General features: G+C 70.6%; 50 protein-coding genes. 27 read left to right on the top strand and 23 right to left on the bottom strand.

Annotated features, from left to right (window positions below):
* The 5 genes from KOI35_RS43620 to KOI35_RS43600 form a co-directional block, all read left to right on the top strand.
* A partial coding sequence (locus KOI35_RS43620; protein ID WP_246614737.1) for an SIS domain-containing protein occupies positions 1-867 on the top strand: 867 nt, incomplete at its 5' end.
* Positions 868-889: 22 nt separating this feature from the next.
* The gene (locus tag KOI35_RS43615; protein WP_215795637.1) at positions 890-2,194 is read left to right on the top strand and encodes an ABC transporter substrate-binding protein; all 1,305 of its coding nucleotides are present in this window, start codon (positions 890-892) and stop codon (positions 2,192-2,194) included.
* Positions 2,194-3,126, top strand: coding sequence for a carbohydrate ABC transporter permease (locus KOI35_RS43610; RefSeq protein ID WP_215795636.1), 933 nt, complete (start codon positions 2,194-2,196; stop codon positions 3,124-3,126). The genes KOI35_RS43615 and KOI35_RS43610 overlap by 1 nt, the downstream gene beginning before the upstream one ends.
* On the top strand, positions 3,126-3,950 hold the full coding sequence (locus KOI35_RS43605; protein WP_215795635.1) for a carbohydrate ABC transporter permease: 825 nt from the start codon (positions 3,126-3,128) through the stop codon (positions 3,948-3,950). Before KOI35_RS43610 ends, KOI35_RS43605 begins: the two co-directional genes overlap by 1 nt.
* Before the next feature lie 39 nt (positions 3,951-3,989).
* Positions 3,990-4,961: a zinc-dependent alcohol dehydrogenase gene (locus KOI35_RS43600; protein WP_215795634.1), complete on the top strand. Its 972-nt coding sequence runs from the start codon at positions 3,990-3,992 to the stop codon at positions 4,959-4,961.
* 183 nt (positions 4,962-5,144) lie between these two features.
* On the opposite strand, the gene KOI35_RS43595 is transcribed toward KOI35_RS43600, so the two are convergent.
* On the bottom strand, positions 5,145-5,840 hold the full coding sequence (locus KOI35_RS43595; protein ID WP_215795633.1) for a hypothetical protein: 696 nt from the start codon (positions 5,838-5,840) through the stop codon (positions 5,145-5,147).
* A 68-nt stretch (positions 5,841-5,908) separates the two neighbouring features.
* On the opposite strand from KOI35_RS43595, the gene KOI35_RS43590 reads away from it, so the two are divergent.
* On the top strand, positions 5,909-6,778 hold the full coding sequence (locus KOI35_RS43590) for a LysR family transcriptional regulator (RefSeq protein WP_215795632.1): 870 nt from the start codon (positions 5,909-5,911) through the stop codon (positions 6,776-6,778).
* A gap of 65 nt (positions 6,779-6,843) precedes the next feature.
* Positions 6,844-7,650, top strand: coding sequence for a poly-gamma-glutamate hydrolase family protein (locus tag KOI35_RS43585; protein ID WP_215795631.1), 807 nt, complete (start codon positions 6,844-6,846; stop codon positions 7,648-7,650).
* Between the two features lie 49 nt (positions 7,651-7,699).
* Here KOI35_RS43585 and KOI35_RS43580 read toward each other — a convergent pair whose 3' ends face one another.
* A complete protein-coding gene (locus KOI35_RS43580; RefSeq protein ID WP_215795630.1) occupies positions 7,700-8,422 on the bottom strand; it encodes a hypothetical protein in 723 nt (240 codons plus the stop codon).
* A gap of 251 nt (positions 8,423-8,673) precedes the next feature.
* On the bottom strand, positions 8,674-9,579 hold the full coding sequence (locus tag KOI35_RS43575) for a carbohydrate kinase family protein (RefSeq protein ID WP_215795629.1): 906 nt from the start codon (positions 9,577-9,579) through the stop codon (positions 8,674-8,676).
* Positions 9,580-9,812: 233 nt separating this feature from the next.
* Here KOI35_RS43575 and KOI35_RS43570 point away from each other — a divergent pair, with 233 nt between their 5' ends.
* From KOI35_RS43570 to KOI35_RS43555, 4 genes are read left to right on the top strand one after another with little or no spacing between them, the layout of a single operon-like run.
* The gene (locus tag KOI35_RS43570; RefSeq protein ID WP_215795628.1) at positions 9,813-11,009 is read left to right on the top strand and encodes a 1-phosphofructokinase family hexose kinase; all 1,197 of its coding nucleotides are present in this window, start codon (positions 9,813-9,815) and stop codon (positions 11,007-11,009) included.
* A complete protein-coding gene (locus tag KOI35_RS43565) occupies positions 11,003-11,890 on the top strand; it encodes a class II fructose-bisphosphate aldolase (protein WP_308121423.1) in 888 nt (295 codons plus the stop codon). The genes KOI35_RS43570 and KOI35_RS43565 overlap by 7 nt, the downstream gene beginning before the upstream one ends.
* A 51-nt stretch (positions 11,891-11,941) precedes the next feature.
* On the top strand, positions 11,942-12,820 hold the full coding sequence (locus tag KOI35_RS43560) for a hypothetical protein (protein ID WP_215795627.1): 879 nt from the start codon (positions 11,942-11,944) through the stop codon (positions 12,818-12,820).
* A gap of 36 nt (positions 12,821-12,856) precedes the next feature.
* Complete coding sequence (locus KOI35_RS43555) at positions 12,857-13,864, top strand: LacI family DNA-binding transcriptional regulator (protein WP_215795626.1); 1,008 nt, start codon at positions 12,857-12,859, stop codon at positions 13,862-13,864.
* 38 nt (positions 13,865-13,902) lie between these two features.
* Here KOI35_RS43555 and KOI35_RS43550 read toward each other — a convergent pair whose 3' ends face one another.
* The 3 genes from KOI35_RS43550 to KOI35_RS43540 all read right to left on the bottom strand — a co-directional run bounded on the left by KOI35_RS43550 (position 13,903) and on the right by KOI35_RS43540 (position 15,789).
* Positions 13,903-14,232, bottom strand: coding sequence for an ArsR/SmtB family transcription factor (locus KOI35_RS43550; RefSeq protein ID WP_215795625.1), 330 nt, complete (start codon positions 14,230-14,232; stop codon positions 13,903-13,905).
* Positions 14,219-14,653: an SRPBCC domain-containing protein gene (locus tag KOI35_RS43545; protein ID WP_215795624.1), complete on the bottom strand. Its 435-nt coding sequence runs from the start codon at positions 14,651-14,653 to the stop codon at positions 14,219-14,221. The genes KOI35_RS43550 and KOI35_RS43545 overlap by 14 nt, the downstream gene beginning before the upstream one ends.
* Positions 14,654-14,727: 74 nt before the next feature.
* On the bottom strand, positions 14,728-15,789 hold the full coding sequence (locus tag KOI35_RS43540; RefSeq protein ID WP_215795623.1) for a class I SAM-dependent methyltransferase: 1,062 nt from the start codon (positions 15,787-15,789) through the stop codon (positions 14,728-14,730).
* A gap of 111 nt (positions 15,790-15,900) precedes the next feature.
* Between KOI35_RS43540 and KOI35_RS43535 the strand changes: the two genes are divergently transcribed.
* Both KOI35_RS43535 and KOI35_RS43530 read left to right on the top strand, forming a co-directional pair.
* Entirely contained in the window at positions 15,901-20,589 is a 4,689-nt protein-coding gene (locus KOI35_RS43535; protein ID WP_215795622.1) for an ATP-binding protein, read from the top strand.
* Positions 20,590-20,815: 226 nt separating this feature from the next.
* Complete coding sequence (locus tag KOI35_RS43530; protein ID WP_215795621.1) at positions 20,816-21,295, top strand: RDD family protein; 480 nt, start codon at positions 20,816-20,818, stop codon at positions 21,293-21,295.
* A 21-nt stretch (positions 21,296-21,316) separates the two neighbouring features.
* On the opposite strand, the gene glpK (KOI35_RS43525) is transcribed toward KOI35_RS43530, so the two are convergent.
* Positions 21,317-22,807: a glycerol kinase GlpK gene (gene glpK, locus KOI35_RS43525; protein ID WP_215795620.1), complete on the bottom strand. Its 1,491-nt coding sequence runs from the start codon at positions 22,805-22,807 to the stop codon at positions 21,317-21,319.
* Positions 22,808-22,823: 16 nt separating this feature from the next.
* The gene (locus tag KOI35_RS43520; RefSeq protein WP_215795619.1) at positions 22,824-23,576 is read right to left on the bottom strand and encodes an IclR family transcriptional regulator; all 753 of its coding nucleotides are present in this window, start codon (positions 23,574-23,576) and stop codon (positions 22,824-22,826) included.
* Between the two features lie 125 nt (positions 23,577-23,701).
* On the opposite strand from KOI35_RS43520, the gene KOI35_RS43515 reads away from it, so the two are divergent.
* The 4 genes from KOI35_RS43515 (at position 23,702) to KOI35_RS43500 (ending at position 28,595) form a co-directional block, all read left to right on the top strand.
* Complete coding sequence (locus KOI35_RS43515; protein ID WP_215795618.1) at positions 23,702-24,544, top strand: MIP/aquaporin family protein; 843 nt, start codon at positions 23,702-23,704, stop codon at positions 24,542-24,544.
* Positions 24,537-26,054 (top strand): glycerol kinase GlpK, encoded by a 1,518-nt coding sequence (glpK, locus tag KOI35_RS43510; RefSeq protein WP_215795617.1) that lies wholly within the window; start codon positions 24,537-24,539, stop codon positions 26,052-26,054. The genes KOI35_RS43515 and glpK (KOI35_RS43510) overlap by 8 nt, the downstream gene beginning before the upstream one ends.
* A gap of 5 nt (positions 26,055-26,059) precedes the next feature.
* Positions 26,060-27,760: a glycerol-3-phosphate dehydrogenase/oxidase gene (locus KOI35_RS43505; RefSeq protein ID WP_215795616.1), complete on the top strand. Its 1,701-nt coding sequence runs from the start codon at positions 26,060-26,062 to the stop codon at positions 27,758-27,760.
* Between the two features lie 139 nt (positions 27,761-27,899).
* A complete protein-coding gene (locus KOI35_RS43500) occupies positions 27,900-28,595 on the top strand; it encodes a hypothetical protein (RefSeq protein WP_215795615.1) in 696 nt (231 codons plus the stop codon).
* Positions 28,596-28,622: 27 nt separating this feature from the next.
* Here the strand turns inward: KOI35_RS43500 and KOI35_RS43495 are convergent, their stop codons facing one another.
* Both KOI35_RS43495 and KOI35_RS43490 read right to left on the bottom strand, forming a co-directional pair.
* The gene (locus tag KOI35_RS43495) at positions 28,623-29,468 is read right to left on the bottom strand and encodes an LLM class flavin-dependent oxidoreductase (RefSeq protein WP_215795614.1); all 846 of its coding nucleotides are present in this window, start codon (positions 29,466-29,468) and stop codon (positions 28,623-28,625) included.
* Positions 29,461-31,089 (bottom strand): FAD-binding oxidoreductase, encoded by a 1,629-nt coding sequence (locus KOI35_RS43490; RefSeq protein ID WP_308121422.1) that lies wholly within the window; start codon positions 31,087-31,089, stop codon positions 29,461-29,463. Before KOI35_RS43490 ends, KOI35_RS43495 begins: the two co-directional genes overlap by 8 nt.
* 79 nt (positions 31,090-31,168) lie before the next feature.
* Here KOI35_RS43490 and KOI35_RS43485 point away from each other — a divergent pair, with 79 nt between their 5' ends.
* Complete coding sequence (locus tag KOI35_RS43485; protein ID WP_308121421.1) at positions 31,169-31,642, top strand: MarR family winged helix-turn-helix transcriptional regulator; 474 nt, start codon at positions 31,169-31,171, stop codon at positions 31,640-31,642.
* 122 nt (positions 31,643-31,764) lie between these two features.
* Positions 31,765-32,562, top strand: a complete 798-nt coding sequence (locus tag KOI35_RS43480; RefSeq protein WP_246614735.1) for a polysaccharide deacetylase family protein — start codon at positions 31,765-31,767, stop codon at positions 32,560-32,562.
* Here the strand turns inward: KOI35_RS43480 and KOI35_RS43475 are convergent.
* Complete coding sequence (locus KOI35_RS43475) at positions 32,550-32,948, bottom strand: nitroreductase family deazaflavin-dependent oxidoreductase (RefSeq protein WP_215795612.1); 399 nt, start codon at positions 32,946-32,948, stop codon at positions 32,550-32,552. The genes KOI35_RS43480 and KOI35_RS43475 overlap by 13 nt on opposite strands.
* 77 nt (positions 32,949-33,025) lie before the next feature.
* Complete coding sequence (locus KOI35_RS43470) at positions 33,026-34,069, bottom strand: LuxR C-terminal-related transcriptional regulator (protein ID WP_215795611.1); 1,044 nt, start codon at positions 34,067-34,069, stop codon at positions 33,026-33,028.
* 26 nt (positions 34,070-34,095) lie between these two features.
* Here KOI35_RS43470 and KOI35_RS43465 point away from each other — a divergent pair, with 26 nt between their 5' ends.
* The 5 genes from KOI35_RS43465 (at position 34,096) to KOI35_RS43445 (ending at position 40,494) form a co-directional block, all read left to right on the top strand.
* Positions 34,096-34,497 (top strand): arginase family protein, encoded by a 402-nt coding sequence (locus KOI35_RS43465; protein WP_246614734.1) that lies wholly within the window; start codon positions 34,096-34,098, stop codon positions 34,495-34,497.
* A gap of 85 nt (positions 34,498-34,582) precedes the next feature.
* The gene (locus KOI35_RS43460) at positions 34,583-37,513 is read left to right on the top strand and encodes a M36 family metallopeptidase (RefSeq protein ID WP_215795610.1); all 2,931 of its coding nucleotides are present in this window, start codon (positions 34,583-34,585) and stop codon (positions 37,511-37,513) included.
* Between the two features lie 215 nt (positions 37,514-37,728).
* Entirely contained in the window at positions 37,729-38,409 is a 681-nt protein-coding gene (locus tag KOI35_RS43455; RefSeq protein WP_308121420.1) for a GTP pyrophosphokinase, read from the top strand.
* A 56-nt stretch (positions 38,410-38,465) separates the two neighbouring features.
* Positions 38,466-39,509, top strand: a complete 1,044-nt coding sequence (locus KOI35_RS43450) for an LPXTG cell wall anchor domain-containing protein (protein WP_215795609.1) — start codon at positions 38,466-38,468, stop codon at positions 39,507-39,509.
* Entirely contained in the window at positions 39,502-40,494 is a 993-nt protein-coding gene (locus KOI35_RS43445; RefSeq protein WP_215795608.1) for an LPXTG cell wall anchor domain-containing protein, read from the top strand. The genes KOI35_RS43450 and KOI35_RS43445 overlap by 8 nt, the downstream gene beginning before the upstream one ends.
* Here the strand turns inward: KOI35_RS43445 and KOI35_RS49425 are convergent.
* The 4 genes from KOI35_RS49425 to KOI35_RS43430 all read right to left on the bottom strand — a co-directional run bounded on the left by KOI35_RS49425 (position 40,466) and on the right by KOI35_RS43430 (position 43,961).
* Positions 40,466-40,924, bottom strand: coding sequence for a DUF8617 domain-containing protein (locus KOI35_RS49425; RefSeq protein WP_498371309.1), 459 nt, complete (start codon positions 40,922-40,924; stop codon positions 40,466-40,468). The two genes, KOI35_RS43445 and KOI35_RS49425, sit on opposite strands and share 29 nt — an antisense overlap.
* 75 nt (positions 40,925-40,999) lie before the next feature.
* Complete coding sequence (locus KOI35_RS43440) at positions 41,000-41,539, bottom strand: hypothetical protein (RefSeq protein ID WP_215795607.1); 540 nt, start codon at positions 41,537-41,539, stop codon at positions 41,000-41,002.
* Between the two features lie 154 nt (positions 41,540-41,693).
* The gene (locus tag KOI35_RS43435) at positions 41,694-42,914 is read right to left on the bottom strand and encodes an MFS transporter (protein ID WP_215795606.1); all 1,221 of its coding nucleotides are present in this window, start codon (positions 42,912-42,914) and stop codon (positions 41,694-41,696) included.
* 57 nt (positions 42,915-42,971) lie between these two features.
* A complete protein-coding gene (locus tag KOI35_RS43430) occupies positions 42,972-43,961 on the bottom strand; it encodes a saccharopine dehydrogenase family protein (protein WP_215795605.1) in 990 nt (329 codons plus the stop codon).
* Positions 43,962-44,048: 87 nt separating this feature from the next.
* Between KOI35_RS43430 and KOI35_RS43425 the strand changes: the two genes are divergently transcribed.
* Positions 44,049-44,582, top strand: coding sequence for a TetR/AcrR family transcriptional regulator (locus tag KOI35_RS43425; protein ID WP_215795604.1), 534 nt, complete (start codon positions 44,049-44,051; stop codon positions 44,580-44,582).
* On the opposite strand, the gene KOI35_RS43420 is transcribed toward KOI35_RS43425, so the two are convergent.
* Together KOI35_RS43420 and KOI35_RS43415 are read right to left on the bottom strand one after the other, a co-directional pair.
* Complete coding sequence (locus KOI35_RS43420; RefSeq protein ID WP_215795603.1) at positions 44,575-44,835, bottom strand: type B 50S ribosomal protein L31; 261 nt, start codon at positions 44,833-44,835, stop codon at positions 44,575-44,577. The two genes, KOI35_RS43425 and KOI35_RS43420, sit on opposite strands and share 8 nt — an antisense overlap.
* Positions 44,836-44,895: 60 nt before the next feature.
* Positions 44,896-46,668: a GAF domain-containing SpoIIE family protein phosphatase gene (locus tag KOI35_RS43415; protein WP_215795602.1), complete on the bottom strand. Its 1,773-nt coding sequence runs from the start codon at positions 46,666-46,668 to the stop codon at positions 44,896-44,898.
* A gap of 130 nt (positions 46,669-46,798) precedes the next feature.
* Between KOI35_RS43415 and KOI35_RS43410 the strand changes: the two genes are divergently transcribed.
* Both KOI35_RS43410 and KOI35_RS43405 read left to right on the top strand, forming a co-directional pair.
* Entirely contained in the window at positions 46,799-47,572 is a 774-nt protein-coding gene (locus KOI35_RS43410) for a cyclase family protein (RefSeq protein ID WP_215795601.1), read from the top strand.
* A complete protein-coding gene (locus KOI35_RS43405) occupies positions 47,569-49,203 on the top strand; it encodes a thiamine pyrophosphate-binding protein (RefSeq protein WP_215795600.1) in 1,635 nt (544 codons plus the stop codon). The genes KOI35_RS43410 and KOI35_RS43405 overlap by 4 nt, the downstream gene beginning before the upstream one ends.
* Here the strand turns inward: KOI35_RS43405 and KOI35_RS43400 are convergent.
* From KOI35_RS43400 to KOI35_RS43380, 5 genes are all read right to left on the bottom strand, one after another.
* Positions 49,200-49,703 carry an HAD domain-containing protein gene (locus KOI35_RS43400; RefSeq protein WP_215795599.1) on the bottom strand — a complete coding sequence of 168 codons (504 nt, stop codon included), beginning with the start codon at positions 49,701-49,703 and terminating at the stop codon, positions 49,200-49,202. The genes KOI35_RS43405 and KOI35_RS43400 overlap by 4 nt on opposite strands.
* A gap of 19 nt (positions 49,704-49,722) precedes the next feature.
* Positions 49,723-50,682, bottom strand: coding sequence for a hypothetical protein (locus tag KOI35_RS43395; RefSeq protein WP_215795598.1), 960 nt, complete (start codon positions 50,680-50,682; stop codon positions 49,723-49,725).
* Positions 50,679-51,188 (bottom strand): SigE family RNA polymerase sigma factor, encoded by a 510-nt coding sequence (locus KOI35_RS43390; RefSeq protein ID WP_215795648.1) that lies wholly within the window; start codon positions 51,186-51,188, stop codon positions 50,679-50,681. Before KOI35_RS43390 ends, KOI35_RS43395 begins: the two co-directional genes overlap by 4 nt.
* A gap of 62 nt (positions 51,189-51,250) precedes the next feature.
* Entirely contained in the window at positions 51,251-51,772 is a 522-nt protein-coding gene (locus tag KOI35_RS43385) for a hypothetical protein (RefSeq protein WP_215795597.1), read from the bottom strand.
* 52 nt (positions 51,773-51,824) lie between these two features.
* The gene (locus KOI35_RS43380) at positions 51,825-53,126 is read right to left on the bottom strand and encodes an FAD-dependent oxidoreductase (RefSeq protein WP_215795596.1); all 1,302 of its coding nucleotides are present in this window, start codon (positions 53,124-53,126) and stop codon (positions 51,825-51,827) included.
* Between the last annotated feature and the right edge of the window lie 112 nt (positions 53,127-53,238).

Genomic DNA, 53,238 nt, shown 5'->3' with positions numbered 1-53,238 from the left:
GCCGCGGCCAGCACGCACCAGGCCGCGGCCAGCACGCACCAGGCCGCGGCCAGCACGCACCAGGCCGCGGCCAGCACGCACCAGGCCGCGGCCAGCACGCACCAGGCCGCGGCCAGCACGCACCAGGCCGCGGCCAGCACGCACCAGGTCGCGGCCAGCACGCACCAGGTCGCGGCCGGCACGCACCGGGTCGCGGTCACCGCCGTCAGCGGCGAGCCGGTCGACGACCTGACCGATGAGCGAATCCTGCTCGATTTCGCCGACGAGCGCAGTGTCGTGCAGACCCGTTTCCCGACCACCGTGCTGGCGCTGGCCCGCGCCGCCTTCGCCGACAACTCGCTCGACGCGAACGGCCAGACGAGCGACCCGCTCATCGTGGGCGGACGCACGCTCGGTTCGCTCGACGCGAACGGCCAAACGAGCGACTCGCTCATCGTGGGCGGGCGCACGCTCAGTTCGCTCGTCGCGGACGGACGGCAAGCGCTCACCATGCCGCTCCCGGCCGACCCGGCGGACATCGAGCATCTCGTCTTCCTCGGCACCGGCTGGACGGTCGGACTCGCTCACGAAGCGGCCCTCAAAGTGCGCGAAGCCGCCCAGGCCTACTCCGAGTCCTACCCCGCCATGGATTTCCGCCACGGCCCGGTCGCCGTCGCCGGACGCCACAGCCTCGTCTGGTCGCTCGGTGACGTGCCGACCGAGATGGACGACGTGGCCCGGAGCGCCGGCGCCACCGCGTACCGGAACGATCTTGATCCTCTCGCTCAGCTTCTGCTCGTCCAGCGTTTCGCGCTCGCCATGGCCGCCCACCGCGGTCTCGACCCCGACCGTCCCCGACTGCTCACCAGATCCGTCGTCCTCACGTAACTCGCTACGGAGGTGCCACGAGATGACCAAGACATTTCGACTACTCGCCGGCGGTGTCGGCACTGTCCTGCTTCTCTCCGCCTGCATGGGCGGCACGACCGACGACGGCCAGGACGCGGCCGCCGGCTACGACCCCAGCGCGGCCGTCGAACTGACCTGGTGGACCGGGCAGACCGAGGAGGCGGAGAAGGTCGCCGAGGCGCTGGCGGCCGAGTACCACACAGCTCATCCGAACGTCACGCTCAAGACGTCACCGGGCGCACCGACCACGGACGATCTGCTGACGAAACTGTCCGCGGGCTTCACCGGCGGGAGCTACCCCGACATCTCGTACGCATACGGGAACTGGGCCGGTGATCTCGGCGCGAGCGGCAAGACACAGGACCTGACCTCGTACGTGCAGGAACCGTCCTTCGGTTGGACGGAGATGCCCGAAGCTGCGCGCACGGTGGCCACAGCGGACGGAAAGGTGATCGGTATACCGGCGCTGGTGGACAACTTGGCGCTCATCTACAACAAGGAGATCTTCGACAAGGCGGGCGTCGCCTACCCCACCGACGACTGGACGTGGGCGCAGTTCCGCGAAGCGGCCAGGAAACTGACCGATCCGAGCACCAAGACGTACGGAACCGCGTATTCGGTGTCGGGCAGCGAGGACACGACCTGGCACCTGTGGCCGCTGCTCTGGCAGAACGGCGGCAAGATCCTCGATGGCACGAAGCCCGTGTTCAACTCCGACGCCGGGGTGGCCGCGCTCGAGACGCTGCGGCAGATGGCGGTCGACGACAAGTCGATGTATCTGGACCAGACCGACGAGAAGTACCATCCGTTGTTCAACAGCGGGCGGATCGCGATGATCCTCACCGGCCCGTGGGCGTTGCTCGAGATCAAAGAGGCCAAGCTCCCGTACGGCGTCGTGAATCTGCCCGGGGTCAACGGCGATCACCAGACCGTCTCCGGTCCCGACCTGTGGGTGCTGTTCGATCACAACGACGCGAACCGGGCCGGCGCCGCGCGCGATTTCGTCAAGTGGCTGACCAGCGCGCAGACCGACGCGAAGTGGAACCTGAAGATCGGCAACCTGCCGCTGCGCTCGACCGAGAAGGACACGCCTGAGTTCGCGGCTTACGTGAAGGAGTACCCGGGCGGGCAGAAGTTCTTCGAGAACCTCACCAACGCCAAGCAGGCGCGGCCGACCGTGCCGGGCTACGAGGTGTTGTCGCGCAATGTCGGCGACGCGATCGCGTCCGTTCTGCAGGGGCGCGCCACCGCGAAGGAGGCGCTCGACGCGGCCGCCAAGAAGTCGGCCGACGCCGTGGTCAACTGATGGCGATCACGTTCGCCGCCTCGTCGCCCGCGACGGTGCGCCGGGCCCGGCCCCGGGGGCGGGCGGTCCGGCGCACGCTCACCGGCTGGGCCTTCGCCGGTCCGGCCACCGTGCTGGTCGTCGGCCTGTCGCTGTTCCCGGCGGTGTGGGCGTTCTTCATCTCGCGCGCCCGCTGGAACGGCATCTCGCCCGGCGTGCCGGTCGGCTGGGCGAACTATGAGCGTTTGGTGAGCGATCCGGACATGCTGGCGGCGGCGCGGCACACGCTGCTGCTGACCGTGTTGTTCGTTCCGTCGTCCATCGTGCTCGGAATTGTCGTCGCGATCGCGCTCAATCAGCGCATCCGGCTGATCGGTTTCTATCGAACGTGCATCTTCGTCCCGTACGTGGCGTCCGCGGCGGCCACCGGCATCCTGGCCGGGTTCGTGTTCAACCCGCAGTTCGGGGCGGCCAACGACGTGTTGCGCCACCTCGGCATCCCCCAGCAGCAGTTCCTCGAGAGCCCGACCCAGGCCCTTTACGTGATCTGCGTGATCGCGCTGTGGGGCGAGGTCGGCTTCACCACGGTCATCTACCTGGCCGCGTTGCAGGACATCCCGCGTGAGCTGGTCGAGGCCGCGACCATGGACGGCGCTTCCCGCTGGCGGGTGTTCCGGCACGTCACGCTGCCCGAGCTGCGCCCGGTGACCGTCTTCGCCGCCGTCTGGCAGACGATCACGGCCGTCCAGCTGTTCGACCTGATCTACACCACCACCCGCGGCGGCCCGCTCAACAGCACGCAGACGGTCGTCTACTACATCTACGAGCTGGCCTTCCAGACCCAGCGGCTCGGGTACGGCGCCGCGGCCGCCTACCTGCTCTTCGCGGTCACCCTGCTCCTGACTCTCGGCATCATCTGGTACAGCCGTCGCCGCGGCTCGGAGGTGTTCTGATGCGCCGGTTCCACCTTCCGTTCAGCCCGTGGCATCTGCTGCTCATGCCGCTCGCGCTGCTGTTCGTCCTGCCGCTTGTCCAGATGGTGCTCACTTCGTTCATGAGCAGCGCGGAGATCAACAAGTTCCCGCCCCAGCTGATCCCGACGTCGCTGCATCTCGAGGGCTACCGCGCGTTGCTCACCGAGACGCCGGCCCTGCGCTGGTTCGGCAACACAGTGCTCGTTTCGGCGGTGTCCGTAGGTGCGCATCTGGTGCTCTGTTCGATGGCCGGTTACGGCTTCGCCCGTCTCCGGTTCGCCGGACGGGGCGTCGCCTTCCTGGTCATCATCGCCACGGTGATGATCCCGATCCAGCTCCTGATGATCCCGACCTACCTGATGTTCGCCCGCCTCGGCATCGTCGACACCCTGGCCGCGGCGTTCGTGCCCTGGCTGGCCTCGGCGTTCGGCATCTTCCTGATGCGCCAGTTCTTCCTGGCCCTGCCGGTCGAGCTGGAGGAGGCGGCGCGGATCGACGGCGCCGGCACCTGGCGCACGTTCCGCAGCATCGTGCTCCCGCTGGCCCGTCCGGCCCTGGCCACGCTGGCCGTCTTCACGCTGCTGTCCAGCTGGAACGATCTGCTCTGGCCGCTGGTGGCGATCTCCGACAACCACACGTTCACGCTGCAGGTGGGGCTGGCCAACTTCCAGGGCATGCGCCGTACGGAATGGTCGCAACTGATGGCCGGCAACGTGCTCGCCACCGCACCGCTGATCCTCGCGTTCCTGTTCGCCCAGCGGAAGTTCATCGCCACGATGAGCTTCACCGGACTGAAAGGTTGACCGTCAACTGCGCGCTCCGGCCGGTGTTAGCGTTCGCTCATGCTCGTTTCGCGCCTGCACGCCGCCGGAGACGTTCGCTTGCACGACGAGGAAAGACCAGTTCCTTCCCGTACGGGGGAAAGCCTGGTCGAGGTCACGTCGGTCGGGATCTGCGGGAGTGACCTGCACTGGTTCACCGAGGGTGCGATCGGCGACGCCGCGGTGGCCCGGCCGCTCGTGCTCGGACATGAGATGGCGGGCGTGATCCGGGGCGGTGCGGACGACGGTGTGCGCGTCGCGATCGATCCGGCCGTTCCATGCGGTCGTTGCGAGCCGTGCGACGAGGGCAACCCCAACCTGTGCCTGAACATCGTGTTCGCCGGCCACGGCGACTGCGACGGCGGTCTGCGCCAGTTCCTGGTGTGGCCGTCGCACCGCCTGCACCGGCTGCCCGACGCGGTGTCCGACGACGAGGGCGCGATGCTCGAACCGCTCGGGGTCGCGCTGCACGCGCTCGATCTCGCGCACATGCGCATGGCGTCAACGGTCGCGGTCGTCGGCTGCGGCCCGATCGGGCTGCTGCTCGTGCAACTCGCCTTCGCGCATGGCGCCACGAGGGTGCTGGCCGCCGAACCGTTGCCGCACCGGATGAGCGCAGCGCTCAAGGCCGGCGCCGAACCGGCCGGCCACGAGGCGGTCGCCGACGTGGTCTTCGAGGTGTCCGGTTCGGAGGCGGCCGTCGACACCGCGCTGCGGCTGGCCAAACCGGGCGCGCGGGTGGTGCTGGTCGGCATCCCCGACGGCGACCGCACCTCGTTCAGCGCGGCCTTGGCCCGGCGCAAGGGCCTCAGCCTCGTCCTGGCCCGCCGGATGGGCGAGGTGTATCCCCGCGCGATCGCCCTGACCGCGCGGGGACTGGTAGACCTCAAGCCGCTCGCCACCGATGTCTTCCCTCTGTCCGGGGTGAGTGCCGCCCTCGAGACGGCCTCCGCCCGCACCGGCCTGAAAGTGCTGGTGCACCCCCAGTCCTGACCGCAGCGCGCACCGCCGCTCACTCCCGACCGCAGCGCGCACCGCCGCTCACTCCCAACCGCAGCGCGCACCGCCGCCCAGTCCCAACCGCAGCGCGCACCGCCGCTCACTCCCGACCGCAGCGCGCACCGCCGCTCACTCCCGACCGCAGCGCGCACCGCCGCTCACTCCCGACCGCAGCCGTCAGCGCGCAACCGGGTGTGCCGAGCCAAGAGCCGCCTCGTCCCGGTTGACCGCTGCCTCCACCTCGAGCCAGGTGCGGGTGTGCTCGACCCAGGCCGGCGCCGAGATGCGCTGCGGGCCGAACAGGTAGCGGTGCTCAACGACACCGCGCAGCGCCTCGTGGACGTCGAGCTTGTCGTCGACGAAGTGCGTGATCCCGAGTTCGGCGCAATGGATCGCCTTGTCCGGCCGGCGCAGGCAGAAGCGCAGGTTCTCGCGCGGAATGCCGGTGCGGCCCGCGAAGTCGTGATGATCGAGCCACAACCGCGTGCTGCGCTGCACCCGCTCGCCGCACTTCGAGACAAGCCACACCTCGTCGAACTGCGGCGCGAGCCGGGCCAACGTCGCGAACGCGTCCGGCACGGCCGGTGTCGCAAGCATCTTGCCCATGTCGCCGCTGAAGAACTGGGTGTCGCCGCCACCCGGCCCACCTCCGGCAATGATCACGCGCCCGATGTCCACGCCGAGCCGTCGATGTCGCTCGACCGGCCGTTCCTGCGCGTTCGATCGTTCTCGCTCATCCGGCCGCTCGCTTCGCGCCAGTTGACCGCGCGAGCTCATTTCCGCTCGCGCGTCCCGCTCGCTTCCCGCCGCTTGCCCGCACCGGTTCGAGCCCGGCCGCGCATCCCGCTCGTTGGTGTTCGTTCGCTCATTCATGAGTCCAGGCTGCGGCAACCAGAACTAAGACAGAACTATCAAATCTGCAATCGCTATTGTCTCAGACTATGACTGATCGGAGTGAGGTCTCGGCCGACGCGCTCGCCTCGTTCGCGGTGTTCGCCGATCATCTGAACTTCACGCGCGCCGCCGAAGAACTGCACATCTCCCAGCCGGCCCTGCACGTCAAAGTGCGCAAACTGGCCGAGTCGCTCGGCCGTCCGCTCTATCGGCGCACCGGTCGCCGGTTGACGCTCACCGCGGACGGCGAGGCGGTTGCGCGTTTCGCCCGTGAACACGACGACCGGCTCACTCATTTTCTGAGCGAGTTCGCCGGGGCGGCGTACGCGCGACCGGTCGTTCTCGCCTCGGGCCAGGGTGCCTACCTGTATCTGCTCGGCGACACGATCCGTCGGATGCTCGCCGACGAGCCGACCCGGCTGCGCCTGCTCAATTGTGACCACCGGCAGATGCTCGCCGCTGTCCGCAGCGGACACGCTCACGTCGGGGTCGGCGTGCTCGACGTACGGCCCGACGACCTCACCGTGCTCGAACTGGCCACGTTTCCGCAGATGTTGTTCGTGCCGAGCGGTCATCGCCTCGCCCGCCGCCGATCGGTGACCTTGCGCGATCTCGGCGGGGAGAGCCTGGTCGTCCCGCCGCAGCACCGCCCGCAACGGGTGCTCATCGAGCAGGGGCTGCGATCGGCCGGCGCCGAATGGACGGTCGCGGTCGAGGCGGAAGGCTGGCCGCTGATCACCCACTTCGCCGCGCTCGGGGTCGGACTGGCGATCGTCAACGGTTGCGTCCCCGTCCCGCGCGGCCTGGTCGCCAAGCCGGTCACGGATCTGCCAACGGTCACCTACCACGTCGTGCACGAGCCGTCGGCCCCGAACGACCCGCGAGTGGCCGCGCTGCTGGACCGCTTTCCGTGGTGATCCCGCATCCCGCCGGGCGGTTGCACGGGACGGACAACATCGATCACTCATGACATCCTTCGTGGATGCCCGCGCTCAGCCGTCGTACCGTCCTCGCCGCCTTCGGAGCGGCCGCCGTCCCGCCTCTCGTCGTCACCGGGGCGCGACCCGCCCTGGCCGCCGACGAGTTCGGGTCCAACACGGAGCTCTACGCGAACGCCAACTACACCGAGGGTGTCGACTACGCCCGGCGCTTCCGGCGGCACGGCGCACTCGACGACAACGAAGCTCCCGGTGACACCTTCCCGGACACGGCGATCATCGCGTTGCACGGCGGCGGCATCGAGCCCGGCACGTCCGAGCTCTGCCTCGCGGTCGCCGGCTACCACCCGGCCGGGGGCCTGGTCGGCGGCGCGGTCTACGACTACTGGCTGTTCGAGGGCATCCGCTCGAGCGACAACGCGATCCTGCACATCACGTCGACCAACTGCGACGACCCCGTCGCGCGGGCCACGGTCGGCGGCAGCCAGCGTGCGGTGTCGCTGCACGGCTGCTCCCCCGAGCAGGCCGAATACCCGGCCGGAACGGCGGCCATCGTGATCGGCGGCCGCGACACGCCGCTGAAGGCCGCGATGCTGTCGTCGATGCGCACGACGTTCAACGGCACCGACATCCAGGTGAAGGACGCCGCCCTCGTCCCGCGCCTGGGCGGCGACGACCCGGACAACATCGTGAACCTCACCGTGCCGAAGCGCGGCGTGCAGTTCGAACTGACCACTCCCCTGCGCGCGCGAATGTTCGGTACGAACACCCGCACCGGCCGCAAGAACACCACGCTCCCGCTGTTCTGGAGCTTCACCAACGCCGTCCGCGAAACCCTGGCCAGTTCCTAGCGTCGCTACGCGCGATCCCGCGAGCTGGGCGCGACTGAGGGCCGCGTCGCTACGCGCGGTCCCGCGGCGTGGGCGCGGCCGAGGGCGGCGGCTGGCGCGTAGGCCGACCGGCGATCAGGTCGGCAATGTCCAGACCCCACCGGCCGAAGCGCGCGTCGAAACCGTCGGCGCGCGCCTTCGCCCGGTCGGCCTTCGCCGCGTCGTAACGACCGCGCGCCCATTTCGAACCGGGCCGCGCCAGCCGGACCGCACCGATCCACGCAACCGGCGGCAGAAACACACCGATGACCGCGGTGGAGAATTTCCCTTTCCGTACGCAGATCAGCAGCGCGGCGACATGCACAAGCGCCACCACAGCGACGACGAGGTGCCCCGCGCCGAGGCCGGTATCCTCGGTCAGCGGGTTCAGCCCGAGCAGCACCAGCCCCATCACGCTGAGCGTCAGCGCCACGAGCTGCACCGACAGTTGCCCCTCGGGTGACCAGTAGACGTCCTGCAGATGCAGGATCAGCGCGAACTCGTCCAGAATCAGCGACGATCCGACACCGATCAGAACGCCCGCCACCTCGGCCCACGGCCGGCGCCCGTCCACCGCGACGGACAGGTACGCCCCGACCAGCGTCAGCACGATGCCCGGAACGGCGTGATGGATGTGCACGCCACCGGCGATGTTGTTGCGGAACGGGCCGACGCCCGCGCGAATCATGCGCGTTATCGTCCGGGTCGCCACAAAGGTGAGCAGGAACGACACGAACAGCAGCAGAAACGGCAACTGTCCACTGACCATGCGCCACCCTAGCGGTCCGGCGCCGCCCGCCCAGGCGTCACACAGCAAGGGCAGCCGGCCACGCCCCCGGCGCCGCCCGCCCTGGCCTCACACGGCAAAGACGGCCAGCCACGCCCCCAGCGCCACCCGCCCTGGCCTCACACGGCAAAGACGGCCAGCCACGCCCCCAACGCCACCCGCCCGGGCCTCACACGGCAAGCACGGCCCGCCACGCCCCGGCGCCGCTCGCCCGGGCCTCACACGGCGAGGTCGGCCGGCGACGCCTGCGCGGCAGTGCCGCCGGCGGCGCGGGTGCTGAGCGCGCCGGCCACCGTCGCCCACCGCAACGCCTCGGGCAGGTCGTGGCCGGACAACCGGGCGGCCAGGAAGCCGGCGTTGAAGCTGTCGCCGGCGCCGGTCGTGTCCACCACCGCCACCGGGGTGCCGGGAGCCGCGCTCTCGCCGCCGTGCCACCAGGCACGCGCGCCGCGGGCGCCGTCCTTCATGACGACCGTGGCACCGGTCGCGATGAGCTTGGCGGCGCCCTCCCCGGGGGTGGCGGCGCCGGTCACGGCGAGCAGTTCGGCCGCGTTGGGCAGGAAGACGTCGGTGTGTTCGAGGATCTCCGTGATGGAGGCCCACTCGCCGGTCGGGTCCCAGTTGGTGTCGAGCGAGGTGGTCAGGCCGCCGCGGTGTGCGCGCACGAACACCTCGGCCAGTCCGGCGGCGAGCGCCGGTTGCAGATAAAGCGACGAAACATGCACGTGTCGCGCACGGGCGAGCAGTTCGGCGGTCACGTCGGCGGGGCTGAGCGCGGCGATCGTCCCGGGCAACGTGAGCATGGCGCGATCGTCCGTCTCGGACAGAACGACGGTCAGTCCGGTGGGCACACCCGCGGCCGGGGGCGACAGCAGCCGTACGTCGTGGGCGGTCAACTGTTCGCGGACGAGCGCACCGAATACGTCCTCACCGGCCGCGGCCAGCAGGGCGGTACGCAGACCCAGTTTCGCGCACCCGACCGCCGTGATCGCGGCCGAGCCGCCCAGCACCAGGTCGGCGCCGGTGAGCAGCTGCTCCTCCTGGCCGAAGCGCGGGCGTACGTCGCCCCGCAGGAGCAGGTCGGGGTTGGCGTCGCCCACGACGAGAATGTCGAAATCGGCCATGGAAGCGGCTCCCGATGTCCATATGAACAATTTGAGGGCACGATACGCGCACTATCGACGGTTGACACGTGCGCGTTCGATCAGTTCAATCGAGTTAACGATCGACGCCCAGCCGGTAGCCAGTCCGGCAGTCGGGTCGCCAGGGCTTGCACGTCGTCGCCGGGCTCGCACCACTGAGCGAGTGCGCACGAACGAGCACCCGAGGCGGGGCAGATCCGGCCCGGAGCCTGCCCATGATCGTCACCGTCACGCTCAATCCGGCGCTCGACCTCACGTACGGGATCGACGCCCTGGTCGTCCACGGCACCCACCGGGTGGCCACCGTCGCCGAGCGCGCCGGCGGCAAGGGTCTGAACGTCGCCCGGGTCCTGCACGCGCTGGGCGAGCCTGTGCTCGCGACTGGCCTGCTCGGCGGTCCGACCGGTGCCCGAGTGAGCGAACTGCTTGCGTACCAGGGTGTGGCCGCCTCGTTCGTGCCGATCACCGGTGAGACCCGCCGCACCGTCGCCGTCGTCGACGCGCACGACGCGACCGGTTTCTGGGAGCCCGGCCCGATCGTTCCGGCCAGCGAATGGATCCGTTTCGTCGGCCACTTCCACGATCTGATGCGCACGACCACAGTCGTCGCGTTGTGCGGCTCGCTGCCACCGGGAGTCCCGGCAGACGCCTACGGAATCCTGATCCGGATCGCGGCCGCGGCCGGTGTCGTGTCCGTTCTCGACACCAGCGGCGAGGCCTTACGGCGCGCTCTGCGGGCCCACCCGGAGATCGCCAAACCGAACGTCCACGAACTGTCCGAACTGGTTCCCGACTTGTCCGTGGCGCGCATTCGCGCACTCTCGCGCGGTGCGATCGTCGTTTCGCGCGGACCGGACGGATTGCTGGCCGTCACTCCGGACGGCGTGCACGAGAGCGCGCCCCACGAGTCGCTGGCCGGGAACCCGACCGGGGCCGGCGACGCGTGCGTGGCCGCCCTGGCCCGCGGCCTGCGCGACCGCGTTGGTTGGCCGGATCTTCTGGCCGACGCCGTCGCCCTGTCGGCCGCCGCGGTCGCCACGCCCGTCGCCGGCGCCTTCGACCCGGACGTCTACCAGCGCATGCTGACCACCCCGACGCCGCCGCACACCGCCGCGTCGCACACCGCCCCGCCACGCACCGACCCGCCACGCACCGACCCGCCACGCACCGACCCGTCACCGCTCGGCTACCGGCCGGAGAACACGGCAGCCGGGGCGGGGAACTCGTCGGAAGGGCCGTACAACGCCTCTCCAAGTGCGCGGCGGGAACCGTCGGCCGAAGCGCGAGAAAGGACGGCGGACGTCGCGGCGGCGGCGCGAGAGGGAACCGCACGCGTAGCGGTCGCGCACGGCCTCGGCAATCGGGACGGGGAACTCACCGGGGAACGCCGTGAGCGGGGGCAGGCGTGCTGATCTCAGCCGGCGAACTGGTGAACGACGCCCGGCTGCGTGGGTGTGCCGTCGGAGCGTTCAACGTGATCACCGTGGAGCATGCCGAGGCGATCGTGACCGGCGCTGAACAGGCCGGACGGCCGGTCATCCTGCAGATCAGCGAGAACGCCGTGCGGTTCCACCACGGACGTATCGCGCCGATCGCCGCCGCGGCCCGCGCGGTGGCGGCCGCGTCAAGTGTCCTGGTCGGTCTGCACCTGGATCACGTCGAATCGGACGAGCTGCTGGCGGACGCGGTGGCGACCGGGTTCGGGTCGGTCATGTACGACGCCTCGCGCCGTTCCTACGCGCACAACGTGGCGGCTACCAGCGCCGCCGCGGCCCTCTGCCACCGTCACGGCCTCTGGATCGAGAGCGAACTCGGCGAGATCGGCGGCAAGGACGGCGCCCACGCCCCCGGCGCGCGGACCGATCCTCACGAGGCCGCCACCTACGTGGACGCCACGAACGTCGACGCGCTCGCGGTGGCCGTCGGCTCGTCGCACGCGATGCACACACGGACCGCGCGCCTCGACCACGAACTGATTGCTCGACTGCGCGAAGCTGTTCGCGTTCCGCTCGTGTTGCACGGTTCGTCGGGCGTCCCCGACAACGAACTGTCCGCCGCCGTCCGCGCGGGCATGGCGAAAATCAACATCGGAACGGCGCTCAACCTCGCCTTCACCCGGTCGGTGCGCGCATCGCTCACCGCAAACGCCGACCTGGTCGACCCCCGTCGTTACCTCGCACCGGCCCGCGACGCCATGGCCGCAACGGTGGCCAACTCCTTGCGCCTGCTGTCCGCGCCGGGCAGCTCGCCGGCCGCTCAGCCCACGGTCGGCATGAGGACCTCGGACGGCTGACGGCAGGCCGGGCCTACGGCGCGTCAGTTGTGACCGAGGCTCTCGCGGCCCATGCTGTCCTGCATGCCATTTGTCCGCTGTGCCCGTTTAGCCGCGCTCTCTCCCGCCACCACGAAGCGCGCGGACTGCACGTCGCGGACCAGCCGTCACCGCCCCGCGATCAGTGCTGTGCTCGCGACCGGGCTGGTGCTCAGCATCCCCGCTGCGGCACGCGCTGAGGACGGGGGCGCGCGCATTCGGCCGGCCGATCAGCCTGCCACCGCGTACATGCCGGTCACGCCGACCCGGGCCCTGCTCCCGGTGCAGGTCGGACCGCAGAAGGAAGTGACGTTCGGGGTGCGCGGGACGAACGTGGCGGCCGTCGCGCTCGACGTCGCCGTCGCTCGTGGCCGGGCCGGCGGTGGCATCCTGGCGTATCCGGCCGGGAGCCGGCCGCCGGCGGTGGCCACGAACATCCACAACCCGGGCCAGGCAGTCACGCAGCGGCTGGTCGTCCCGATCGGGCGGAACGGCCGGATCACCCTGCGCAATCAGTCGAGCGGCTCCGCCCATCTGGCCGCGAACCTCGTCGGCTGGTACCGCGTCGGCGCTTATCAACCGGTGACGCCTGCCCGCGTACTGGAAACCCGGGGTTTGAAAGCAACAACATCGCTCACTTTTGCCGTGGCCGGGCACGCGGGAGTGCCTCGGACGGCGAAAACGGTGCTCGTGAACGTCTCGGTCAACGGTGTGACCAGCGCGGGCAGCCTCCGCCTGCACGGAGCGGGAACCGTCGCGCCCGTCTCGGTCATCGCCACCCACGCCGCCGGACAGCCGGGCAACGCCACCGCCCGGGTGAGCCTCGGCACAGGTGGCGGATTGACCGTTCAGAACAACGCCCGTACCTCGGCAAATGTCACCGTGGACGTGGTCGGGTACCTGAAATCCTGATGACGGGAGCGGTCCCAAGCCTCCTACACTGGCCGGATGGCGCAGAGGAGACCGACGCTGGCCGACGTCGCGGCCGAGGCCGGCGTGTCCAAGGCGGCCGTCTCCCGGGTGATCAACGACGCGCCCGGGGTGTCGGCGCAGACACGTGACCACGTACGCCGGGTGATTTCCGACCTGGGTTACCGGCCCGATCCGGTCGCCCGCGCGCTCGCGTCCGGTCATGGCGATGTGGTCGAGTTGGTGATCGTCGACGAGACGACCGTGTTCGGCACGAGTCCTTATTACGGGCGCGTCACCGCCGGCATCCTGCAGGAGCTCGCGGGCAGCAACGCGCAACTACGTGTGCACGTAGTGGACGAGTTGAACACCGCCGCCCTGCTCAACCGGATCGCGGCCTCGGTCAGCCTGGGCGTCCTGCTGATCAACGTCCCGCCCGCGCTGGCCGCCGATTTCTACCGCCGCTGCCAGCGGGTGGTCACCATGGGCCCGACCGTGCCGGGGCTCCCGTTCGTCGGCATGGAGAACCCCGAGGGTGCGTACGCCGCCGTGCAGCACCTGCACGAGACAGGCCGCCGCCGCATCGCCGCCCTGCACGGCCCGGACGGCAATTCGTGCGCCGAGGGCCGGCGTGAGGGCTGGCGGCGCGCGATCCGGGATTTCGACCTGCCCGACATCTCGGCCACCGGCAAGTTCCGCCGCGAAGCCGGCTACGCGCTGACCCAGCGGCTGCTGGCCGAGCATCCCGAGATCGACGCCATTTTCGCCGCCTGTGACCTGCTCGCCACCGGCGCGATGCAGGCGCTGGGCGACGCGGGGCTGCGCATACCGCACGATGTCGCCGTGGTCGGGTTCGACGACAGCGTGATCGCCGAGTGCGCCACCCCGCCGATGTCGTCGGTGCACCAGCCGGTCGAAGCCATGGCCGCCGCTGCGACCCGGGCCCTCATCAACAAGCAGATCGCCGACCACTGGCGCGTCGTCTTCCCGGCCGCCCTGCAGGTCAGGCAGAGTACCGGCCGGGCCCACGCAAGCACGTCCGTCTGAGCCACTCCGCTCGCCACACGCGGTCGCGCGCGCATCCCTTATCCGAGACGGTCGCGCAGCGCGGCCAGCGGCCCGTCCCAGTCCCGGGCCAGGGCGGCCAGGAACTGCTGGGCGATCTTCATCGGCGCGGAGTCGAGCCGGTAGCGCACCCGCCGCCGCTCGCCCGGCTCGGCGACCACCAGGCCCGCCTCGGCCAGCAGCGCGAGGTGCTTGGCGATTGCCTGCCGGGTGATCGGCAAGCGGGCCGCCAGGTCGGTCGCGGTGGCCGGTCCCCCGGCCGCCAGCGCGGCCAGGATGCCACGCCGGCTCGGATCGGCCAGGGCCGAGAAGACCTCCTGCGCCACCGTCTCCAGGTCAGAGTTTTCCATCGAGATACGCGACCAGCTCACCCAGTTCGTTCGTCCAGCCCTCGGTGTTGCCCGAGAACGCCGTCTTGTGCTCACCCTCCGGCATCTGCGCGAATCCGGATTCGACCATGGTCAGCGTAGTGCCCCGGGCGGTCGGGGCCAGCGTGAACTCCACATAGGTGCGGCGCGGGTCGCCCTCGGGCAGTCCATGGATCGGCCAGGTGTAGGCGAACACCGTCGTCGGTTCGACCCGCTCGATGGTCAGGATCGCGGTGTCGCCGCTCGTCCAGGTCAGCTTGGCCTGTCCGCCGACGCGCAGGTCGACCTCGGCCGTGTTGCCGAACCAGGTGCCCAGCCCCTCGGCGGTGGTGAGCGCGGCCCACACCTTGTCCATCGGATGCGCGATCTCGAGCGTTCGCTCAATCCGGTCGGGGAATCCCATGTCCGTCTCCTCAAATAGCAACCGTTTGGTTGCCCACAAACCTATGGCAACCAAACGGTTGCGTCAAGGACCCGTCACGGCCGGACCTGGAACACCAGGTTGAACGGCGTCTCGGCGACCCGCTCGAACGACGAGAAGCCCGCCTCGGCGGCCACCGCGCGCAACCGGGACTCGCCGGCCTGCGCGCCCAAGGCGGCGCCGACCTCCTGGGACAACGAGTTCGGTGTGCAGAGCAGCGTCGAAGCGCCGTAGTAGACCGCGCCGACCGGGTTGAGGTTGGCCGCCACAGTGTCCCCCGCGAACGGCTCCACCAGCAGCAGGCTGCCCGCCGGGTCGAGCCGGTCCCGCAGGTGCCGCAGGGCACCGACCGGGTCGCCCATGTCGTGCAGGGAGTCGAACAGGCAGATCAGGTCGTACGTGCCGGACAGCTCCGCGGCCCGCCCGACCTCGAACCGCGTCCGGTTGCCGACCCCGGCCGCGGCGGCCCGCTCGCGCGCGTCGGCGATCGAACCGGCGTGATAGTCCAGCCCCACGAACGTCGACTCGGGATATGCCGAGGCCATCAGCACGGTCGACGCGCCGAGCCCGCACCCGACGTCGGCGACCCGGGACCCGGCCCGCAGCCGCTCCTCCACGTCCTTCATGGCCGGGATCCACGAGCCGACCAGGTTCGCGTGATAGCCCGGACGGAAGAACCGCTCGCACCCCGAGAACAGGTCTTGGTGATGCTCGTGCCAGCCCACGCCCTCGCCCGTCCGGAAGGCCTCGATCAGCCGGTCGGTCGACCGCACGGCCGCCAGCATCAGCTCGAACCCGCCGATCACGCACGCCGGGCTGCTCTCGTCGGTGAGCGCGATCGCGTGCTCGGCCGGCAGAACGAACCGCTCATCGCCCGCATACTCCACATAGCCGGCCGCGGCCTGCGCACACAGCCATTCCCGTACGTACCTTTCGGCCGTTCCCGTACGTGCGGCCAGCTCGCCGGCCGTCAACGGCCCCGCCCCCGCCATCGCCCGATAAAGCCCCAACTTGTCCCCGATCACGGCCAGCGCGCCGCTCAGTTGCGCACCGAAGTCACCGACCGCCTTGAACACGAAGTTCATCAACCGCTGCTCGTCCACCGTCGTCGCCGTCATGGCATTTCCTTCCCGTACGGATGAGGTCGTCGGCAAAGTAGCCACCTCGATTTCCGTTCTCTGTCCGTTTGTTGTCCGCATCGCACGGAAACGCGGCGGACAATCACCGTCGTGCCGGCCGGACTGCGCGTTTACCTGCTCGGCGGCTTCCAGGTGGAGGTCGCCGGCCGCACCGTGCCCGACGGCGAATGGCAGCGCACCGGCGCGATCGCCCTGGTCAAGCTGCTCGCGGTGCACGGTCGTCTGCACCGTGACCAGGTCATCGACCTGCTCTGGCCGGACGCCGCCCCCGGCCTGGGACAGGGCCGGTTGAACAAGTCCCTGCACTTCGCACGGCGGGTGCTCGGCGCGGACCGCTTGCGTTCACACGACGACATGCTCGACCTGGACCCGGCCGGGCGGTGGACGGATGCGGACGCTTTCGAGGCCGCCGCGCGCCGCGGGGACGTCGAGGCGGCGATCGCGCTCTACGGTGGTGACCTGCTGCCGGAGAACCGGTTCGACGACTGGGTGGACCAGCGCCGTGTCCATTTGCGCGATGTCGCCGTGGGTTTGTTGCTCACTCGCGCAACCAGAACCGACCTGGAACGCGCGATCCTGCTCGATCCGCTGCACGAGAGCGCGCACATCCAGCTGATCCGCTTGGACGCCGACGAGGGCCACCGTCATCGAGCGTTGCGTCGCTACGAACAGTTCGCCGCGCACGTGCGCGCAGAGTTGGGCATCGAACCGTCCGCCGAACTGCGCAGATTGCACGCATCGCTCATCTCGTCCGCACCGGACGGTGCCCCAACCGAACATTCAACGGTCATGGACGGCCCGCCGTCAGGAACGCTGGGCGAACTGGGCGAGAGCCGCAGACCGGTGCACCAGGATGAGCGAGTGCGCAACGCCCAGCTGCGCGATGAACAACCGAGCGAAGACCGGCCAGGCGAAAAGCGACCGCACGATGACCGGGTGCGCCATGAACGACCGCGCAAAGAGCGACCGCGCGAAGAGCGACCGCGCGAAGAGCGACCGCGCGAAGAGCGACCGCGCGATCGTCGACCGCACGACCGACCACAGCACGCAGACCGACCCCGCAGCGAGCAACCAAACGATCAGCGATTGCGCGATGAGCTACCGAGCGGCGAGCAAACGCGCGACCACCGACCGCACGACCGACGACAGCACGCAGACCGACCCCGCAGCGAGCGACCAGACGATGAGCGAACGCGCCATGAAGGAACGCGCGATGAGCCGGTGCGAGAGGAGCGGAAACTGGTCACGGTGCTCGACGTGGACCTTCGGGGTGTGCGTGGGGCGGCGGTTGATCCTGATCCCGAGCGTGCTCGCCGGGAGATCGGTGAGTGGACCGCTGCGATCAGCGAGGTCGTTGTGCGCTGGGGCGGTGCGGTGCGGCCCCTGCTCGGTGGTGGGGTGATCGGAGTGTTCGGGTATCCGGTTGCGCGGGAGGATCACGCGGCGCGGGCGCTCTGGGCGGGTCACGAGATTCTGGAACGGGTTGGGTCGCCGGTGCGGATGGGCGTGGCCACCGGCGAGATCATTGCACCGAGCGGTGGCCTGGGCGCGTCGCGGATCGGCACCCTGAGTGACAGCGTCGTGCAACGGATCGGCGGTGTGGTGCTCGACGCTGCGGCCGACCTGCGCGCCGCCGCCGACGCGGGCAGCCTGCTCGCTGATGACCGCACCGGGCAGGCTGCCGTCCGCTACGGCGACTTCCGCTTCCGTGCAGCCGACGATCCGACCGGCCACGACAGCGAGCGCGCCGTAATGAGCGAACGCCGGCTCCAGCCCTCAGGCCCCGCGGACGGCAAACGGTCAAACAAACACCCTCCCCCTGCGGACGATCAGCAGACGGCGGACGGCAAACCCGCGACCGAGCTGCAGCTGCCCACGCCGCGCGGTGAGCGGACGACGGACAGCAAACGCGCGGCCGAGCTGCAGCTGCCCACGCCGCGCGGTGAGCGGACAGCGGACAGCGAACGCGCGGCCGGGCTGCGGCTGCCTGGGGCGCGCGGTGACCGGGCGGCCGTGTGGCGGCTTGTCGGGGCCTCGCTCGGGGTGGGGGAAGCCGGGGCCGAACCGCCGATGGTGGGGCGGGCCGAGGAGCTGCGGGCGGTCCTCAGCCTGGTGGATGAGGCGGCCGGCAGCCGGCGGCCGCGGCTTATCACGGTGACCGGGCCGGCCGGGATCGGGAAGACGCGGCTGGTGCATGAAGTGGTCGCGCGGAGGCCGGGGCTTCGGGTGTTGCGCGGGCGGTGTCTCGCGGCGGGGGAAGGTATCACCTACTGGGCGTTGGGTGAGATTCTTCGGGAGGCCTGTGGGATTCCGCTCGGGGACTCGGGGGAATCGGGGCGGTTGCGTCTTACCGAACAGCTCACGCCGTTGCTCGGTGAGGCGACGGTTTTCGCGCTGGCCACCACGGCTGGTATCCGGCTGCCGGGTAATCCGCTGGATTCGGCCGATCCGCGGGACGTGGACGATGCGCTGGGGCGGGCCTGGCCGCGGCTGGCCAGCGCGTTCGCGGCGAAGGGGCCGCTGCTGCTGATCGTGGAGGATCTGCACTGGGCCGGGGCGCCGCTGATCGCCATGCTCACCCGCCTCGTGAACCGCGCTGAAGGGCCGGTCGTGGTGCTGACCACGGCTCGGCCGGAGTTCTTCGAGGAGCGGACCCCGCGAGGCGACCTTGGCCAACGACACGGCCGGATCCGACCGGACGACCAACGCCAGGGAGAACCGGACCACCAGCGCCACGGAGAACCAGACCACCAGCGCCACGGAGAACCAGACCACCAGCGCCACGGAGAACCAGACCACCAGCGCCAGGGACAATCGCACGACCAGCGCCACGGAGAACCAGACCACCAGCGCCGGGGAGAACCGGACGACCAGCGCCAGGGAAGAGAAGAAGAGGAAGCGCCGGAAGAAGCGAGAGACCGAGGAGACGAACGAGAGCGGCCCACGCTCAGGGACGCGGACATTGTGTCGCTGCGAGCTCTCAACGTCGAGGACGGTCGCGCCCTGCTGGACGGGCTACCGGGGGCGTCGCGACTCGATGGGCGGAGACGCACTCAGATTCTTGACCGGGCGGACGGCAACCCCTACTACCTGGGTCAACTGGCCGCGCATGTCGCCGAGGGCGGGCACGGCGCACTTCCGGACACGTTGCACGCGCTGCTCGCCGAGAGGGTCGACCGGCTGCCGACGGCCGAGAAAGTGCTGCTTCGGCGGGCGGCGGTGATCGGGCGTACGTTCTGGGCCGCTCCCCTGCGAGCCACCGCGGGACAGCTGCGGGCGTTGGAGGACCGGGGACTGATCCGGGTCCGGCCGATGTCGGGGGTGACCGACCAGGATGAGTACGCGTTTCAGCATGCTCTGCTGCGTGACGTCGCCTACGCGGGGCTGCCGGTAGCTGAACGGGCCGCGGGGCATGCCGGCGCGGCGGCGTGGCTCGAGGAAGTGTCGCGGGAGCGGATCGACGAGGTGGTCGAGCTGGTCGCGGTGCACTACGCGGCGGCCGCGGACGGGCCGGACGCGGACGACTGGGTGCGGGGGAAGGCGTTCCGGTCGCTGATCGCGGCCGGGGTGGGGGCCCGGCGTCGGTACGCGGTGCGGCGGGCGCTCGAGTTGCATCAGCGGGCACGACGGTTCGCGGCTGGGCCGGCCGAGCGCGCCGAGGCCCTGGAGGCGATCGGGGACGACCACGAGACCGCGTACGCCGGTGACGACGCGATCGCGGCCTGGCGGGAGGCGATCACCGCCCTGCCCAAAGGGGACCGCCGCGCCCAGCTGTGCCTCAAGACGGCGCAGATGCTGGTCGGGCGGTGGGGTGGCTTCCGGACGCCGGCTGACCCGGCGCTCGGGGACCGGGTGCTCGACGAGGGGCTGGCCGCGGTCACCGACCCGGCTACGAAGGCGCACCTGCTGGCGTTGCGCGCCCTGTGCGGTGCGCGGTGGGCGTGGACCGGGCGGGCCGACCCGGCGCCGGTGGCTGAGCGGCGGCGGGCCGCGGACGAGGCCTGCGCGCTGGCCGGGCGGGTCGGGTCGGCCTCGCTGCGCGGGCTGGCGCTGGTCGGGGTGTCGGCCGCGCTGTTTCTCGAGGAACGCTACGCCGAGGCGGTCGACACCGTTCTCGCGCTGGTCGAGCTGGAGGGGCGGGACCGGGACCGCGCGCTCGGGCACACCATCGCCAGCCTGGTCATCGGGGGTGTGCGCGGCGACTACGAGCTGGCGCTGGAGCACGCCCGCCGCTCGTACGAGTGGGCCCGCACCCTGTCTCCGCACGATCGGCTGCACGGCACCGCCGCCGTGCTGATCTGTCTCGAACAGCTGGGCCGGGTCGACGAGATCGATCCCTACCTGGAGGAGCATCTCGCGTTGCGTCGCGGGCCGGAGGCGAGCATGGCCTGCCCGTACATCCGCAGCGGGCCGCTGGTCGGGGCGCTGGCCCTGGCCCGCCGGGGCGAACCCGATCGGGCGATAGAGGTGGCCGCCACGGTCGCGATCGACCTCACCCATCCGGGTAACGCCGAGGTGTTGCGGGGCCGGCTGGCCCTGGCCGCGGGTGACGTGGCGACCGCCCGCGAGCTGGCCGAACGGCTCGTGCGGATGAACCGCCGCCCGGGCCCGGAGGAGATCCCGCACGAGGCACTCCTGCTGGTGGAGGCGCTCGAGGCGGCGGGTGACCGGGCCGCGTTGCGCGGATTCCTGCCCCGGGCGCGGAAAGCGGCGGGCTACCTCGCCATCCTCGGCCCAGCCTGCGATCGCGCCGAGAAAGCCGGAACGCCGAGACGCTGACCAAGCCAGGCGGCCCGGAAAGCCGGAACACCGAGGCGTTGACCAAACTGGGCGGTCCGGAACGCCGAGGCGTTGACCAAGCCGAGCGGTCCGGAAAGCCGGAACGCCGAGCCGTCGACCAAACTGGGCGGTCCGGAAAGCCGGAACAGGTCGGCCGACCGTGTGATGGTCCGGCGCAGCAATCCGCGTCAGCCTGGGAACTCCGCCAGGTAAAGGAAAAGGATCAATGAGCGACCCGACCAATATGCGATCCGGACAGTGGACCGGATATCAATATCCGCCCGCGAATGCGGAACTCCAGCCGTACAGTCCGGCCGCCTATCCCCTGCCGACGCCGACGATCGCGACCGCGGAAAGGCCCCTGGTATCAGTCGGCGGCCGTTTCGGCGCCCTCCTCCTGGACAGCCTGCTGATGCTGGTGACGCTGTGGATCGGCTGGATCATCTGGTCGATGATCACCTGGTCCGACGGGCAGACACCGGCCAAGAAGCTGCTCGGACACGTCGTGGCCGACCAGCAGACCGGCCGCCCGCTCGACTGGGGCCAGATGGCGATGCGCGAGTTCTGCATCAAGGGCCTGCTCGGTTCGGTGCTCAATCTGGTCAGCGCCGGCGTCTATTTCTGGGTCGATTCCTTCATGGTCTTCGGCGAGCGCCAGCGCACCCTCCACGACCGGATGGCCAACTCGATCGTGCGCCACATATAGCGAAAGGCACCTATAAAAGAGTCAGGATTGGATCCAGTCAAAGGTACGAGAAACGGCCCGCTGCCAATTCGCGTACTCGATCTCCCGCTTGGCCGATTCCATCGTGGGCAGCCATTGCGCCGCCCGATGCCAGTTCCGCCGCAGCCCCTCGAGATCGGGCCAGTATCCGACGGCCAGCCCGGCCCCGTACGCCGCACCCAGCGACACGGTCTCGGCGGCCAGCGGCCGCACCACCGGCACGTCGAGCACGTCCGCGATGACCTGCATGAGCAGATTGTCGGCCGTCATCCCACCGTCGACGCGTAACGTCGAAAGAGCAAGACCCGAGTCGGCGTTCATCGCGTCGACCACCTCGCGCGTCTGCCAGGCGCTCGCTTCCAGCACCGCTCGCGCCAAGTGACCTTTCGTGATGTACGAGGTCAGACCGACGATCACGCCCCGGGCCTCGCTGCGCCAGTAGGGGGCGTACAGCCCGGAGAACGCGGGCACGATGTAGCACCCGCCGTTGTCGGTCACCGTGCGGGCGAGGGTCTCGATCTCGGGCGCGCTGGCGATCAGTTCGAGCTGGTCACGGAACCACTGGACCAGCGAGCCGGTGATCGCGATCGAGCCTTCGAGGGCGTACGCGGCCGCCTCGCCCTGGATCTGATAGGCCACCGTAGAGAGCAGGCCGTGGGTCGAGCGCACCAGCTCGCTCCCCGTGTTGAGCAGCAAAAAGCTTCCCGTCCCGTACGTGCATTTAGCCTCTCCGGGCGCAAAGCACGTCTGCCCGAACAGCGCCGCCTGCTGGTCGCCCAGCGCCGCCCCGATGGCCACCCCGGGGAAGGCCGCGGTGGCCGTCCCGAAGTCGCCGACGGACGGCCGGATCTCGGGCAGCATCGCGCGCGGGATGCCGAAGAAGGCCAGCGACTCGGGCGACCAGTCGAGCGTGTGCACGTCGAGCAGCAGGGTGCGGCTGGCGTTGGTGACGTCGGTGACGTGCAGGCCGCCGGTCAGGTTCCAGATCAGCCAGGTCTCCATCGTGCCGAACAGCACCTCGCCCCGTTCGGCCCGTTCGCGGACCCCGGGGTGGTGGTCGAGCAGCCACCGGATCCGGGGGCCGGAGAAGTACGTGGCCAGGGGCAGAGCCGACCGGTGCCGTACGCCGTCGGCGCCGGGAGCCTCGTCGAGCTGCCCGACCATCGTGTCGGTGCGGGTGTCCTGCCAGACCACGGCGTGGCCGATCGGGGTGCCGGTGGCCCGGTCCCACAGCACGGTGGTCTCCCGCTGGTTGGCGATGCCGACCGCCGCCACCTGGTCGATCGTGGCTCCGGCGCGGCGCAGCGCCTCGGGGCCGAGCCGTTCCACGTTGCGCCAGATCTCGGCCGCGTCGTGCTCGACCCAGCCCGGTTTCGGGTAGTACTGCTTGTGCTCCTGCTGGGCCAGGGAGACCAGTTGGCCCCGCCGGTCGAACACGATGCACCGGGTCGAGGTGGTGCCCTGGTCGATGGCGACGACGTATCGCTCGGTCATGGTCCCCTCCCGGGAATCAGCGTCGGGCGGCTCCGAGATCACGGGACACCGCTCGGGCGGCGTCGCGCACGTTGACCACCAGAGGGGGCCGGGGCTGGTAGTGGCTGTCACAGATGCGTTCGACATGTCCGGAGATGCCGATGGCGCCGACCACCAGTCCCCCGTACGCCCGGATCGGCGCGGCGATCGAGGCCTCGCCGGGCGTGTACTCCTCGATGTCGGTGCTCCACCCGGCTTCCCGGACGGCGCGCAGGGCGGTGGCCAGTTCGCGGTGGCTGATCAGCGTGCGGCTGGTGAACCGGTCGAGCCGGGCGGGCGGCGTGGCCCCGTACGCGAGCAGAGCCTTTCCCAGTGCGGTGGCGTGCATGGGCAGAAGGCTGCCGACGTCGAGGGTCTGGAAGGTGTCGTCGGGGCGGAAGACGTGGTGGACGACCAGCACCTGACCTTCGAGGACGGTGCCGATGCGGACCGCCTCCCCGCTGCGTGCCGCGAGGGGGTCGGCCCAGTTGATCGAGCGGGAGCGCAGTTCGTTGACGTCGAGGTAGCCGGTGCCCAGACGCAGCATGGCCGCGCCCAGCTGATAGTGCCCGGAGGCCCGGTCCTGTTCGACGAAGCCGACCTTGCGCAACGTCTGCAGGATGCCGTGGGTGGTGCCCTTGGCCAGGTCGAGCGAGCGGGAGATCTCGGCCAGGGAGAGCCGTCCGGCGCCGCCGGCGAGCAGGCGCAGCACGGCCGCGGCGCGCTCGATCGACTGCACTGTGCCCGGCACGTTACGAACATATGACGGGGAGCGACCGTGCCCGGCGGTCGGCGTTCGACATTGTCGAATGGCGTTCATTGTTAGTGGCCGAGTGGCTACCTAGCGTCCTGGAGGTCAACCGTCAGGAGGCCTAGATGGCAGAAAGACTAAAGATTCCGGGCATAGTGGCCGAACTGGCCGCCGAGTTCGCCGGGACCATGATCCTCATCCTGTTCGGAGTCGGCGTCGTCGCCCAGGTGGTCGGCGGCGGCATCGGCGATCACGACAGCATCGCCTGGGCGTGGGGCCTGGGCGTGGTGCTCGGCGTCTACGTGGCCGGGCGCATCAGCGGGGCGCACCTGAACCCCGCGGTCACCATCGCGCTCGCGGTCTTCAAGGGATTCTCGTGGCGCAAGGTACTCCCGTACAGCCTCGCGCAGTTCCTCGGCGCGTTCGTCGCCGCGCTGCTCGTCCGCTGGAACTACACCGAGGTGCTGCACGCGGCCGACCCCGGTCTCACCATCAAGACGCAGGGCGTGTTCTCGACCCTGCCCGGCAACGGGGCGCTGCCGGTCGGCGAGTGGGGCGCTTTCCGCGACCAGATCATCGGCACCGCGATCCTGCTGTTCCTGATCCTGGCCGTCACCGACGTGCTCGGCACTCCCCCGCAGGCGAACATGGCGCCGTTCATCGTCGGTCTGATCGTGGTCGGTATCGGCATGGCGTGGGGCACCAACGCCGGCTACGCGATCAACCCGGCCCGTGACTTCGGACCACGACTCGCCAGCTTCCTGACCGGCTACGGCGGGGCTATGCGGGACCAGACCGGGTATCTCTATTTCTGGATACCGATCGTGGCCCCCATCATCGGTGGTGTGATCGGCGCCGGGCTGTATCAGGGGCTGGTCGGCCGGTTCCTGCCCAAGGCGGGCGAACTGGAACCGGGAAGACTGCCCGAGCAGGAGACCAAAGCGAGCGTGGAGGCACGAAATGGCTGACTTCGTCGGCGCCGTGGACCAGGGCACGACCAGTACCCGCTTCATGATCTTTGATCACGGCGGCAACGAGGTGGCCCGTCACCAGCTCGAACACGAGCAGATCCTGCCCCAGGCCGGGTGGGTCGAGCACAACCCGGCCGAGATCTGGGAGCGTACGGTCACGGTCGTCCGCACGGCGATGCAGAAGGCCAACCTCGGGGCCAAGGACCTGGCCGCGCTCGGCATCACCAACCAGCGCGAGACCGCCGTGGTGTGGGACAGGAACAGCGGGCGTCCCTACTACAACGCGATCGTCTGGCAGGACACCCGCACCGACCGGATCGCCTCGGCGCTGGACCGGGACGGCCGGGGCGACGTGATCCGGCGCAAGGCGGGCCTGCCGCCGGCCACCTACTTCAGCGGCGGCAAGATCCAGTGGATCCTGGAGAACGTCGACGGGGTGCGCGAGGCGGCCGAGCGCGGCGACGCGATCTTCGGTAACACCGACAGCTGGGTGCTGTGGAACATGACCGGCGGCGTCGACGGCGGCAACCACCTCACCGACGTGACCAACGCCAGCCGCACGATGCTGATGAACCTCGAGACCCTGGACTGGGACGACGAGCTGCTCAGTTTCTTCAACATCCCCCGGTCGATGCTGCCCGAGATCCGGCCGTCGTCCGACCCCAACACGTACGGGGTGGCGCGGTGGCCCGGATCACTGGGTGGTGAGGTGCCGCTGACCGGCGACCTGGGCGACCAGCAGGCGGCCACGGTCGGGCAGGTGTGCTTTGCGCCCGGTGAGGCCAAGAATACGTACGGAACCGGCAATTTCATGCTCCTGAACACCGGCAACGAGCTCGTGCGCAGCGAGAACGGACTGCTCACGACCGTCTGCTACAAGTTCGGCGACGCGGCTCCGGTGTACGCGCTGGAGGGCTCGATCGCCGTGACCGGCTCGGCCGTGCAGTGGCTGCGCGACCAGCTGCACATCATCAACGACGCGTCGGAGAGCGAGCGGCTGGCGTCCGAGGTCCAGGACAACGGCGGCGTCTACTTCGTCCCGGCGTTCTCCGGGCTGTTCGCGCCGTACTGGCGCTCGGACGCGCGCGGCGCCATCGTCGGGCTGTCCCGCTTCAACACCGCCTCGCACATCGCGCGGGCCACCCTCGAGTCGATCTGCTACCAGAGCCGCGACGTCGTCGACGCCATGGCCCAGGACTCCGGGGTCACGCTCGACGTGCTCAAGGTGGACGGCGGGATCACGGCCAACAACCTGGCCATGCAGATCCAGGCCGACGTGCTCGGCGTACCGGTCAGCCGGCCGGTCGTGGCCGAGACGACGGCGCTCGGCGCGGCCTACGCGGCCGGGCTGGCCGTCGGCTTCTGGAAGAACACCGACGAGCTGCGCGAGAACTGGAACGAGTCGCAGCGGTGGCAGCCGAACTGGTCCGAGGAGCAGCGTTCCGAGGGCTACGGCAAGTGGAAGAAGGCCGTCGAACGCACTCTCAACTGGGTGGACGTGGACTGATAGTTATGACCGTCGCTCTTTCTCCCCAATATCGGGACTCGGCGCTGTCCGCGTTGGCCGGCGCCGAGCTCGACGTCCTGGTGGTCGGCGGCGGAGTGGTCGGAGCGGGGGCGGCGCTCGACGCCGTCACCCGCGGCCTCTCCTGCGGCCTGGTCGAGGCGCGTGACCTGGCGTCCGGCACGTCGAGCCGCTCGAGCAAGCTGCTGCACGGCGGCCTGCGCTACCTCGAGATGCTCGACTTCGGACTGGTCCGGGAGGCGCTGCACGAACGCGACCTGAGCCTGTCCCGCCTCGCGCCGCACCTGGCCCGGCCGGTCAAGTTCCTCTACCCGCTCAAGCACCGGGCCTGGGAGCGCGCATACACGGGTGCGGGCATCACGCTCTACGACACGCTCGCGCTCGGCGGGGGCATGCCGCGGCACCGGCACCTGACCCGCACCAGCGCGCTGCGGGTCTGCCCCGCGCTGCGCAAGGAATCGCTGGTCGGGGCGCTGCAGTACTACGACGCCCAGGTCGACGACGCCCGGCACACGATGTTCCTGGCCCGCACGGCCGCCTCGTACGGCGCGCACGTGGCCTCACGGACCGAGGTGATCGGCTTCCTCCGCGAGGGTGAGCGGGTCACCGGCGTACGGGTGAAGGATCTGGAATTCGACCGGATCTTCGAGGTACGGGCCCAGCAGGTGATCAACGCAACCGGCGTGTGGACCGATGACACGCAGGCACTGGTCGGCGAGCGGGGACAGTTCCACGTCCGCGCGTCCAAGGGCATCCACCTGGTCGTGCCGCGCGATCGGATCCAGAGTTCGACCGGCCTGATCCTGCGTACGGAAAAATCGGTCCTGTTCGTCATCCCGTGGGGCCGCCACTGGATCGTCGGCACGACCGACACCGACTGGTCACTCGACAAAGCACACCCGGCTGCATCGAGCACCGACATCGACTATCTGCTCGAACACGTCAATTCCGTGCTGTCAACCCCGCTTTCCCGTACGGACGTGCAGGGCGTCTACGCCGGTCTGCGTCCCCTGTTGTCGGGCGAGTCGGAGGCGACCTCGCAGTTGTCGCGCGAGCACATGGTCGGCAGTCCTCAACCGGGGCTGGTCGTGGTGGCCGGCGGAAAGTACACGACGTACCGGGTGATGGCCAAGGACGCCGTCGACGCCGCCGTGCACGGACTGAACCGCTCGGTGCCGAAGTCGTGCACCGACCGTGTGCCGCTGCTCGGGGCGGACGGCTATCCGGCGCTGTGGAACCAGCGGCGGATCCTGGCCGACCGGTCCGGCCTGCACGTGGCCCGGGTCGAGCACCTGCTCGGCCGCTACGGCTCGCTGGTGCACGAGGTGCTGGAGCTGATCGCCGACGACAAGTCGCTCGGGGCGCCGCTGACCGGGGCCGACGACTATCTGCGGGCCGAGATCGTCTACGCCGCCGCCGCCGAGGGCGCCCGTCACCTGGAGGACGTGCTCACCCGGCGGACCCGGATCTCGATCGAGACCTTCGACCGGGGCACCGAGTCGGCCCAGGAGGCGGCCGACCTGATGGCGGGTGTGCTCGGCTGGACGGACGAGCAGAAGTCCCGCGAGGTCGAGCACTACCGCGTCCGGGTGGAGGCCGAACGCGAGTCGCAGGAGCAGCCGGACGACGAGACCGCCGACGCCACCCGCCTCGGCGCTCCCGACGTGGTGCCGGTGACGCCGAACTGAGCCTCGGGAGCGGGCCGGCCGACAGTGCGGTCGCCAACCGGCTCGCTCCCGAACCACACCAGTCAAGTACTGCAGGTAATCGGGCGACTACCGATTGTTCGGGTCACCTCGACCACGACGATCCTTCAGGAGTCCCCGAATGCGCCTCAACCACCGTGCCGCCCTCGTCGCCGCCGTCGCCCTCGCCGGGCTGGCCACCGCCTCCCCCGCCCTGGCCGCGGACAAGAGCACCGTTTCGGTCGGCGGCGCCAACCCCGTCTCGGTCGGCGTCAGCCCGTCCGTCTCGGTCGGCAACGGCGTGAACGCGAACCTCGGCAGCGGCGGGAACGCCACCGTCGGCACGGTCCTGCCCTTCGCCGCGGCCGGCTCGGTCGCGTCGGTGGCCCCGAAGTCGATCACCGTCAAGAACCTGACGCTCGACGCCAAGACGCCGACCAGCACCTATCCGGTCGCCGACAACGCCAAGGTCTCGCTCGACGGCCGCGCCGTGGCGCTCGCCGCCCTGCCCGCCGGTGCGCGGATCGTGGTGCTCGGCACGGTCAGCAACGGCAGCACCTACTCGGCGACCTACCTGGCCGCGATGTCGCGCTGGTCGCTCAACCTCAACGGCACCGTCTCGGCCGTCGACGCCGCCAAGGGCACGGTGACGGTCAACAACGGCAAGGCCGCCGTCAACCTGAACGTCGACCCGAAGGCCTCGGTCCAGGTCAACGGGGTCAAGGCCGACCTGTCCAAGCTGCCGGTCGGCGCCACGGTCAACCTGACCGGCACCGACAGCATCGCGGGCGCGAACGTCCTCGGCATCACGGCCAACGCCGCTGGTGTCCGTCGCTGATCGGCCGGGCCGAGGCACGCGCCGGCCTCAGCCCCGCTCGCGCTTGACGATGTCGCGGACCGCCGGGGCCACCTCGGCGGCCAGCATCTCGGCCGTGGCGGCGTCGTCGGCGGCCACGATGAAGCCGCTGATGCCGTGATTCAGAGCGAGATCGGCGAGCTGCTCCGGTTGAGCGTCCTGCGGCCCGAGGTTCAGCAGACGGCGTACGGCGGAGGGGTCCCGCCCGGCATCGACAGCGGCTTCATCGATGCGCGCGTTCATGCCGGGCAACGAGCCCGCCCCCTCGGGCAGGTAGCTCAGCGAGGGCAGCCAGCCGTCACCGAGACGACCGGTCAGGGCCAGCATCTTCGGCTTGTAGGCGCCGATCCAGATGCCGATGTCATGGGCCGGCTCGGGACCGCGCTTGGCCCCGCTCACCTGGTAGTACTCGCCGCGGTGATCGACCCGCTCGCGGGTGCCGGTGTTCCACAGGTCGCGGATGATCCCGATCGCCTCGGCCAGCGCCTCGATGCCCTGCCCCGGGGTGAGCTTGCGGCCACCCATGGCCGCCACGCCGTCCGGGAAGGCGCCGGCCCCGAGACCGAGCTCGAGCCGGCCGCCGCTGAGCACGTCGAGCGACGCCGCGGCCCGGGCCAGCACGGCCGGCGGGCGCAGCGGCAGGTTGAGCACGTTGCCGCTGATCCGGATCCGCTCGGTGCGGGCGGCCGCGTAGGCCATCAGCGTCCACGTGTCGAGGAACGCCGGCTGGTAGGGATGGTCCTGGAACGTCACCAGGTCGAGGCCGGCCCGGTCGGCGGTCACGGCCAGGTCGACGGCGTTCCGGTTCGGCGTCACGAAGGTGCCGAACAGCAGTTCGTGCCCGTAGTCAGTCATTGCCGGCTCCTCCGGGGTCGATGTCTCCGCGGGATTCCGCCGAGGGGTCGATGTCTCCGCGGGAATCCGCCGAGGGGTCGATGTCTCCGCGGGAATCCGCCGAGGGGTCGATGTTGAAGTTGTCCTGGAACAGGTTCTGCGGGTCGTAGCGCCGCTTGAGCTCGCGCAGCCGGCTCAGCGTGGCCGGCGGGAACGCGTCGTGCAGGCGCTCGGGCCGCCGGTCGGTCTCGAAGCTCAGGTAGAGCCCGTCGAAGTGCGGCGCCATCAGCCGGTCCCATGCCTCGTCGAGCCCGTCGCGGTCGGCGCCGATCGCGGTCACCGAGAACTCCGGGGTGCGATGCGCGAAGGCGGTCGCGCCGGACGGCACGTCGGCGATCGCCCCGCCCATGTGCCGCAGCTGGAAGAAGAACGTCTGCCCGGTACGCAGCAGCGCCTCCACGTCGCGGGCGAACTCCTCGGTCAGCCGGGGCAGGAACCCCGACCGCGACACCGGTTCGCCCCGCCCGTGATGCCCCTCGGACCCGACGTCGCCCGCCTGGGCCATCACGTCGGCGTAGCGGGCCACCACCACCTGCTGCTGGGCGAGCATGGCGGTGGTCGCGAACGGGGTCAGCCGCTCGATGATCGTGTCGGGATCGCCGGAGTTGACCAGGCCGTACATCTGGATCACCGACTGTCCCGACCGGGGCGGGCCGGTCAGCCAGAAGACCGTGGTGTCCCGGGGTGCGTTCCGAGCGATTTCCCCGTACGCCGTCAGGGAGGTCACCAGGTCTTGACTCACCAGCGCGAACTGGGCCCAGCCGACCTCGCCCGCCGCCCCGGCCTCGAACTCGAACGAGGTGGCGACCCCGAAGTTCGCGCCCGCACCCTGTACGGCCCAGAACAGCTCGGGATTCTCGTCGGCGCTCGCGCGGACCCGGCGGCCGTCGGCCAGCACCAGCTCGACGGCCCGCAGGCGGTCGATGGTCAGGCCCTGCTCGCGCGACAGGAAGCCGATGCCGCCCGCCGTGGCCAGTCCGCCCACACCGACGCCGCCGTAGTCGCCCGAGCCGAGCGCGAGGTCGTACTTGTCGAGCACGGCCGCGACCTGCTTCCAGGTGGCGCCCGGACCGGTGGTGAGAATCCCGCGGTCCTCGTCGTACTCGATCTCGTTCATGGCGCCGACGTCGATGATCAGCCCGCCGGTGTTGGTCGAGCGGCCGCTGACGCCGTGGCCGGCACTGCGCAGGCCGAGCTGCAGCTCGGGGTGCCGTTTCGCGAAGGCCAGCGCGCCGGCCACCTCGTCCGGGGTGCGCGGCCGCAGGATCAGCGCCGGCCGGCCACCGCGCATGTAGGTCGAGCTGCGTCCGCGATAGCCGTGGTCGCCGGGCTCGAGCTTCTCCACCCCGGCGGGCAGGTCGTCGAAACGGCTGGGCTTCCGGGGCAGTCCGACCCGGGGTCCGGCCAGCAGGGTCAGGCTGTCGAGCTGCTTGTCGGCCATCTCGGTGGACACCGCGGCGGGCGGCCCGGGCAGGGTGATCCGGGCGTCGTCGTCGCGGCCGGCCAGGAAGGCGGCGGCGGTCCACGGATCGAGCCCGCCGTCCTCGTCGGTCAGGACCACGTTGTTCGCTTGCTGGCTCACTTGCTCCTCCGCGCGCTTATCGTCTTCTGGCTAGATAGTATTGCGGAAAGACGATCTGTCCAACAGATAGGATGGTGCCGTGAGCGACACGACAGCTGACTTCGGGGCGGCCCTCGGCACCCTGCTGCGGTCGTACGCGGAAATGGTCGGCCCCAAGCTTGCCGGTTTTCCGCACGGCGAACGCGGTTATCAGACCCTCTGCGAGGTCGTGCAGGGCACTCCCCCGAGTCAGGCCGTGCTGGCGGCCAAGCTGGGCATCGACCGCACGATGATGACCTACCTGATCGACGACCTGGTCGAGGCCGGCTACGTCGAGCGCCGCCCCAACCCGGCCGACCGGCGCCAGCGGCAGATCGTCGCCACCTCGCGCGGGCTCGAGGCGGTCGGCGCGCTCTGCGGCCAGGTCGCCGAGGCCGAGGAGGCGGCGCTGAGCACACTCGACGACGACGAGCGCCGATTGTTCCGGCGCCTGCTCGACAAGGCCGCCGGCAACGTTCCCGTGCACACCGTCGAAGCGTGCGCGATCGTCACGAACGCCCTGAAGACCGCGTGATCGCGGCCACAGTCCGCTGATATCTGCCACCCGGCCGCCCGGCTTGCGCGTCCCTGGTAGGGATGTGCAGTGAGGGCAAAGGTGGGCGCATGGGACTGAGCAGGGCATATCGCTTAGCGACGATGGCAGTGTTGCTGTCGGTGATGGCCGCGTGCGGCGGCCAAGGCGCGCGACCGGCCCCCTCGGCATCGCCGCCGGTCTCGCCGTCGTCGTCACCGGCTCCGACCGAGGCGGCGCTCGTGCCGCCGGCCGCCGACCCGATCGCCGCACTCCCGGCCAACCTGCGCCCGCGTGTGCCTCGTTTCGCGCCGCCGCCGCCCGCGACCAAGGTGACCCTGCCGACCAACGGGACGGCCGCCTGGCTCAGCCGCATCCCGACCGACCAGAAGGTCGCCTTCATCACCATCGACGACGGCTGGGACAAGAACCCCCTGGCCCTCAAGCTGTTCCAGGCCGCGAACGTGCCGATCACGCTGTTCCTCGAGGTGAACGCGATCAGCGACAACCCGGCCTACTTCGCGCAGCTGCGCACGGCCGGGGCGACCATCCAGAACCACACGATCAGCCACCCGGTGCTGAAGGGCCGCTCGTACGCGTTCCAGAAACACGAGATCTGCGGCGGCGCCGACCAGCTGGCCAAGCTCTACGGCGACCGGCCGACGCTGTTCCGCCCACCCGGCGGCGCCCACGACACCACCACCCTGCGGGCGGCGCACGACTGCGGGATGAAGGCGGCGTTCTTCTGGAAGGAGGCCACCAACAAGGGCAAGGTCTTCTACCAGGAGGAACACGTCGTGAAACCGGGCGACATCATCCTCATGCACTTCCGGCCACGCTTCGTCGACGACTTCCTGGCTGTCCTCAACGCGATCCACCAGGCCGGTCTGACCCCGGCGCGACTGGAGGACTACATCCCCTGACGCCGCAGCAGCAGCCAGGCGTCGGCCGGGAACAGGTGGCGGGCGATCCACCAGGTGGCCTTGGAGTAGTACGGGCGGGCGGTGGCCTCGTCGAGGACGCGCGGGGTGTCGGCGCGGTGGGTGCGGCCCCTCCAGCTGATCGTGCACTCGCCGGCCGCGAGGACGTTGCGGACCCAGTTGGTGCGGGCGCCCCACGGCAGGTTGATCACGAACGAGTCCGGGGTCGCGATCACCACCACCGGCACGGCCAGGTCGCGGCCCGACTTCCGGCCCCGGTGGTGCATGACGGCCCACGGGGAGAAGCGCCGGCCGGCCAGCGCGGTGATGAGCGGATTGGTGACGCGGGCGAACCGGAGCGTCGAGCCGGCGGGCGGCGAGGAAGTCATACCGGCAGTGTCCGCCCACCGGCCCGGCTCCCGCTTCCCGGAAATCCGTTACACGGCACGCCGGTCGTTGCTTCTGATCACGGCCGCAGCGCGTGGGCCACCGCGGCGGTCCGGCTCGCGACGCCGAGCTTGCGATAGATGTTGGCCAGGTGCCGCTCGACGGTGTGCACGGCGATGCCGAGGCTACGGCCGATCTCGGCGTTCGAGTCTCCGGCCGCGAGCCGTTGCAGCACCTCCTGCTCGCGGCGGGTCAGAACCGGCCCGCTCGAGGACACCCGGCCCACCCGGCCGGTCGTCACGAAGCCGGTGACCAGCCCGAGGTCGGCCGCCACATCCTCCAGGAACAGGGTCGGGGTGGTGCCGGGCAATTCGACCAGACGTGCGTCGCGCAGGGCGCCGGTCAGGCGCCGGAAGATCTCGACGGGGATCTGCTGGGAACTCTGGCGGTGCAGGACCAGGGTCTGCGCGCGTACGCGGGAAAGGTCCTCCGTCACATCGATCCTGCTCGCGGCCTCGAACCAGGCGTGGGCGATCGCGGGCGTGGTGGCGGTCCGGAAAGCCTCGGCCGTCCATCGCCCGGAGGCGGCGCCGTCCCAGCCCAGCCAGGCGGTCGCGGCGGCGTCGGCGAACAGCGACCAGTCCTGATCGACCAGCGACAGCAGGGCCTGGGTCTGCGCGGGCAGCATGGCCTCCCGCATCCGGGGCGCACCACCGAAGAGGACCATCCGCCCGACCCGCGCCGGCTCGCGGGCCGCGAAGGCGATCGCCGTGGCGACCGAATGGTAGTAGCCGAGCAGGTTGGCGCGCTCGATGCCCGCGTCGCCGAGGACCGCGATCAGGTCGAGCAGATGCGCCTCGACGCCGAGATCGGTGAGGTCGATGTCGCGGTCGGACGCACCGGTCCCCCGCCCGTCGTAGAGAACCACGGTGAGGTCGCGGGCCAGTCCCTCGTACGCGGTCCGCATCGCCGGAATCCGCCACTGCGCGACGATATTGCTGAGCGACGGCATCCACACCAGCACCGGTGCGCGCCATCGCCCCGGCCCCGGGCCGAAGACCTGGTAGCCGATCCGCACGCCGTCGGCGGTCCGCGCGAAGCGCACCTCGGGCATGTTCTCCATCCCGCCAGTATTCCCGGCCCCTCCACTTGAAGATCGCCGACGGCTTGCGGGCGCTGGCCGCCGCGCTCGGTGCCGGGATGCGCGAACACCCCGGGCGACGTCCGCTGATCGTCGGCGGGGACTGCAGCCTGCTGCTGGGCGTGTTCGCACACGTGCGCGGGGTTCGTGCGGCGGCCGTGGGTGGGTCGCAGCCGATGTGGCTGCATGCCGATGTCGACGTGCTTGATCCGGGTGTGCTGCCTGCGGTGACCTATCGGCAGGGCGGCGGTCCGGATTTCGCGCAGCTCGCGGCCCTGCTCGAGCCGCTCGTGGTGTCGCCGCGGCTGGTGGGAGTGAGCGTGGCCGACTTCCGGCCCGACCTCGATCCGGACGGGGTCCACGCACGCCGGCTGGTCGGGCTGATCGAGAACTGCATCACGCACTTATAGATGTATTTAGATGTTTGGACTATTTGATGCAGGTCCGGCGTGCGGTCGGATGGTCTTGGTATAAGCCATCCACAAAGGAGGTACCGTGCGCACTCCACCCCGTGCGTTGGCGGGCACCGCCGCCGGGCTGTTAGCGGCCGCCATCGTTCTCACCGCCTCATCCGGCGGTAACGCGGCGCCCTCGAGCCCGGCCCAGGCGCACGCCGAAGCCGCGAAGGTGCAAGGCGACGACCACCACGACGATCTCGTCGACAACCGTAAGGGACGCCTCGCCCCGACCAGCGGGCAACGGGCCGCGGCGGCGGGCGCGGAGGCCCGCTGGAACGCGCTCGGCACGCCGGCCGCGTTGACGGCGGGCGCCGACCCGCTCGAAGCCGGACTCGCTGCTGATCCGGTGGCGGCGGCCCGGGCGTACGTGGGAAAGAATCTGGATGTTCTCGGCCTGACCAGCCGGGGCGCGGAGGCACTGGAGCTGCTGACCACGTCGAAGCTCGGACAGGGCGCCGTCGTGATCTTCCGGCAGAAGTTCGGTGACCTCGTCGCCGGGCGCGACGGCCTGCTGAACGTGGCCGTGCGCGACGGCAAGGTGTGGTTCGTCAGCTCGTCGCTGTCGCGGGACGCGGGTGCGCCCGAGCCGGCCACGCTGAGCGCCGCCCAGGCCGCGACCATCGCGGCCGACGAGGCCGGAGTGAGCGGGGCCAAGGTGCTCGCCACCAAGCTGGTCGCGGTGCCGACCGCCGACGAGGGGGCGCGGGCGGCCTACCAGGTCACCTTCGGGGCCGACCTCAACGGGACCGACCCGGAGGCGTACACGAGCTACGTCGACGCGCGGGACGGCGGGGTGCTCGTCCGCGAGAACATCGTCGACCACAGCGAGGACGACCCGTCGTGGGACGTGTTCCCGGCCTCGCCGCCGCTCGACTACTCGAACTCGGACGACCGCCTGACCTGGTGCTGGGGTCAGCTGCGGGGCTGTGACGAGGTCGTGGCGACCAGCGCGTCGAAGCTGCCGTGGGACGTCGACCCGGCCACCGGCGAGCCGACCTACACGACGCGCGGCAACAACACGATCGCCGTGCAGAACTGGAACTCCAACGACGCGTTCAGTGTGGGCACCGAATTCGCCACGCCGAAGCCGAACCGGGCCTACGACTACAAGTGGACCAACCAGTGGCACCGGGAGCAGTGCTCGCCGGACGTGTTCACCTCGCCGCAGAAGAACGACATCGACGCGGCCCGGTCGAACCTGTTCGGGATGCACAACCGCATGCACGACTGGTCGTACCACCTGGGCTTCACCGAGGCGACCTGGAACATGCAGGACGACAACGGCACCGCGGGTGGCCTGGGCAACGACCACGAGCAGGGCAACGCGCAGGCCGGCGGGATCAGTGGCGGCCCGCCGAACTTCGAGGCCCGCAACAACGCCAACCAGATCACCCCGCCCGACGGGCAGGCGCCGATCACCAACATGTACCTGTGGCAGCCGATCGCGGCCGGGTTCTACGGCGCCTGTGTCGACGGTGACTACGACATGTCGGTGATCGGTCACGAGTACACCCACGCCATCACCAACCGCATGATCGCCGGTCCGGACGGCGGGCTGAGCTCGCCCCAGGGCATGAGCGAGAGCTGGTCCGACCTGCTGGCGATGGAGTACCTCAACGAGTACGGGTACGCGCCCAAGGGCCAGAAGGCGTACACGATCGGTCAGTACGTGACGACCGACCCCGTCGCCGGCATCCGTAACTTCAACATGAGCGACAGCCCGCTGAACTACTCGAGCGTCGACTACGACTTCGTCGGCCTTCAGGTGCACGCGTCGGGTGAGCTGTGGAGCGCCACCAACTTCGACATCCGGCAGGCGTTCATCAAGCGCTACGGCGCCGGTTCGGCCGCGGTGAACAAGGCGTGCGCCAACGGCAAGCGGGCCGCGACCGAGTGCCCGGGCAACCGGCGCTGGGTGCAGCTCGTGTTCGACTCGTTCCTGCTGCTCGCCAACAGCGCGAACAGCCAGGTCGACGCCCGGGACGCGCTGATCGCGGCCGACCAGGTGCGTTTCGGCGGCGCGAACCAGGACATCATCTGGAACGCGTTCGCCAAGCGGGGTCTGGGTGAGGGCGCGGTCAGCGTCGGTGCGGGCGATGCCAACCCGACCCCGAGCTTCAGTTCCCCGTACGCCTCGGAGACCTCGGTCACATTCCGTCCGGTCGACGAGAACGGGGCGCCGGTGCCCAACGCCAAGCTGTACGTCGGTGACTACCAGGCGCGTGCCGTGGCGATCGCCGACACCGACCCGGCGACCGCCCTGCCCGACACGTTCCCGCTGGTCGCGGGCTCGTACGGGTTCATCGCGGCGGCGCCCGGCTACGGCCACGCCCGGGTGAAGGAGACCTCCTTCAAGTCGGGCCAGAGCCGCACGCTGACCGTCAAGATGCCGCACAACCTCGCCTCGGGCGCCGCCGGTGCGGTGGCCACGGGCGACGGCGTCAACCTGCCCAGGATCACGGACGACGACGAGGCCACCAACTGGGCCTCGCTCGGCAGCGCGGTGGCGGGCAAGCAGGTGACGGTCGACCTGGCCGGAGGGGCCCAGACCGTACGCCGGGTTCAGGTCAGCGCCCAGCTGCGGCCCCCGGTGACCGGGGACGTGGACGCCGGCACCCAGAACCGGTACACGGCGCTGCGGCAGTTCAAGGTGCTCGCGTGCACCGCGACGGCCACGGTGACCTGCGCGAACGCGTCGGAGTTCACGACCGTGTTCACCAGCAAGGCGGACGCGTTCCCGTCGGTCGCGCCCCGTCCCCGGGTCAAGGACCTGGTCGTGAAGTCGTTCGACATCAAGCCGACGACGGCCACGCACCTGCGTCTCGAGGTCGTGAACACCCAGTGCACGGGTGGGCCGGACTTCGCCGGTGAGCAGGACGCCGACCCGCGGGCGGCCACGGACTGTGCCACGGCCAGCCCGCAGGCGCTCAACGTGCGGGTGGCGGAGTTCCAGGCCTACGGGCGTTAGTTCCTTTTTCCCGTACGACCGGGGCCGCGCGCTCCGGTCGTACGGGAGCGGGATCTTTTCCCGTACGAGTGGGGCGCGCGCTCCGCCCGTACGGGGAAACGGTCTTGATCTGATGGGGGTGGGACCCAGGTCGGGCCCACTTCGGCGTCTCGGGGATGATGGTGGCAGGGTGCGCCTACGGTAGGTGCGGACGCCGCGCTCAGGAGACGGGAACAGTGACGACCGAGGACGCCGATCGCGAGATCACGCGTTGGGCGGCTGGGCACCCGCTACCCGAGCCGTTCCGCGACATGAGCGAGGAATTGTCGCACTTCCTGCTCGTCTACAAGTTCGGATTGGCCGAGATCGGCACCAAGATCAGCATCCTGACCGAGGAGCTGACCCACCGCGGCCGGCACAACCCGATCGAGCACGTCAGCCCGCGTCTCAAGACGACGTCGAGCATCACCGCCAAGGCCCGGCGGATCAACTGCCCGATGGCCTTCGACGCGCTGCGGGCCCGGATCCGTGACATCGCCGGCATCCGGATCGTGTGCAGCTTCGTCTCCGACGTCTACACGGTGGCCGACATGCTGACCCGGCAGCCGGACATCACCCTGATCCAGACCAAGGACTACATCGCCGCGCCCAAGGCCAACGGCTATCGCAGCCTGCACCTGATCGTGGAGATCCCGGTCTTCCTGAGCGAGCAGGTGGTGTCGGTGCCGGTCGAGGTGCAGCTGCGCACGGCCGCGATGGACTTCTGGGCCAGCCTCGAACACAAGATCCACTACAAGTACGACCCGGCGGTGCCCGGCGCGCTGCGGGAGGAGCTCGCGGCGGCGGCCGAGGACGCGGCCCGCCTCGATCGCCGGATGGAGCTCCTGCATCGGCAGATCCACGGGCCGCGACACTGACGTTTTGTCCCCTTTGCCGGGCGGACTTTCCGTCCCCGAGGGAGTACGTTCCGCCCATGGTTTCCCACCGCCGCGTCGTCGCGGTTCTCGCCCTGGTGCTGGGCCTTCTCGGGCTGTCGGCCGGGCCCGCGCTGGCCAAGGCCCCGGTCGACCTGAGCGCCTCGTTCAACGTGGTGCCGTGGCAGGTGGCGGCCGGATACACCGCCGACTACTACTTCCAGGCGCAGACGTTGAGCGGCCCGGTGGACACCTCGGCCGTGCGGGTCGAGCTGGAACTGCCCGAGGGCGTCTCGTTCGTGTCCCTCGTCGACAACAACAGCGGTCCCTGCGACCCCGACGGCCAGACCGTCACGTGCACGGTGACTCTGACGGGTAGCCCCGCGACCTGGGGCTGGCAGGCAAAAGTACGGTTCGCCGACGACCTCGCGACGGGCACCAGGCTGACGTTCCGGTTGACGGTCAGCGGCGCCGGCGAGGAGTCCAACCCGGAGAACAACACGGCCGAATACACGAGCACCGTGGTCGGCGCGGCCGAGATGGGCCTGAGCGCGATCGAGCCGACCGGCACGATCCAGCCCGACGACCCGCTGATCTTCACGCTGATCGTGCACAACAACGGACCGGCCGAGATCCCCGAGTTCGGGCTGTCGGTGAAATTCCTCGGCATCCAATACGTCGGCACCAAGGTCGAGGCCGACGGCGCCGTCTGCCGCGAGGAGATCGAGGCGGTCAACTGCCAGATCGACCATCCGCTGGCGGCAGGCGCGCAATACCGGCTCAAATACACCGTGCCGGGCTGGCCCAACGACTCGCGCTACCCGGGCGGCATCACCCGCATCGAGGCCACGACAACCGACTACCCCGACCGCACGGTCATCAACGCCGCGAACGACAAGGTGGCGTTCGACGTCGACTTCGCCAAGGTCCCGGCGTCACCCTCCCCCACAGCCACCACACCGCCGGCCACGCCGGGCAGCGGCGGCGGCGGAAGCCTGCCGATCACCGGGTCGTCCGCGCTGCCGTTGGCAGGCGCCGGGCTGGCGTTCCTGCTGGCCGGGGCGGGCGCGCTGATCATCGGGCGGCGCCGGGCCCGTGCCTGACGTTCGCCGGCGGGTCATCGTCGTTCTCGCCCTCACGGCAGGTCTGCTCGGGCTGAGTGCCGCGCCCGCACTGGCGGCTGCTGATTTCGCGGCCTCGTTCAACGCGGCACCCGAACTGGTGGCCGCCGGCTACACCGGAACCTACGAGTTCCAGGGCCGGGCGGTCGGGGCTCCGGTGGACAACTCAGCCGTACGGGTGGAGTTCGCCCTGCCTGAGGGAGTGACCTTCGTGTCGGCGGGCACGAACGACGCCGGGCCGTGCGAGGCCGCCGGGCCGACGGTGAACTGCTCGGTCGATCTGCCGGACACCTTCACGAACTGGACCTACCGGGTCACCGTCCGGTTTGCCGACGACCTGGCGCCGGGCACCCGGTTGCCGTTCCGATTGACGGTCGGCGGCGCCCCGGCCTCCTTCACGAGCACGGTGGTGACCCCGGCCGACCTGGCCGTCACCGCGATCACGCCGGACGAGCCGATCGTCCCCGAAGAGCCACTGATCTTCACGCTGATCGTGCGCAACAACGGTCCGGCGGCGGTCCCCGCGTTCGGGGTGTCGACAAAGTTCGTCGGCATCCAATACCTGGGCACCAAGGTGGAGGCCGACCGCGCCCGCTGCTCCGAGCAGATCGAGTCGGTCTACTGCCGGGTCGACCACTCGCTGGCGGCGGGCGCGGAATACCGGCTCGCATTCACCGTGCCGGCCTGGCCCAACGACACCCGATTCGGCCTCCCGACCTGGGTCGAGGCCACCCTGGCGGACTACCCCGACCAGACGAAGGTCGACGCCACCAACGACAAGGTCCGATTCGACGTCGACTTCCTCCGCCCGTCGGCGTCGCCGTCGACCGCCACCCCACCGCCCGCAGCCGGCGGCAGCCTTCCCATCACCGGATCGTCGACGCTGCCCGTCGCCGCCGCCGGGTTGGCGCTGCTGCTGGCCGGGGCCGGCGCGCTGATCACAGGACGGCGCCGAGCACGACCCTGACCTTCAGCGCACGTCGTCGACCAGGGCGCCGAGCTCGGATCCGGGGGCCGCCCAGTGGGACCGCAGCGACACGCCGTCGAACGTGGCGCCAAGCGGCTCCCACGCCCACCGTGCCGTGGCCAGTCACCGCGCGCCTCGGAGCCATCGTCACTGCCGCGAGTCGCGACCTTCCACGGTCGGCGCGTCGTCGCTGGACTCGCGTGGGGCGATAGCACCGCGGCGGCTCGCCCATGCCGTGCCAGAAGATCCAGAACCGTCCGCATGTCGGGCACAGAAACGCCGACCTGGACGCCAGATAAATCTCCTCGACATCCACGATGCCCTCGTACCGATCGTATTCGACGTCTGACAACACCTTGTATTCGAGCTCGTTCGGAATGTTGCCGCTCGTCTGGATCACTGTCGTGCAGACGCATCGGAACTTCGCCATCACGGCATCACCTCGGTCGGCTCCGCGCCAACAATGGTGGCGCAGCAGGTGGTCATGAGCCGGCGGTCAGCTCTGTCATCGCCCGGCGGTACACCATCGACTCCGCCCCGGCCTCCTCGCGCAGTTCGTCGACGAACTCAGGAGAAAACCCTCGGTCGCGTCGTCTACGAGATCGGCCAGATCAGCCTGACCATGGAGTTCGAAGGCCGACCAGGTCCGACGGCCGATGGGTGGTCGTACAGCCGTCCGATCCATCTCCAACGCGACCCGCAGGGCCGACCCGGCAACGGCGGCGACCCGTTGCCGGTCATCCAGGGAATCGTCGAGGAGCACAGCGATGACGTCGATCGCGGTCGCCGCAACGCTCGCGCCCGGCCGGTTCGATGCCTGGATACGTTGCCTGGTGAGCGGCAGTTCCGATCGGAGGGCCCGGGCCAGATCGTCCGGCTGTGTCATACCGTCCAGCTCACGCCATTTCAGCTCGACGCCCTGACCGGGGTCAAAGGTATCGGTGACGTAGGGCCGGTCCAGCCGACCGAGGAAGATGTCGATCCCGGACGTCACCCGGGTCGCGAACACCACAGCAAGGGCGAGGTCCCGGGTGGAAGTCGGCACGCCATTCACCCTGATCGACCGCCTTCCCGCCCGCACTCAGGCTCGCGCGGACAGGCGCCCGCCCCGGGGCCCTGTCCTCAGCCATTATCGCGAACTTGGCGGGTCTTGGCGGGCGGGTGACCCGCGGCCTGTGGACAACGGCGAACCGGGGCAGCTATGTGGGGACGCTTGTCAGGTCGTCATCGGGGACAGGGCCGGGGGTGGTGGGCAGGCGGCGGGACAGGGTGAAGGCGGCCACTGCGGCCACGGCCAGCAGGCCCAGGACCACGATCATCGCGTTGCGCAGGCCGTAGTGCTCGCCCAGGAAACCCAGGGCCGGCGGGCCGACCAGGAAAGCGACGTAGCCGGCCGTCGCCACCAGGGACACCCGCGCGGTCGGGTCGGGGCCCGAGTCGGCGGCAGCGGAAAGGGCGACCGGGAAGCCCAAGGACGCGCCGAGGCCCCACAGCAGGACGGCGGCGCCGGCCACGAAGGCGTTGTCGACGAAGACGACCAGCACCAAGCCGACGCCGCCGATGACGGCGCTGGCGCCCAGCACCGTGGCGCGGCCGAAGCGGGTCAGGAACCAGCCGCCGCCGAAGCGGCCGATCGTCATGGCGGCGGAGAAGGCCACGTAGACGAGTGAGCCCAGGGCGGCGTCCAAGCCGTGGCCGTCGACCATGATGAGCGGGAGCCAGTCGTTGGCGGCGCCCTCGGCCAGGGCCATCGCCAGCACCACCACGCCGATCAGCAGGAGGATCTGGTCGCGCCACAAAGGCGTACGGGAAGAAGGGGTTGCGGTTTTGACCGTGGCCGGAACCGAGCGGCCGTTGCCGGGCGGGATGATGCGGATCGCCAGCAGCGCGACGGGGACGCTGAGCAGGCCGACCAGCACGAGGTGCCACGGGACGGGGAAACGGGCGGCCGTCAGGGCCATGCCGATGACCGCGCCGGCGACCGTGCCGAGGCTGAAGAAGCCGTGCATGGTCGGGAGCACCGCGCGGCCGATGAGGCGTTCGACGTCGGCGCCCTCGACGTTCATGGCCACCTCGCCGCAGCCCATGCCCAGGCCGAACAGGAACAGGCCGGCCGTGACCAGCCACGGCGAGTGCAGGCCGGCGCCGACGCCGACCACGGGCATGCTGGCGACCGTGGTGAGGATGCCGGCGGCCACGACCGGGCGGGTGCCGATGCGGGCCACGAAGCGGCCCGAGCTGAGGATGCCGATCATCGAGCCGGCGGACAGCCCGAACAGCACCAGGCCCATCTCGGCGGTGGACGCGCCGAGCAGGTCGCGGATGTCGGGCGTGCGGGTCACCCACGACGAGATGGCCAGGCCGGGCAGGAAGAACAGGGCGAACAGGGCGTTGCGACGGCGCGCGGTGGTGCGTTCCAAGGATCCCCTCCAACTGTGTACGAACGTACACATAGAAGGAGGGGCAGCGGAAGTGAGCTACAGCACGAAGGTCCCGCCGGCCGCCACCGCCAGGTCAGGCCCCAGGGCGGCCGCTGGGGTGTAAGCGCCGGGTTTGCCCTCGCCGTCGTGCAATCGGACGGCCGCCTCAGCCAGGACGGCGGCGGTGAAGTCCATGCCGTCGCCGGCGCGCAGCCAGCCCTCGCGGGTGGTGCCGTCGGGCCACTCGACGACCGCGTGTCCCCATGAATACGGGCGTGGGCGCGGGGTGTCCTTGATGGCGATGGCGGCCATGCGCGCCTGGGCGAACCGGCGCACGGGCGGGATCGCGAGCAGGCGGGCGGCCGCGGGCAGCAGCGCCCGTACGACCGGGGAGCCGGGCGCGAGGGCCGAGGTGACGGTGACGTCGGGGGCGTTCGAGGCGGCCCGGGCCGCGAGCAGCTCGCCGGACGGGACCTCGGCCGAGCGGATCGACGTGCCGTCCGGCAGAGCCAGCGTGCGGGCACCGGCGCCCAGGCGCGATGAGACCAAGCGGCCGGACGAGAAGCGACGGCCACCGGAGGTGAGCACGTCGAGCGTGGTGGCGGCCAGGGCTTGCCCGAAGACGCCGGCCGCCATGCCGACCGAGGCCAGCGCGTCCACGCGTACGCGGGAAGGGGTTGGCCTGTCCTCACAAAGCTTGACCACGACGGACTCGGTGGCCAGCACCCCGAACCCGGCCCCCGTCACGAAAGTGCTGCCGGCGGCGGCCGCCTCGTCGTGTGCGGCCAGCATCCGCGGCACCGCGACCAGGTCGTTGGCCACGTCGAGATAGTGACCGCCGTGCGGCAGACCGGCCCGGGCGATGGTCAGCGCGGTCGCCGCGTAGTCGCCGATCGTGTTGACCACGACCTCGGGCCGCTGCCGTCCGATCTCGGTGACGATCTCGGTCTCGCGGCCGATCAGCACCGGCTCGATGCCCTGCTCCCGCAGTCGCGTCGCGACGGCTCGCCCGATGCGTCCGCGTGCGCCGAGGATCCAGATGGACATGGGACCTCCCCAGGTGATGACTCAGTGTGTCATCACTCAAGCTAGCACGTCATGACACCCTGAGACGTCACTTGCTATGGTGATCACATGGCGCGCTGGGATCCGGGGGCCGAGCAGCGGTTGCGCGAGGCCGCGCTCGAGTTGTTCCGCGAGCACGGCTACGACGCGGTCACCGTCACCCAGATCGCCGAGCGCGCGGGGCTGACCCGGCGCTCGTTCTTCCGCTACTTCCCGGACAAGCGCGAGGTGTTCTTCGCCGGGTCGGATCGCCTGCCCGCGGCCCTCGCCGAGGCGGTACGCGCGAGCGGCGGTGACGTGTTCGCGGCGGTGGCCCGGGTCGGCGAGCAGATGGTCGAGCTGCTCGACCGGCCGGCCGAGCGCCGGGCGATCATCGACGGCAGCGCCGAGCTGCAGGAGCGGGAGCGCACAAAAATGGCCGCCGTGACGGCGGCCATGGAAGAAGCTTTAGGAGGCGATCCCGTACGGGCTCATCTGCTGGCCCAGATCGGGACGGTCACCTTTCAGAACGCGTACGGGCGGTGGCTGGCCTCGGGTGGGGAGATGTCCTTCCCCGAGGCCGTCCGTGCGGTCACCGCCGCGATCCGCGAGTCGGTCAGCTAGAAGGCGACGCGAACTTGGCGTACTTGGCGCGGAACTTCTCGATCCGGCCCGCGGTGTCGAGCACGCGCGTGCGGCCGGTCCAGAACGGGTGGCTCGCCGCCGAGATCTGGACGTCGATCACCGGATAGGTCTTACCGTCCGACCACTCGACGGTCTTGTCGCTGTTCTCCGTCGACCGGGTGAGGAACGCGTAGTCGGCGTTGCGGTCACGGTAGACGACGGTGTGGTAGTCGGGGTGGATGCCGTTCTTCATGTCTCTGTCCCCCTTCAGGAGATCCGCCTGCACAACCTCCACCGGGGCACGGATATTTCCTCAGGGACCGGGCGTACGCAGTGCGAGCAGCGCCACATCGTCCTCGTGGTCGTCGCCGGCCAGACGGCGGTAGACCTCGTCGAGCAGATCGGGCAGCGGGACGCCGGCCAGGCCGCTCAGAACCCGCCGCAGCTGGAGTTTGCGCTCGTCGAGGTCGTCGTGGCGCGTCTCGATCAGTCCGTCGGTGAACATCAGGACGGTCGACCCGGGCGACAGCACACTGGTGTGGTTGGTGCGGGGTGTGTGCCGGTGATAGCCGAGCAGCGTGTCCCGGCCGGTGAGCGTGGTGACCGTGCCGTCGGCCTCGAGCAGCAGCGGCGCCGGGTGGCCCGCGTTGGCCCACTGCAGCCGGTGCCCGCCGCCCTCTTCGGAACGGACGTAGGCCAGGACCGCCGTCGTAGGGGTCCGGTCGCCGAGCTCGTGCATGGCGTTGTCGAGACGGCGCAACAGGGCGGACGGCGGCTCGTGCCGGTCCACGACGTAGGCCCGCAACATGCTGCGGAGCTGGCCCATGTGCGCCGCGGCCCGCATGTCGTGGCCGGTCACGTCGCCGACGACCAGGGCCAGCTCGCCCGGGTCGACCGCCACCGCGTCGTACCAGTCACCGCCGACGTACTCGCCCCGGGCGGCCGGCTCGTAGCGCGCGGCCAGCTCGAACGGCGCCGCCTCGGGCAGGTCGGTGAGCATGGACTGCTGGAGCAGCTCGGCGACCTGTTCGCGGGAGTAGAGGTAGTCGGCGCGCCGGATCGCCTGGCCGACGTAGCCGGCCAGGGCCGCGAGCACCGCCCGCTCGACGTCGTCGAGGGTGAACGGCTCCTTCCAGGCGAAGGTCAGCGCGCCGATCGGACCGTGCGGGCCGGGCAACGGGACACTCGCGGCGGACTGCCAGCCCATCTCGCGGAAGGTCGCGAGCGCGTCGGGCGCCCGCTCGGCCACCGCGGCCAGATCGCGCAGCAGCACCGGAGCCCCGGTCGCCACGGCCAGAGCCGACGGGGTGCGGGCCGTGCCCCGATAGCGTTCCCAGCGGGCCGCCACCGGTGCCGGCAGGTCGGCGCCCGACCGCAGACTGATGTGGCCGGCCTCGACCAGCGACACACCCACGTAGTCGGGGTCGAGGGTGCCGGTGACCAGCTCCCGCACCGCGGCCGAGACGTCCGCGACGGTCACCGTACGGGCCAGGGCGACGCTGGCGCGCAGCAGCACCTGGCTGCGGTCGAGGTTGGCGTCGGCCACCCGCTCACGGGCCCGCGCGCTGTCTTCGCCGCGGTGGGCGAGCCGGGTCGCGATGCGCAGCCGCAACGAGTCCGAGCAGGCGGCGGCCAGATCGGCGAGCAGGGCCAGCTCGGCCTCGGTCCACTCGCGGGGCGCGGTGTCGATGGCGCACAGGGAACCGAGCACGAAACCGTCGGCGTCGGTCAGCGGCATCCCGGCATAACCGACCACGGACAGGTCGGTGATGGCCAGGTTGCCCGCCACCCGCGGGTCGGTGCGGGCATCGCTGATCACCAGAGGGGCCGCCGTCGTGACGACATGCTGGCAGAACGAGTGTGAGAGCGGGGTCTGCCGCCGGCCGAACCACGGCTCGCCGAGCCCGAACGCGCCCGGGAAGACCTGCCGCTCGTCGTCGACCAGGGACACCAGGGCGACCGGCACGCGCAGCACCGTGCGGACGATCTGGGTGAACCGGTCGAAGGCCGGGTCGGGCGAGGCCCCGAGGCCGGTCCGCAGGAGGGCGTCCAGGCGCTCCGGGTCGTCGAGGCGGCGGTAGGTCATGCCCGACAAAATACTTGGCCTATGTAAAGGTTCCGGCACTCCCCTACCCGGCCGAACAGCCGCTCCCGGATGTGTGCCCGCACACCGTAGGCTGCGGGCGACGTGGCGGTGATCACAGGGTGGAGTGGTGATGAGCGTTCTGCAGGAGCTCGTGGGGGCGATCCGGACCGGCTCGATCGAGGTGGTGGACCTCACCGCGCCGCTGTCCAGCGAAACGCCGATCCTCAAGCTGCCGCCGCCGTTCGTCGACACCATCCCGTTCGGTCTCGAGGAGATCAGCCGCTACGACGACCGCGGGCCCGCCTGGTACTGGAACAACATCCACACAGGTGAGCACACCGGCACCCACCTGGACGCGCCCGTGCACTGGGTGACCGCCCGCGACGGCGAGGACGTCTCGCAGATCGCCCCGCTCAAGCTGGTCGCCCCGGCCGCGGTGGTCGACGTGTCCGGGCGCGTCGCGGCCGACCCCGACTTCCTGCTCGAGATCGCCGACATCCGCGCCTGGGAGTCGGAGCACGGGCCGCTGCCGGCGGGCGGGTGGCTTCTTGTCCGTACGGGCTGGGACGCCCGCTCGAACGATCAGGCCGGCTATCTCAACGCGAACGAAACCGGCCCGCACACGCCCGGCATCTCGCCCGAGTGCGCCAAGTGGCTGGCCGAGGAGGCCCCGGTGATCGGGGTCGGCGTGGAAACGGTCGGCACCGACGCGGGCCAGGCCTTCGGGTTCGACCCGGCGTTCCCCTGCCACTCGTACGTGCTCGGCGCCGGCAAATACGGCCTGACCCAGCTGCAGAACCTGGCCTCGCTCCCGCCGGCCGGGGCGGTGGTGATCGCGGCCCCGCTGCCGATCGTCGGCGGATCCGGCAGCCCGACCCGCGTGCTGGCCCTGGTCGAGAGATGACCACCGTCGCCGACGTGGTCGGTGCCACGCTGGCCCGGCTCGGCGCCCGGCATGTGTTCGGGGTGGTCGGCAGCGGCAACTTCCACGTCACCAACGCGCTGGTGGAGCACGGCGCCCGCTACGTGGCGACACGGCACGAGGCCGGGGCGGCGACCGCGGCCGACGCGTACGCCCGGATCAGCGGCCGGGTCGGCGTGGTCACCGTGCATCAGGGCTGCGGGCTGACCAACGCGATGACCGGGATCGCCGAGGCCGCCAAGAGCCGCACACCGCTGCTGGTGCTGGCGGCCGAGCCGGCGGCCACCGCGCTGCGCTCGAACTTCCGCGTCGACCAGGAGGCGCTGGCCCGCGCGGTGGGAGCGTCCAGCGATCGGGTGCACGGGGCGGCCACGGCGGTTTCCGACACCGTACGGGCATGGCGGCTGGCCGCGGGCGAACGGCGCACGGTCGTGCTGAACCTGCCGCTCGACGTGCAGGCGTCCCCGGCCGACCGGACCGAACCGATGGCCGCGGTCGCGGTGGAACGCCCCCAGGCCAACGACGACGCCGTGGTGGCGCTGGCCGCCCTGCTCGCCGCGGCCGAACGACCGGTCTTCATCGCCGGGCGGGGTGCGGTCGGCGCCCAGGACAAACTGGCCTCCCTGGCGTCGTCGTGCGGGGCGCTGCTGGCGACGTCGGCCGCGGCCAAAGGACTGTTCGCGGGCAACTCGTGGAACCTCGACGTGTCCGGCGGGTTCGCCACTCCCCTGGCGGCGTCGCTGATCGAGGACGCGGACGTCGTGGTCGGGTGGGGCGCCTCGCTGAACATGTGGACGACCCGGCACGGCGCGCTGGTCGGGTCGTCGGCCACGGTGGTGCAGGTCGACCTCGACCCGGCCGCGCTGGGCGCCCACCACCGCGTCGACCTGGGCGTGGTCGGAGACGTCGGAAGCACGGCCCGGGCCGTACGGGCGGCGCTGCCGGAGCCGAACCTCGGGTACCGGACTCCGGGCGTACGGGAAAAGCTTGTTTATCAAGGCCGGTGGCGCGACGTCTCGTACGACGACGACGGGGACACCACCCACATCGACCCGCGCACGTTCAGCATCGCCCTCGACGACCTGCTCCCCCGGGAACGGCTGATCGCGGTCGACTCGGGCAACTTCATGGGCTACCCGTCGATGTTCCTGACCGTTCCGGATCACCGGGGCTTCTGCTTCACGCAGGCGTTCCAGTCGGTCGGGCTGGGACTGGCGTCGGCGCTGGGGGCGGCACTGGCCATGCCGGACCGGGTGCCGGTGGCGGCCTGCGGCGACGGCGGGTTCCTGATGAGCATCGCCGAGCTGGAAACCGTGCGGCGCCTGGGCGTGGGCATGCTGATCGTGGTCTACAACGACGAGGCGTACGGGGCCGAGGTCCACCATTTCGGGCCGCACGGCCATCCCCTGTCGACGGTCCAGTTCCCGCCGACCGACCTGGCGTCGATCGCCCGCGGCTACGGCTGCTCGGCGGTGACGGTGCGGCAGCCGTCCGACCTGGCGCCGGTCGCGGCGTGGCTGGCCGGTCCCCGCGCGGAGCCGATGGTGGTGGACGCGAAGGTCGCCCCCGGCAAGCCGTCGTGGTGGTTGGAGGAGGCGTTCCGCGGCCACTAGCGGACGCTGGTCCGTCGAGTCTCGAGCCACCGGCGGACGGTGGCGAAGTCAGCGTCGCTCAGCCCGGCGAACGGATCGACGCGGTGCAGCAGCGCCGCGCCCTGATAGTGGTCTCGCACCCACTGCCAGTCGGTGTCGGTGATCTCGTCGTCGAGCCAGATGAAGGGGCGCTCGGCCGCCCAACGGGTGAGGTGGCTCGTCTTCCAGTGCAGGCCGCCCCTGGGCTCGTCATCGTCGTCCGGGAAGTCCACGATCGGCAGTGCGGGCAGGCCGAGCCGGGGCGCGATCACCTCGTTGGCGTCGGCCATCCACGTCGTGGCCCAGACCAGCTGACATCCCAGGTCGATCAGGCGGCGCCCGTCCGCCGGGTCCAGCCGGTCGACCAGCGGATTGTCCGAGAGGTCGGAGTGTGGACGCGCCACCGCGCGCGCACGAAACGGGATCAGCGGACCGTCAACGTCAAGGAACAGCAGCGGCTGATCACTGCGGCCGTCGATCATCGTCGCAACCTACTACGGGTCATGAGCGCACCGTTATGCCGGCGGCGAAGTGGAGCGCCTCCTCTCGGGTCATGGCTGTGGGACCGCTGTCGTCCCAGGTCAGCTGGAGGGTGCGGCCGTAACCCAGGTCGACGTCGAGGGCTGCGCTGTCGGAGTAGTAGGCGGCCAGCCGGCCGTTGACCGTGACAGTGTCGGGGGCGCTGCCCCGGTTGTCGGGTTCGGAGGTGACACCTATGCACAGGCCGGTCGGCTGGCGGGACTCGGCGACGATCGAAGGGGGCGCCAGGCAGACGAAGCCGGCGCTCTGGTGTTGCAGGGTCAGGCCGGGTGGCACCGACGCGAACGTGAACGGCGACGGGGCGGCCGGGACGGTGCCGGGGGTCAGGCCCCGCGCGAATCGCAGCACGTCGGCCTCGGTGCGGTTGCCCAGGCTCAGCACCTGGACCCTGCGGCCGTCGGAGAGTCGCCAGCGCACACCGACGAAGCGGTCGCCGGGGGTTGCGCCGTCGTAGGTGTCGGCGGCATGCACCAGAGCGGAGCGGCCGTTGACGGTGGTGGTGTGCTCGTCGGTGGCCTCGACCTCCCAGTCGGGCTCCAGCGGGCCGATCTCGGCGTTCAGGACCGAGGTGCCGCGCTCGTAACTGAGATGGCTGTTCGGGCCGAGCTGCGTCACCGTCGGAGTGCCCGCGGAGGGTGGGACCCAGTCGGGTCGCAAGGGGAAGTCGGGCTGCTGCACCCGGGGCGGCGGTGATACGGCGGGCTGAGGCGGGGGCGGAGCGGAGCGATGGGCCAGCAGCGGGGGCACGGTGGCGACGGCGACCAGGGCAAGAGCGGCGCCCCCCATCGCGACCGCCCGGTGGCGGCGACGGCGGCGCCACACGCCGTCGACGACCTTTTCCCACAGGTCGGGGTCGGGCTGCGACGGCGGGCGCGCGGCCCGATCGTGCAGGGTGGTTCGCAGGTCCTCTTCCAGCGTCACAGGTTTGCTCCCTTCGAAGCGGAGGGCACGGTCGTCGGCGACAGCTCGGCGCGTAATCGGGCCAGGCCGCGGAAGGCGTGCACCCGGACGGTGGCGGGTGAGCAGCGCAGCACGTCGGCGATCTGGCGGTCGTCGAGATCTTCGTAGTAGCGCAGCACCAGCACCGCGCGCTGCGCCCGGGTGAGCCGGCCCAGGCGCGGCCACAGATCGTCGCGCTCGGCCTGGTCGTGGGCGAAGTCATCGCGTACGGGGAAATCGGTGTTGATCTCTTGTGGGCGCTCGCGATGGGAGCGGACGCGTAGCCAGGACACGTGGGAGCGGACCAGGGCGGTGCGCAGATAGCGGTCGGGCTGCTCGTGCTCGATCGACGGCCAGCGGCGGTAGGCCCTGACCAGCACCTCCTGCACGAGGTCTTCGCCCAGGTGCCGGTCGCCGCAGAGCACGTAGGCGAAGCGGCGCAGTGCATCGCCGCGCGCTCGCACGTACTCCTCGAATCCGCCGTCCAACTCGCCCACCCCCGTGTTCGTGCGCCTTCATCTCCTCAGACGCCTCGAACGGGGCCGGACGTTTACGGACCGCCGACAGCTGGGGCGGAAGGAGCCTCCAACCTGCGCAGCCCGAGCCTCTCGTGATGCCGGGTCGGGTCGGCGTCGCCGATGAGACAGACGAGATGCTCGAAGAACGAGAGATATGTCGGCGTCCCCAGCCGGCGCTCGGCGAGAATCATCGGCTCGAGGGCCGCCCAGGCGCGACGAGCGCGAGCCGGCACCAGCCCGACAATCATCCTGGTTTCGATCCCGCCCATCACGGCCATCGCTCCGAGACTGCTGAAATACAGCGCGATGCGGCTGACGTGACGCCGCTGCTCGGGTGACAAGCCTTCGAGGCCGTTGTCGAGCGGAAGGCCCGGCAGCTCGCGAAGCACGAACTCCTCGCTGATCAGGAACTCGTCGCTGCGGCATTCCCGGGTGAGCAGCTCGATGGCCACCACCGTGCTGTTCGCCGTCCGCATGGAACTGAGCTGGCGAAATCCGACCAGGGCGGAGACGGCGAGAGCGAAGAGCGAGATCACAATGGCAGCGAGGTTCACGGCCGGCACCTCATCTACAGTGGATTGCCGCCAGGGTAGCCAGGCCGGGCAATCACGCGATGAGCTCGGCCAGCTCGTCGCGGGTCGGGCCGGGATGTGGGGGCGGGCGCCAGCCGCGGGCGTACAGGGCCCGGGCCTGCGGCTCGATCTCGTCGAGGGTGGCGGGCAGGGCCTGCATGGCCATGTACGGGCCGACCACGCGCAACAGAGTCGGGTCGACCTCGGTGGCTTCCATGATCAGGTCGCTGGGCAGCCGGCGGGTCACGTCGACGTCGCCGCCCGACCAGCGGCGCAGCAGGTCGGTGTCCCAGTAGACGTGGTCGTCGAACCACGGGCGTACGTGGGAGTCGCACCACTCGTCGAAGGCCTGCGCGGCCGCGGCGGGGTCGCCCGGATACTCGTCGATCAGGCGCAGCAGGGCCACCGCCTGGCGCAGCGCGACGGCGATGCCCCGGCCCGCCGACGGGTTGGTGGTGCAGACGGCGTCGCCGACGTGCAGCAACCCGGGCAGGCCGACCCGGCCGGCCGCGTCGAGCTGACCCCGGTACGTGTTGTGGAGCCGGCCACCCGGCTGCACCGGCGTGATCGGCGTGCTGCGCGACGGAGTCACCCAGTCGGCCAGGGCGGGCACGGCCGCGGCGGCGGTCTCGAAGACCTCGGTGAAGCGGAGTGCGAGGAAGCGGCGGTCGTCGGCGGGACGGATGAACAGGGCCGAGAACGTGCGACGGTCGTGCACGAAGATCGCGACCAGGTAGCCCGACTGGGTCTTGATGTTGCCGACCGGGGCGTTCATCGGGCCGAACTCGGCGCCGGGGAGCAGCGAGTACTGCCGGGAGACGTACGCGAAACCGCAGTCTCCGCCCTCCCCCGGCACGCGCAGGTCGTCGGCCAGGCGGGCGGCCCGGCCGGCGGCGTTGATCACCAGATCGGCCGGCAGGTCGTGGCCGTCGACGCGCAGGCCGGTGGCCCGGCCGCCCGAGCGCAGCACATCGTCGACGTGGCCGGACCGCAGCTCGACCCCGGGTTCGGCGGCGGCGAAGGCCCGCAGCACCTGCTCGAACACCGCGCGCCGGCACCGCAGGGCCGGGAACGGGGAACCCGGGAAGACGATCTGGCCGGCCCCGGCGTCGCCGAGGGCGGTCAGCATCTCGGGCATCTCGGCGGACAGGGCCTCGGCGATCTGCGGCCGGAACCCGTGCGGGTGGTGGAACTGCATGACCCCGCGGCGCTCCCACGACCCGTCGGCGGCCGGTCCGGGATCCCGATCGACCACGGTCACCCGATGGCCGCGGCGGGCGAGTGCCACCGCGGTGAACAAACCTGTCGGCCCGGCTCCGGCAACCGCGACATCCATGGCGCGAGGGTAGGCCCCGAGGGGCGGTCGGGCAGGCTTCTGTCGCCAGCCCGACGGAACCGCCGCGGTGGCATAAATCGGGGAGCAACGATCCCCCGGAGCTGCGTAATTT

It is taken from the genome of Paractinoplanes bogorensis (genome assembly GCF_018829635.1).
In the GTDB taxonomy this organism is placed as follows: domain Bacteria; phylum Actinomycetota; class Actinomycetes; order Mycobacteriales; family Micromonosporaceae; genus Actinoplanes; species Actinoplanes bogorensis.
The sequence above is the reverse complement of the archived record's forward strand: the minus strand, read 5'-3'. Positions and strand labels throughout refer to the sequence as shown.

Bases quoted from the DNA above. Each gene is read 5' to 3' on its own strand.
- glpK (WP_215795620.1), bottom strand. From the start codon at position 22,807: ATGACCGAGCGATACGTCGTCGCCATCGACCAGGGCACCACCTCGACC.
- KOI35_RS43480 (WP_246614735.1), top strand. From the start codon at position 31,765: ATGGCAGTGTTGCTGTCGGTGATGGCCGCGTGCGGCGGCCAAGGCGCG.
- glpK (WP_215795617.1), top strand. From the start codon at position 24,537: ATGGCTGACTTCGTCGGCGCCGTGGACCAGGGCACGACCAGTACCCGC.
- KOI35_RS43495 (WP_215795614.1), bottom strand. From the start codon at position 29,468: ATGACTGACTACGGGCACGAACTGCTGTTCGGCACCTTCGTGACGCCG.
- KOI35_RS49425 (WP_498371309.1), bottom strand. From the start codon at position 40,924: ATGGCGAAGTTCCGATGCGTCTGCACGACAGTGATCCAGACGAGCGGC.
- KOI35_RS43425 (WP_215795604.1), top strand. From the start codon at position 44,049: ATGGCGCGCTGGGATCCGGGGGCCGAGCAGCGGTTGCGCGAGGCCGCG.
- KOI35_RS43505 (WP_215795616.1), top strand. From the start codon at position 26,060: ATGACCGTCGCTCTTTCTCCCCAATATCGGGACTCGGCGCTGTCCGCG.
- KOI35_RS43405 (WP_215795600.1), top strand. From the start codon at position 47,569: ATGACCACCGTCGCCGACGTGGTCGGTGCCACGCTGGCCCGGCTCGGC.
- KOI35_RS43605 (WP_215795635.1), top strand. From the start codon at position 3,126: ATGCGCCGGTTCCACCTTCCGTTCAGCCCGTGGCATCTGCTGCTCATG.
- KOI35_RS43610 (WP_215795636.1), top strand. From the start codon at position 2,194: ATGGCGATCACGTTCGCCGCCTCGTCGCCCGCGACGGTGCGCCGGGCC.
- KOI35_RS43400 (WP_215795599.1), bottom strand. From the start codon at position 49,703: ATGATCGACGGCCGCAGTGATCAGCCGCTGCTGTTCCTTGACGTTGAC.
- KOI35_RS43590 (WP_215795632.1), top strand. From the start codon at position 5,909: ATGACTGATCGGAGTGAGGTCTCGGCCGACGCGCTCGCCTCGTTCGCG.
- KOI35_RS43530 (WP_215795621.1), top strand. From the start codon at position 20,816: ATGAGCGACCCGACCAATATGCGATCCGGACAGTGGACCGGATATCAA.
- KOI35_RS43570 (WP_215795628.1), top strand. From the start codon at position 9,813: ATGATCGTCACCGTCACGCTCAATCCGGCGCTCGACCTCACGTACGGG.
- KOI35_RS43540 (WP_215795623.1), bottom strand. From the start codon at position 15,789: ATGACGGCGACGACGGTGGACGAGCAGCGGTTGATGAACTTCGTGTTC.
- KOI35_RS43450 (WP_215795609.1), top strand. From the start codon at position 38,466: ATGGTTTCCCACCGCCGCGTCGTCGCGGTTCTCGCCCTGGTGCTGGGC.
- KOI35_RS43600 (WP_215795634.1), top strand. From the start codon at position 3,990: ATGCTCGTTTCGCGCCTGCACGCCGCCGGAGACGTTCGCTTGCACGAC.
- KOI35_RS43545 (WP_215795624.1), bottom strand. From the start codon at position 14,653: ATGGGATTCCCCGACCGGATTGAGCGAACGCTCGAGATCGCGCATCCG.
- KOI35_RS43575 (WP_215795629.1), bottom strand. From the start codon at position 9,579: ATGGCCGATTTCGACATTCTCGTCGTGGGCGACGCCAACCCCGACCTG.
- KOI35_RS43380 (WP_215795596.1), bottom strand. From the start codon at position 53,126: ATGGATGTCGCGGTTGCCGGAGCCGGGCCGACAGGTTTGTTCACCGCG.
- KOI35_RS43585 (WP_215795631.1), top strand. From the start codon at position 6,844: ATGCCCGCGCTCAGCCGTCGTACCGTCCTCGCCGCCTTCGGAGCGGCC.
- KOI35_RS43430 (WP_215795605.1), bottom strand. From the start codon at position 43,961: ATGTCCATCTGGATCCTCGGCGCACGCGGACGCATCGGGCGAGCCGTC.
- KOI35_RS43555 (WP_215795626.1), top strand. From the start codon at position 12,857: ATGGCGCAGAGGAGACCGACGCTGGCCGACGTCGCGGCCGAGGCCGGC.
- KOI35_RS43560 (WP_215795627.1), top strand. From the start codon at position 11,942: ATGCTGTCCTGCATGCCATTTGTCCGCTGTGCCCGTTTAGCCGCGCTC.
- KOI35_RS43515 (WP_215795618.1), top strand. From the start codon at position 23,702: ATGGCAGAAAGACTAAAGATTCCGGGCATAGTGGCCGAACTGGCCGCC.
- KOI35_RS43420 (WP_215795603.1), bottom strand. From the start codon at position 44,835: ATGAAGAACGGCATCCACCCCGACTACCACACCGTCGTCTACCGTGAC.
- KOI35_RS43475 (WP_215795612.1), bottom strand. From the start codon at position 32,948: ATGACTTCCTCGCCGCCCGCCGGCTCGACGCTCCGGTTCGCCCGCGTC.
- KOI35_RS43410 (WP_215795601.1), top strand. From the start codon at position 46,799: ATGAGCGTTCTGCAGGAGCTCGTGGGGGCGATCCGGACCGGCTCGATC.
- KOI35_RS43550 (WP_215795625.1), bottom strand. From the start codon at position 14,232: ATGGAAAACTCTGACCTGGAGACGGTGGCGCAGGAGGTCTTCTCGGCC.
- KOI35_RS43615 (WP_215795637.1), top strand. From the start codon at position 890: ATGACCAAGACATTTCGACTACTCGCCGGCGGTGTCGGCACTGTCCTG.
- KOI35_RS43470 (WP_215795611.1), bottom strand. From the start codon at position 34,069: ATGGAGAACATGCCCGAGGTGCGCTTCGCGCGGACCGCCGACGGCGTG.
- KOI35_RS43500 (WP_215795615.1), top strand. From the start codon at position 27,900: ATGCGCCTCAACCACCGTGCCGCCCTCGTCGCCGCCGTCGCCCTCGCC.
- KOI35_RS43415 (WP_215795602.1), bottom strand. From the start codon at position 46,668: ATGACCTACCGCCGCCTCGACGACCCGGAGCGCCTGGACGCCCTCCTG.
- KOI35_RS43595 (WP_215795633.1), bottom strand. From the start codon at position 5,840: ATGAATGAGCGAACGAACACCAACGAGCGGGATGCGCGGCCGGGCTCG.